This is a genomic window from Candidatus Phyllobacterium onerii (assembly GCF_028331445.1).
Classification (GTDB): Bacteria; Pseudomonadota; Alphaproteobacteria; order Rhizobiales; family Rhizobiaceae; genus Phyllobacterium; species Phyllobacterium onerii.
Window position 1 is genome coordinate 229,694 of record NZ_JAQMHX010000008.1, and the last position, 56,942, is coordinate 286,635.

General features: G+C 57.5%; 53 protein-coding genes (1 of these 53 cut by a window edge). 23 read left to right on the forward strand and 30 right to left on the reverse strand.

Going from position 1 to position 56,942, the window contains the following annotated elements:
• Nucleotides 1–23: 23 nt before the first annotated feature.
• From PHA01_RS19440 to PHA01_RS19450, 3 genes are read right to left on the reverse strand one after another with little or no spacing between them, the layout of a single operon-like run.
• On the reverse strand, nucleotides 24–521 hold the full coding sequence (locus tag PHA01_RS19440) for a cupredoxin domain-containing protein (RefSeq protein ID WP_271898014.1): 498 nt from the start codon (nucleotides 519–521) through the stop codon (nucleotides 24–26).
• 31 nt (nucleotides 522–552) lie between these two features.
• Complete coding sequence (locus tag PHA01_RS19445) at nucleotides 553–1,530, reverse strand: YVTN family beta-propeller repeat protein (RefSeq protein ID WP_271898015.1); 978 nt, start codon at nucleotides 1,528–1,530, stop codon at nucleotides 553–555.
• 24 nt (nucleotides 1,531–1,554) lie between these two features.
• Nucleotides 1,555–2,787 carry an ABC transporter substrate-binding protein gene (locus PHA01_RS19450; protein ID WP_417020988.1) on the reverse strand — a complete coding sequence of 411 codons (1,233 nt, stop codon included), beginning with the start codon at nucleotides 2,785–2,787 and terminating at the stop codon, nucleotides 1,555–1,557.
• Nucleotides 2,788–2,948: 161 nt separating this feature from the next.
• On the opposite strand from PHA01_RS19450, the gene PHA01_RS19455 reads away from it, so the two are divergent.
• The 5 genes from PHA01_RS19455 to PHA01_RS19475 are packed head-to-tail and all read left to right on the forward strand — an operon-like array spanning nucleotide 2,949 to nucleotide 7,296.
• Complete coding sequence (locus tag PHA01_RS19455) at nucleotides 2,949–4,121, forward strand: (5-formylfuran-3-yl)methyl phosphate synthase (RefSeq protein ID WP_271898017.1); 1,173 nt, start codon at nucleotides 2,949–2,951, stop codon at nucleotides 4,119–4,121.
• On the forward strand, nucleotides 4,118–4,753 hold the full coding sequence (locus PHA01_RS19460) for an amino acid kinase family protein (protein ID WP_271898018.1): 636 nt from the start codon (nucleotides 4,118–4,120) through the stop codon (nucleotides 4,751–4,753). Before PHA01_RS19455 ends, PHA01_RS19460 begins: the two co-directional genes overlap by 4 nt.
• A complete protein-coding gene (locus tag PHA01_RS19465) occupies nucleotides 4,750–5,301 on the forward strand; it encodes a flavoprotein (RefSeq protein WP_271898019.1) in 552 nt (183 codons plus the stop codon). The genes PHA01_RS19460 and PHA01_RS19465 overlap by 4 nt, the downstream gene beginning before the upstream one ends.
• Nucleotides 5,294–6,694, forward strand: coding sequence for a DUF6513 domain-containing protein (locus PHA01_RS19470; RefSeq protein ID WP_271898020.1), 1,401 nt, complete (start codon nucleotides 5,294–5,296; stop codon nucleotides 6,692–6,694). The genes PHA01_RS19465 and PHA01_RS19470 overlap by 8 nt, the downstream gene beginning before the upstream one ends.
• Nucleotides 6,691–7,296 carry a DUF447 domain-containing protein gene (locus PHA01_RS19475; RefSeq protein ID WP_271898021.1) on the forward strand — a complete coding sequence of 202 codons (606 nt, stop codon included), beginning with the start codon at nucleotides 6,691–6,693 and terminating at the stop codon, nucleotides 7,294–7,296. Before PHA01_RS19470 ends, PHA01_RS19475 begins: the two co-directional genes overlap by 4 nt.
• Here the strand turns inward: PHA01_RS19475 and PHA01_RS19480 are convergent.
• The 3 genes from PHA01_RS19480 to PHA01_RS19490 form a co-directional block, all read right to left on the reverse strand.
• Complete coding sequence (locus PHA01_RS19480) at nucleotides 7,293–7,736, reverse strand: type II toxin-antitoxin system VapC family toxin (protein ID WP_271898022.1); 444 nt, start codon at nucleotides 7,734–7,736, stop codon at nucleotides 7,293–7,295. The two genes, PHA01_RS19475 and PHA01_RS19480, sit on opposite strands and share 4 nt — an antisense overlap.
• Before the next feature lie 2 nt (nucleotides 7,737–7,738).
• Nucleotides 7,739–7,984 (reverse strand): type II toxin-antitoxin system Phd/YefM family antitoxin, encoded by a 246-nt coding sequence (locus tag PHA01_RS19485; RefSeq protein WP_271898023.1) that lies wholly within the window; start codon nucleotides 7,982–7,984, stop codon nucleotides 7,739–7,741.
• Nucleotides 7,985–8,047: 63 nt separating this feature from the next.
• Nucleotides 8,048–9,127 carry a hydantoinase/oxoprolinase family protein gene (locus PHA01_RS19490; protein ID WP_271898024.1) on the reverse strand — a complete coding sequence of 360 codons (1,080 nt, stop codon included), beginning with the start codon at nucleotides 9,125–9,127 and terminating at the stop codon, nucleotides 8,048–8,050.
• Between the two features lie 27 nt (nucleotides 9,128–9,154).
• Here PHA01_RS19490 and PHA01_RS19495 point away from each other — a divergent pair, with 27 nt between their 5' ends.
• The gene (locus tag PHA01_RS19495; protein WP_271898025.1) at nucleotides 9,155–9,862 is read left to right on the forward strand and encodes a HisA/HisF-related TIM barrel protein; all 708 of its coding nucleotides are present in this window, start codon (nucleotides 9,155–9,157) and stop codon (nucleotides 9,860–9,862) included.
• Between the two features lie 120 nt (nucleotides 9,863–9,982).
• On the opposite strand, the gene fae is transcribed toward PHA01_RS19495, so the two are convergent.
• From fae to PHA01_RS19530, 7 genes are all read right to left on the reverse strand, one after another.
• Nucleotides 9,983–10,489: a formaldehyde-activating enzyme gene (fae, locus tag PHA01_RS19500; protein WP_112529174.1), complete on the reverse strand. Its 507-nt coding sequence runs from the start codon at nucleotides 10,487–10,489 to the stop codon at nucleotides 9,983–9,985.
• A gap of 153 nt (nucleotides 10,490–10,642) precedes the next feature.
• Nucleotides 10,643–11,506 carry a triphosphoribosyl-dephospho-CoA synthase gene (locus PHA01_RS19505; RefSeq protein ID WP_271898026.1) on the reverse strand — a complete coding sequence of 288 codons (864 nt, stop codon included), beginning with the start codon at nucleotides 11,504–11,506 and terminating at the stop codon, nucleotides 10,643–10,645.
• Nucleotides 11,503–12,417 (reverse strand): ATP-grasp domain-containing protein, encoded by a 915-nt coding sequence (locus PHA01_RS19510; RefSeq protein WP_271898027.1) that lies wholly within the window; start codon nucleotides 12,415–12,417, stop codon nucleotides 11,503–11,505. The genes PHA01_RS19505 and PHA01_RS19510 overlap by 4 nt, the downstream gene beginning before the upstream one ends.
• A 47-nt stretch (nucleotides 12,418–12,464) precedes the next feature.
• Nucleotides 12,465–13,418 (reverse strand): methenyltetrahydromethanopterin cyclohydrolase, encoded by a 954-nt coding sequence (gene mch, locus PHA01_RS19515; RefSeq protein WP_271898028.1) that lies wholly within the window; start codon nucleotides 13,416–13,418, stop codon nucleotides 12,465–12,467.
• The gene (locus tag PHA01_RS19520; RefSeq protein WP_271898029.1) at nucleotides 13,415–14,554 is read right to left on the reverse strand and encodes an ATP-grasp domain-containing protein; all 1,140 of its coding nucleotides are present in this window, start codon (nucleotides 14,552–14,554) and stop codon (nucleotides 13,415–13,417) included. The genes mch and PHA01_RS19520 overlap by 4 nt, the downstream gene beginning before the upstream one ends.
• Nucleotides 14,520–15,416 carry an NAD(P)-dependent methylenetetrahydromethanopterin dehydrogenase gene (locus PHA01_RS19525; RefSeq protein WP_271898030.1) on the reverse strand — a complete coding sequence of 299 codons (897 nt, stop codon included), beginning with the start codon at nucleotides 15,414–15,416 and terminating at the stop codon, nucleotides 14,520–14,522. The genes PHA01_RS19520 and PHA01_RS19525 overlap by 35 nt, the downstream gene beginning before the upstream one ends.
• A 26-nt stretch (nucleotides 15,417–15,442) precedes the next feature.
• On the reverse strand, nucleotides 15,443–16,408 hold the full coding sequence (locus PHA01_RS19530) for a beta-ribofuranosylaminobenzene 5'-phosphate synthase family protein (protein ID WP_271898031.1): 966 nt from the start codon (nucleotides 16,406–16,408) through the stop codon (nucleotides 15,443–15,445).
• Between the two features lie 100 nt (nucleotides 16,409–16,508).
• On the opposite strand from PHA01_RS19530, the gene PHA01_RS19535 reads away from it, so the two are divergent.
• From PHA01_RS19535 to PHA01_RS19565, 7 genes are all read left to right on the forward strand, one after another.
• Entirely contained in the window at nucleotides 16,509–16,898 is a 390-nt protein-coding gene (locus PHA01_RS19535) for a 4a-hydroxytetrahydrobiopterin dehydratase (protein WP_114431955.1), read from the forward strand.
• A gap of 83 nt (nucleotides 16,899–16,981) precedes the next feature.
• Nucleotides 16,982–18,076, forward strand: a complete 1,095-nt coding sequence (locus tag PHA01_RS19540; RefSeq protein WP_271898032.1) for a molybdopterin-binding domain-containing protein — start codon at nucleotides 16,982–16,984, stop codon at nucleotides 18,074–18,076.
• Nucleotides 18,070–19,698: a formylmethanofuran dehydrogenase subunit A gene (locus PHA01_RS19545; protein WP_271898033.1), complete on the forward strand. Its 1,629-nt coding sequence runs from the start codon at nucleotides 18,070–18,072 to the stop codon at nucleotides 19,696–19,698. The genes PHA01_RS19540 and PHA01_RS19545 overlap by 7 nt, the downstream gene beginning before the upstream one ends.
• Before the next feature lie 5 nt (nucleotides 19,699–19,703).
• Entirely contained in the window at nucleotides 19,704–20,612 is a 909-nt protein-coding gene (fhcD, locus tag PHA01_RS19550; RefSeq protein WP_271898082.1) for a formylmethanofuran--tetrahydromethanopterin N-formyltransferase, read from the forward strand.
• Nucleotides 20,609–21,424 (forward strand): formylmethanofuran dehydrogenase subunit C, encoded by an 816-nt coding sequence (locus PHA01_RS19555; protein WP_271898034.1) that lies wholly within the window; start codon nucleotides 20,609–20,611, stop codon nucleotides 21,422–21,424. Before fhcD ends, PHA01_RS19555 begins: the two co-directional genes overlap by 4 nt.
• Before the next feature lie 574 nt (nucleotides 21,425–21,998).
• Nucleotides 21,999–23,627 carry an MFS transporter gene (locus PHA01_RS19560; protein WP_271898035.1) on the forward strand — a complete coding sequence of 543 codons (1,629 nt, stop codon included), beginning with the start codon at nucleotides 21,999–22,001 and terminating at the stop codon, nucleotides 23,625–23,627.
• A 93-nt stretch (nucleotides 23,628–23,720) separates the two neighbouring features.
• Nucleotides 23,721–24,341, forward strand: a complete 621-nt coding sequence (locus PHA01_RS19565; RefSeq protein ID WP_271898036.1) for a DapH/DapD/GlmU-related protein — start codon at nucleotides 23,721–23,723, stop codon at nucleotides 24,339–24,341.
• Nucleotides 24,342–24,354: 13 nt separating this feature from the next.
• Here the strand turns inward: PHA01_RS19565 and PHA01_RS19570 are convergent, their stop codons facing one another.
• From PHA01_RS19570 to PHA01_RS19595, 6 genes are all read right to left on the reverse strand, one after another.
• Complete coding sequence (locus PHA01_RS19570; RefSeq protein WP_271898037.1) at nucleotides 24,355–25,494, reverse strand: alpha-D-ribose 1-methylphosphonate 5-triphosphate diphosphatase; 1,140 nt, start codon at nucleotides 25,492–25,494, stop codon at nucleotides 24,355–24,357.
• Nucleotides 25,495–25,505: 11 nt separating this feature from the next.
• A complete protein-coding gene (locus tag PHA01_RS19575) occupies nucleotides 25,506–26,651 on the reverse strand; it encodes an alpha-D-ribose 1-methylphosphonate 5-triphosphate diphosphatase (protein WP_271898038.1) in 1,146 nt (381 codons plus the stop codon).
• 264 nt (nucleotides 26,652–26,915) lie between these two features.
• Nucleotides 26,916–27,338, reverse strand: a complete 423-nt coding sequence (locus tag PHA01_RS19580; RefSeq protein ID WP_271898039.1) for a YybH family protein — start codon at nucleotides 27,336–27,338, stop codon at nucleotides 26,916–26,918.
• A gap of 105 nt (nucleotides 27,339–27,443) precedes the next feature.
• Nucleotides 27,444–28,685: an RNA polymerase sigma factor gene (locus PHA01_RS19585; protein WP_271898040.1), complete on the reverse strand. Its 1,242-nt coding sequence runs from the start codon at nucleotides 28,683–28,685 to the stop codon at nucleotides 27,444–27,446.
• Nucleotides 28,682–29,056, reverse strand: coding sequence for a YciI family protein (locus PHA01_RS19590; RefSeq protein WP_271898041.1), 375 nt, complete (start codon nucleotides 29,054–29,056; stop codon nucleotides 28,682–28,684). The genes PHA01_RS19585 and PHA01_RS19590 overlap by 4 nt, the downstream gene beginning before the upstream one ends.
• Nucleotides 29,057–29,196: 140 nt before the next feature.
• A complete protein-coding gene (locus tag PHA01_RS19595; protein ID WP_334312041.1) occupies nucleotides 29,197–29,763 on the reverse strand; it encodes an SH3 domain-containing protein in 567 nt (188 codons plus the stop codon).
• 322 nt (nucleotides 29,764–30,085) lie between these two features.
• Between PHA01_RS19595 and PHA01_RS19600 the strand changes: the two genes are divergently transcribed.
• The 4 genes from PHA01_RS19600 (at nucleotide 30,086) to PHA01_RS19615 (ending at nucleotide 34,437) form a co-directional block, all read left to right on the forward strand.
• Entirely contained in the window at nucleotides 30,086–31,315 is a 1,230-nt protein-coding gene (locus PHA01_RS19600) for a DUF2865 domain-containing protein (RefSeq protein ID WP_271898043.1), read from the forward strand.
• A 100-nt stretch (nucleotides 31,316–31,415) separates the two neighbouring features.
• The gene (gene tam, locus PHA01_RS19605; RefSeq protein ID WP_271898044.1) at nucleotides 31,416–32,192 is read left to right on the forward strand and encodes a trans-aconitate 2-methyltransferase; all 777 of its coding nucleotides are present in this window, start codon (nucleotides 31,416–31,418) and stop codon (nucleotides 32,190–32,192) included.
• A 256-nt stretch (nucleotides 32,193–32,448) separates the two neighbouring features.
• On the forward strand, nucleotides 32,449–33,741 hold the full coding sequence (locus PHA01_RS19610) for an NCS2 family permease (protein ID WP_271898045.1): 1,293 nt from the start codon (nucleotides 32,449–32,451) through the stop codon (nucleotides 33,739–33,741).
• Between the two features lie 90 nt (nucleotides 33,742–33,831).
• A complete protein-coding gene (locus tag PHA01_RS19615; RefSeq protein WP_271898046.1) occupies nucleotides 33,832–34,437 on the forward strand; it encodes a deaminase in 606 nt (201 codons plus the stop codon).
• A 67-nt stretch (nucleotides 34,438–34,504) separates the two neighbouring features.
• Here the strand turns inward: PHA01_RS19615 and PHA01_RS19620 are convergent, their stop codons facing one another.
• From PHA01_RS19620 to puuE, 3 genes are read right to left on the reverse strand one after another with little or no spacing between them, the layout of a single operon-like run.
• Nucleotides 34,505–34,990, reverse strand: a complete 486-nt coding sequence (locus tag PHA01_RS19620; protein WP_271898047.1) for an ureidoglycolate lyase — start codon at nucleotides 34,988–34,990, stop codon at nucleotides 34,505–34,507.
• A 4-nt stretch (nucleotides 34,991–34,994) separates the two neighbouring features.
• Nucleotides 34,995–36,008 (reverse strand): allantoicase, encoded by a 1,014-nt coding sequence (gene alc, locus PHA01_RS19625; protein ID WP_271898048.1) that lies wholly within the window; start codon nucleotides 36,006–36,008, stop codon nucleotides 34,995–34,997.
• 9 nt (nucleotides 36,009–36,017) lie between these two features.
• A complete protein-coding gene (gene puuE, locus PHA01_RS19630) occupies nucleotides 36,018–37,418 on the reverse strand; it encodes an allantoinase PuuE (protein WP_271898083.1) in 1,401 nt (466 codons plus the stop codon).
• 192 nt (nucleotides 37,419–37,610) lie between these two features.
• On the opposite strand from puuE, the gene uraH reads away from it, so the two are divergent.
• From uraH to xdhC, 4 genes are read left to right on the forward strand one after another with little or no spacing between them, the layout of a single operon-like run.
• Nucleotides 37,611–37,982 carry a hydroxyisourate hydrolase gene (gene uraH, locus PHA01_RS19635; protein WP_271898049.1) on the forward strand — a complete coding sequence of 124 codons (372 nt, stop codon included), beginning with the start codon at nucleotides 37,611–37,613 and terminating at the stop codon, nucleotides 37,980–37,982.
• A gap of 6 nt (nucleotides 37,983–37,988) precedes the next feature.
• Nucleotides 37,989–39,467 (forward strand): xanthine dehydrogenase small subunit, encoded by a 1,479-nt coding sequence (xdhA, locus tag PHA01_RS19640; RefSeq protein WP_271898050.1) that lies wholly within the window; start codon nucleotides 37,989–37,991, stop codon nucleotides 39,465–39,467.
• A gap of 10 nt (nucleotides 39,468–39,477) precedes the next feature.
• Nucleotides 39,478–41,814, forward strand: a complete 2,337-nt coding sequence (gene xdhB, locus PHA01_RS19645) for a xanthine dehydrogenase molybdopterin binding subunit (protein ID WP_271898051.1) — start codon at nucleotides 39,478–39,480, stop codon at nucleotides 41,812–41,814.
• Nucleotides 41,815–41,820: 6 nt separating this feature from the next.
• Nucleotides 41,821–42,678 (forward strand): xanthine dehydrogenase accessory protein XdhC, encoded by an 858-nt coding sequence (xdhC, locus tag PHA01_RS19650; RefSeq protein ID WP_271898052.1) that lies wholly within the window; start codon nucleotides 41,821–41,823, stop codon nucleotides 42,676–42,678.
• 9 nt (nucleotides 42,679–42,687) lie between these two features.
• Here xdhC and PHA01_RS19655 read toward each other — a convergent pair whose 3' ends face one another.
• A complete protein-coding gene (locus tag PHA01_RS19655) occupies nucleotides 42,688–43,602 on the reverse strand; it encodes a LysR family transcriptional regulator (RefSeq protein WP_271898053.1) in 915 nt (304 codons plus the stop codon).
• Between the two features lie 135 nt (nucleotides 43,603–43,737).
• Between PHA01_RS19655 and PHA01_RS19660 the strand changes: the two genes are divergently transcribed.
• Together PHA01_RS19660 and guaD are read left to right on the forward strand one after the other, a co-directional pair.
• On the forward strand, nucleotides 43,738–44,979 hold the full coding sequence (locus PHA01_RS19660) for a urate hydroxylase PuuD (RefSeq protein WP_271898054.1): 1,242 nt from the start codon (nucleotides 43,738–43,740) through the stop codon (nucleotides 44,977–44,979).
• On the forward strand, nucleotides 44,976–46,331 hold the full coding sequence (guaD, locus tag PHA01_RS19665) for a guanine deaminase (RefSeq protein WP_271898055.1): 1,356 nt from the start codon (nucleotides 44,976–44,978) through the stop codon (nucleotides 46,329–46,331). The genes PHA01_RS19660 and guaD overlap by 4 nt, the downstream gene beginning before the upstream one ends.
• A 157-nt stretch (nucleotides 46,332–46,488) precedes the next feature.
• On the opposite strand, the gene PHA01_RS19670 is transcribed toward guaD, so the two are convergent.
• From PHA01_RS19670 to oxlT, 7 genes are all read right to left on the reverse strand, one after another.
• Nucleotides 46,489–47,499 carry an NAD(P)H-quinone oxidoreductase gene (locus tag PHA01_RS19670; RefSeq protein ID WP_271898056.1) on the reverse strand — a complete coding sequence of 337 codons (1,011 nt, stop codon included), beginning with the start codon at nucleotides 47,497–47,499 and terminating at the stop codon, nucleotides 46,489–46,491.
• 60 nt (nucleotides 47,500–47,559) lie between these two features.
• Nucleotides 47,560–48,276 (reverse strand): GntR family transcriptional regulator, encoded by a 717-nt coding sequence (locus tag PHA01_RS19675; protein WP_112532300.1) that lies wholly within the window; start codon nucleotides 48,274–48,276, stop codon nucleotides 47,560–47,562.
• Nucleotides 48,277–48,381: 105 nt separating this feature from the next.
• Nucleotides 48,382–51,222 carry a phosphoenolpyruvate carboxylase gene (locus PHA01_RS19680; RefSeq protein ID WP_271898057.1) on the reverse strand — a complete coding sequence of 947 codons (2,841 nt, stop codon included), beginning with the start codon at nucleotides 51,220–51,222 and terminating at the stop codon, nucleotides 48,382–48,384.
• A complete protein-coding gene (sucD, locus tag PHA01_RS19685; protein ID WP_271898058.1) occupies nucleotides 51,222–52,139 on the reverse strand; it encodes a succinate--CoA ligase subunit alpha in 918 nt (305 codons plus the stop codon). Before sucD ends, PHA01_RS19680 begins: the two co-directional genes overlap by 1 nt.
• Nucleotides 52,139–53,338, reverse strand: coding sequence for an ADP-forming succinate--CoA ligase subunit beta (sucC, locus tag PHA01_RS19690; RefSeq protein ID WP_271898059.1), 1,200 nt, complete (start codon nucleotides 53,336–53,338; stop codon nucleotides 52,139–52,141). Before sucC ends, sucD begins: the two co-directional genes overlap by 1 nt.
• Nucleotides 53,339–53,475: 137 nt before the next feature.
• Nucleotides 53,476–55,602, reverse strand: coding sequence for an acetate--CoA ligase family protein (locus tag PHA01_RS19695; RefSeq protein WP_271898060.1), 2,127 nt, complete (start codon nucleotides 55,600–55,602; stop codon nucleotides 53,476–53,478).
• Nucleotides 55,603–55,841: 239 nt separating this feature from the next.
• Nucleotides 55,842–56,942 carry the 3' portion of an oxalate/formate MFS antiporter gene (gene oxlT / locus PHA01_RS19700; RefSeq protein ID WP_465248739.1) on the reverse strand. 192 nt of this gene lie beyond the right edge of the window, so the window shows 1,101 of its 1,293 coding nt (coding positions 193–1,293); its start codon lies beyond the right edge, outside the window — the gene reads right to left on this strand; its stop codon occupies nucleotides 55,842–55,844.

A 56,942-nucleotide genomic window follows, 5' to 3' on the forward strand; every position in this document is an offset into this window, starting at 1 on the left:
ACGACCTTGCCGCAAACTGACGGCTATTTGATGGTGATCGTGCCCTTCATTCCCTTGTCTGCAAGGTCGCCGGCAGACCAGGTGTACTTGCCGGGACGCACCGCCGTGAACTGTACATTGATCGTGCCGGGACTGTCGAATTCCAGCCAGGCCGGCGCGCCATTCATATGCACTTCCAGATCATTGATGACGATCTGATTCATCCACACGTTGCGGAAAAGATCGGTGACGAATTTGTACTCGAGACCGGCTGCCGATGTGATCTTCCAGCGGTAGCCCTGTCCGGCAACCAGTTCGAAATCCTTGCGGTTCACGGTAAATTCATCGTCTTTCGACCCAAGGATAAGTTCCGGCACGTCTTTGCTGCCGCGGGTGATCGCCGGCGGCTTAGCCTGCATTGCCGCTTTCGGCTCCGGTGCTGCCTTGGCGTCGTCATCGTCGTCAGCCTGGGCAAAGGCAAAGGATTGAGCCAGCCCGATGCCGAGAACTGCTGCCAGTGCGAGCGTTTTATATGTTGTCATGTAGTTCCTCCCTTTGGTCTTCAGAATTGCGTCAGTTCGGCGATATCGCGACGCCCCAGGGCAGTTGCCCCACGGTGACGGATTTGATCGGCTCATCAGTTTCCGTGTCGATGAACGTGATGTCATTCGACAACCCGTTCGTGCTGATAATCTGCTTGCCGTCCGGCATAAATGCGAGCTGCCAGACCCGCTGACCGACCAGAATGTATTTTTCGACTTCGTAGGTTTCGGCGTTGACTACGGCGACGCGGTTCGCAGGCCCGAGCGCCACATAGGCCTTCTTGCCATCGGCGGTGATGCGGACGCCCACAGGCTGGATCTGTTCGGAGCGCAATCCCTGGATTTCGAAGGTGATCTTATGGGTCACTGCGCGGGTCTTGTTGTCGATGACCGATACCGTGCCGCCGATTTCCGCGGAAACCCAGACCTCGGAACCATCGGGTTTGAATTGGGCAAAGCGCGGGCGCGAATCCACGAGTACATTGTCGGTGATTTCATGGGTCGACGTGTCGATGAAATGCGCCATGCTCGTGGTTTCGGAGGTGTTGACGATTGTCTTGCCGTCCGGGCTCACGCCCATGCCTTCCGGCTCGACGCCCACCGGAATTTCCGCCACGACACCCTTCGTATTGACGTCGATCACCGTGACTAGATTGTCGTCCTCATTGGCGACATAGAGCGTCTGCCCATCGGGCGACAGCACGAAAAGCTCGGGGTCGGGACCCGACGGCAGCGATCCGACGACTTCATTCGTGGCGGTATCGATCATTTCGACCGTGTCGTCATCGCTGGCGCAGACATAGATGATCTTGCCGTCAGGCGAGATGGTGATGCCGCGCGGCCGTTGCCCGACATTGATCGTCTTGACCACCTCCATGGTCTTCGAATCGACCACGGTCACCGTGTTGTCTTTCTCATTCGAGACATAGACCAGATTGGCCCAGGCGGGCTGTGCAAGAAATGGCAGCGCTACGGTCGTAGCGAGCAGGCACATGTGTCGTCGTCGCATCTTTGTCCTCCCATGACATTGTTCTTAATTAAGCTTGCACTTGGTCTCCGGCCTGTCCACGCCCAGCGTATCGAGCTCCGAGAACTGATGCAGGAAACCTTCCTGCGGCGAGGTGGAAACGACGCCGTGGCCATCGCCGATCAGGATCGGCTGGCGCAACTGCCAGTTCCAGTTGCGGAAACTGAGTTTTTGTCCCTTGAAGGCCGCTATGGAAAAGTCATCCGCCTTGATGAAAGTCTCGACCTGTTTGGGGTCGTTTCCCTTTGACCGCGTAATTGCCTCTCCCAATATTCGTACTGCCGTCCACGATTGCATGTCCTTCGACAGCATCCGCCGTCCCGTCGCCTTGTCGAAACGGTTCTGAATCTGTGATCCGCCCCATTGTTCGCTGGCGGGGTGCCAGCTTGAGGGAACCAGTCCGGCCGTTCCCGCTACGGGCCGCGGCGTCCAGGTCCGGTAAGGGACGTAGCTGCCGAAAACCTCGCTCTCGTCGGCGACGATGACCACATCGTGTTCCGGCAGGTTCTGGGTGAATACCGGCATCTGCTTTTGCACCTGGATGACGCCGGTATCGGTCCTGCGCGCGGTGCCCTTGTCCTCGTAAAGCCGCTCTTCGACGATCGTTGCGCCGAACCGCGTGGCGGCACGGCGGATCGCATCGGCGTAGAGCTTGTCGCGGTCGTGCGAGCCATAGAGCAGCACCCATTTGCGCCATTGTTTCCAGACGAGGTATTGCGCCAGTCCATCGGCGAGCATGCTTCGCGTCGGCGCTGTGTGGAAAACGTTGGAGCGGCATTCCTCCTCGCGCAGACTGTCATCCGTGGCGCCGACATTGAACAGGAGGACGCCGCTATCCTTGGCAAGATCGGCAATCGACAGTAATTGCTTGGCGGAAATGTCGGTCAGGATGAACTTGTCGCCACGGGCCAGCATTTCCTTGAATACGGGCACCACGTCGGCGTCGAATTTCGTCTCGGTCACGTCCAGCGCAAAACTCTGGCCCAGAAACTTGCCGGTCGTATTGTTGTCGTTGATGGCGACATTGGCGCCGGCCACGCCTTCGTCGCGGGGCGGTATATCGAGTACGGATAGTGCCAGTTGCGGTTCATAGGCGCGAAGATAGCCAATGCGCGTTTCAACCACTGGTTTTGCAGGTTTATTCGTCGCAGCCTGCTGCGCCGATGCTCCGGACACGTTGACGAAGAGCAAAAAAAAGCCGAATAAAACTGAGAGAGTGTTTGGCACCGTACTCTTCATGATCATACCATTCAGACTAGCCGCCATTCACGTGATGGCGGTCGCTTAAGAACAGAGGTGCCCATAGTGTTTTTAAACAACCCCGCCATAATCTCAACCCTCGGTGTCAACTTTTCTTTGGCACCAGGCAAGATTTCCAATCTGTTTCGGGGGCTGTGCTGATGACACAAATGCTGGCGAGCGTTCAAGATGTTCTCGAGGCGGAAATCGTCTTCCAGAATGGTGCCGATATCATCGATCTGAAGGATCCGGCCAATGGCGCGCTGGGCGCGGTTGCACTGCCCAAGCTTTTGGAAGTTATCGATTTTATTGCAGGAAGGCGGCCCGTCAGTGCAGCTTGCGGCGATCTTCCCATGCAACCTCAAGTCATTCGCAAAAAGGTTGAAGAGTTCGCTGCAACCGCCGTGGACTATATCAAGATCGGGCTCTTTACGTCAGGCAATTTAGCCGGCTGTCTGGAAGCGCTGAAGCCGCTTGCGTCACACAAAAAATTGATCGCGGTGCTCTTTGCCGACTACCGCGATACGTACAGCGAAAATCTGTTTGCAGAGCTCTCTTCCTCCGGTTTTCACGGCGTGATGATTGACACGGCCGACAAGTCGAAAGGGCGGTTGCTCGACCACATGACACCTGACCAGATCGGCAAATTCATCAAGGATGGCCAGTCGCACGAATTGAAGGTTGGCGTTGCCGGATCGCTCGAAGCGCCGGATATCCCGCGTCTGTTGGCCTATGCCCCCGATTTTCTCGGTTTCCGCGGTGCGCTGTGTTCAAGTCTCGATCGCACGGCGCCGATCGATGCGCAGGCAACAGCGAAGATTCGCGGCCTGATCCCGGAGGCTCTTGAGGCAAGCGCGCCTCCTGGCGTCGACTACAAGTTGCTCGCCGCGCGCGGCTACTTCCCGGATCCTGCCGAGGCCGGGCTTGGAACCGACAAGATATTCGTCCGTGATTTTGTCCTGCCAGTCCATATCGGCGCCTATAGTTTCGAGCATGGCAAGGCCCAGAAGGTGCGTTTCGATGTGTCGGCCGATGTTCTGCGGGTGACGCGCAACCCGGAAGACATGCGCCACGTCGTTTCCTACGATCTCATCATGGATGGCATTCGTGCCATCGTCGCGCGCGGCCATATCGAGCTTGCCGAAACGCTGGCCGAGCAGGTCGCGGCTTTCGTTCTGGAAAATCCGCGGGTGATCCGCGTTGTCGTGCGGGCTGAAAAGCTGGAGCTTGGACCCGGCGGTGTCGGCGTCGAGATAGAACGGAAAAACGATGTGAAGAATTCATCGGTCAAGCCTAGGCCGATCCATGCTCAAGGAGGCCGGAAATCCTCATGAAGCCGCTCGTCGTCAAGCTTGGAGGCAGCACGGCAGGCCATGCGGAAATGCAGCGCTGGATCGACCTTCTGGCGAGCGCAACCTTTCCGCTGATCATCGTGCCGGGCGGCGGTCCTTTCGCCGATCAGGTGCGGACTTCGCAAAAGCGTCTCGGTTATTCCGACGTCGCGGCGCATGCGATGGCCATCCTTGCCATGGACCAGTTCGGCATCGCCATTGCCGAGAGGCATCCGCAATTGCGGGTGGCGCGGTCAATATCGCAGATCGGCGAGGTGCTGGACGCCAGCGCAACGCCGGTCTGGCTTCCATCATCGATGACCTTGGATGCGGCGGATATACCGCCATCGTGGCAGATTACGTCGGATAGTTTAAGCGCCTGGTTGGCCCGGCAATTGCACGCTGATACTTTGCTGCTGGTGAAGCAGACCCACGAATATGCCGATTACGCAAGTGTGCAGGAACTTGCCGCCGCCGGCATCGTCGACAGCATGCTGCCGGACATGCTGGGCGAGGGCGCGAACCTTCATGTCGCCGGTCCCGCGATGCTGGATACGCTCGATACGCCCTTGGCATCCATCCCCGGAAGCAGGGTCATGCGGCACAGACACACCGAAGCCATGGATGCGCAATGACGAGAATGCATACGCCGCGCTGGGCCTGGGCATTGACCGGTTCGGGCCATTTCTTTGTGGAGAGTTTCGAGCTGATCCGCACGCTCGAGCACTGCGATGTTTTCGTCTCGAAGGCTGCGAACGAAGTGCTGCGCATGTACAAGCTCAAGCTCGACTTCCCCGAAACGACGCGGGTGCTGCACGACAAGACGGCGAGTTCAGTGCCCATTGGCGGGTTTTACACCGGCGTCTACCACACGGCCGTGATCGCGCCGGCCACGTCGAACACAGTGGCAAAATGCGTCGCCGGTATTTCAGATTCGCTGCCCACCAATGTCTATGCGCAGGCGGGGAAATGCCTTGTGCCGTCCATCGTTTTTGCCTGCGACACGGCGCCCGAACTTGAAACCATGGCGCCGAGCGGTATGGTCAAGGTCTATCCGCGCCCGATCGATCTGGAAAACACTGCAAAGCTCAAGACCTATGAACGAACCAAGGTCGTCGAGTCACTGGCCGAACTCATAGAAACGATCACCGCCCGCCAGAAGGGGATCTCCGGCGATGGCTGAGCATCTGCTCTTCTTGACCGGGCACCTTGCCCGCGCGCGGCTGGAACGGATCCTCGCCGATCTCGGTAAGACGGCGTTTACCTACGAGATTGTCGATATCGGTGTGAAGGTCGCGGCGCTGATGACCGAGGAGATCATTGCGCGGCGCCTGAAGTCGCCTGTTTTAGCGGACCGTGTCATCCTGCCCGGCCGCTATCGCGGTGATCTCGACAGTTTGAGCCAGCGTTTCGGCATTCCGTTCGTCCGAGGCCCCGATGAAGTCGCCGATCTCCCTGTCTTTCTCGGGCGCGTCGGCAAGCCCATCGATCTTTCGAAGCATGACATGCGAATCTTTGCCGAAATCGTCGATGCTTCGGCACTGTCGCTCGAGGCGCTCATGCAGCGCGCAACGCATCTTGCCGCTGCCGGTGCCGATGTCATCGATCTCGGCTGCCTGCCGGAAACCCCGTTTCCTCATCTGGCCGATGCCGTTCGCGCCCTGAAGGGTCAGGGGCTCAAAGTCAGTGTCGACTCGGCCAATCTCGAAGAGCTCGAAACCGGTGCTGCGGCCGGTGTGGACTATCTCCTGAGCCTTACCGAACATACCATCGGTCTCGCGATCAAACATGGCGTCACCCCTGTTCTCATTCCTTCTAACCCGGGCGATCTGGATTCGCTTGGCCGTGCGATCGATGCAGCCCAGGCGGCGAACATCGCCTTCATCGCCGATCCGGTGCTCGACCCGATCCATTTCGGCTTTTCCATATCGCTCGGGCGTTTTCTTGAAGCGCGTCGCCGCTGGCCGGATATCCCGATGATGATGGGCACCGGCAATCTGACCGAACTCACCGATGCCGACAGTTCCGGTGTCACCGCCCTGCTGGCGGGCATCTGCTCCGAGCTGTCGATAGGCAACGTGCTTGTCGTCAATGTCAGCCCACATACGATCCGCACGGTCGAGGAGCACGATAGCGCACGCCGCACCATGTTTGCGGCCAGAGAGGATCATGCCCTGCCGCGCGGCTACGATGCCGGTCTGCTGCAGGTGCACGACCGCAAGCCCTACCCGAACAGCGTCGAGGATATTGCCGCGCTTGCCGCTGACGTCCGCGATGCCAATTTCCGTATCATGACCGCCCCGGATGGTGTGCACATCTTCAACGGTCAGGGCCACAGGATCGCGCAGGACGCATTTGAACTTTTTCCAGGTCTCGGCGTTGAGAATGACGGCGCCCATGCCTTCTATCTCGGCGCCGAGTTGACCAAGGCGGAAATTGCCTGGAAGCTGGGCAAACGCTACACGCAGGATGAACCGCTGCCCTGGGGCGCGGCTGTTCCTGACAAGCAACAGGACCGATTGCGGTTGGCGGAGGCAGGGCATACTTTGAAAGCGAAAAAGGATAGGACGCCGTGACCTACATCAGGGAAACCATCGTCACTACAGTCGATGATAAAGGCGTTGCCCACATTGCGCCGCTCGGTATCATCCAGCACGAGGATGGCTGGGTGATCGCGCCTTTCCGCCCGTCGAAAACGCTTGAAAATCTTGCCGCCATTCCGTTCGCGATCGCCAATTATACCGATGACATGCTGATCTTCGCCGGCTGTCTGACCGGCCGCAAGGATTGGCCGACCGTTGCGGTCAAAAACTGCCCGGTGCCACGATTGGAAGCAGCGCTCAGCCATTCGGTGCTCAAGGTCGTCTCCGTCGATGAGGACGCCATGCGCCCGCGCCATTTTTGCAAGGTGGTTTCCGAAGCCACGCACGCGCCGTTTACCGGGCTCAACCGTGCCAAGGCTGCCGTGCTTGAACTTGCAATCCTCGTCAGCCGCCTTTCAATGCTGCCGCCAGAAAAGATCGAGGCGGAGATCGCCTATTTCGCAATCGCTATCGAGAAGACCGCCGGACCCGATGAACATCAGGCCTGGTCCTGGTTGATGGAAAAGGTCAAGGATCATCGCGACGCTGCCGACGCGAAAGGCAAGGAAGCCGTGCATCATCATGGCAGGCTCTAAGCGGGCAATGTACTGAACGGATTCTGATACTTGACGCCAAGCGGTCTAAAGTCTCGTTCGTTGATCGTGAGCACGGTCAGATCATTTTTCTGTCCGGTTGCCGCAATCGCAATATCCTCAAAGCCCGGGCTGACACCTGCCGCCCGCGCTATTGTCATCAGATGCCCGGTGATTCTTGCGGTATCGAGGTCCAGCGGCAGAATACGGTTCCCGTAATAATGACGGATTTCCCCCCACCACTCCTCAAGGTAGTGCGATTTTCGTGTGGCGCCTTTGCGGGCGGCATTGGCTATTCCATCTTCGATTTCCGCGGCCGTGATGACTGATAGCCACAAATCCTCCGAACGGCTAACGATCCACTCGACGACTTTCTCGTCAGCTTTGGTCCTGCGCGCTGCCGGTGCAAGTAAGCTGACAACGTTCGTGTCGAGGAGATACACGATCAGAAAGCAGAGCGGTGCAAAGCCTTCGCAGGCTTACGTTCGGGTAGGTCGCCCTTTTCCAAGGGTGAATTGGTAAGCAGCCAGCCAAGGGAAGGGACTCGGCTCAACCGTTCGTATTCGCTATAGCTGATGATCACAGCCTCCCGCTTGCCGTGACGTGTAATGACGGCGGTTTCCCCGGCAACTGCATCGTCGATGACATGTGAAAACGTTGCCTTGGCATCCTTCAACTGAATCTCTTTCATCAGGATATGCTCCAATATGACCTTAGTGGTCATATATAGAGGAAAAATGCGCCGTGACAAGGGTCACGCAGGCCTAGGTGCTAGTTGGTGATCTAGGTGCAATGACCCAAGCAATGCGACGGCCGCTGCAGGCGCTGCCTTGCTGGCGTCGTCGCGAGCCTCTTCGGTGGCAGGAATCAACGACCCGAAATCGAGGTAAGGGCGATCCATGCGTTTCGCCAATTGCCTGATTTGTGGCCGTCCGATACCCGCTCCTATGACCGGCGCAGCGTGATCCAGCTTGCGTGCCACCCGGAACGCGCCGTCATGGATCATGCGCAGCTGATGTTCGCTGAACCAGCGCGCAATATCGAGCCATTCGTGCTCTTCAAGGTCGCCGCTGTCGCGCCCGACCATACGCGCTATGCGTTGAATGGAACCCGCGACGGTCTTTGACAGCCGGTCCGCCGAAGGATATTTGTCATCCGACTCGTCCAGCGTGCCGAGAATGCGGCCGAGATCGGCGGTGTTGGCGAAATATTCATTCATGAGCGACGTCATGTGCCCACGCACCGGAACCAGTGCGGCGATACCGATCAGCGCGGAACGGGCAAACCCCGTATAAACCAGCTCGCCGGTCAAAAGCCGCTCGGCATCGGAATATCCGTCATTGACCAGCTTGCCATTCCTGAACGCGAGAATGTCGGTGGTCGTCGAACCCATGTCGACAAACAAACCCGTGCCTGTCAGCTTCGCACTCAGGCTTGCGGTGGCGTGCCAGTTGGCGGAAGCGATATCGCTGCCAAGGCTGCGAGCCGCCCGCACATCGCAGAACCCCGCTCGACCCGCATAGATCAGTGTGTTCTCAACGCCGAATTCTTCCTCGATAAAGCCCAGCAAGCCGGCAATTCCCGCATCGCGCGAGGCGAATGTATCGGACAACTCGCCGGTCATCGTGAAGACATTGATATTGCCTTCGCCCCGCAGTGGAGCGATCTCCCGCAATGCCTCACGCGTCTGCTCCAGCCCAAGCCAAAGCGATGTCTTGAAGATTCTCGCTGAAATGATTTCGCCATCCCGGCACTGGGCCATCTTGAGATGAGCGCCGCCGATATCCCAGCCGGTAATCAGGGGCTTTCCTTCGTTGGCAAATCGGGATTTCATGGGCGCATCATTCCTTGGATCATACCCGTGCATATCATTCCGGTACTCGACATAAAAGATGGTCTCGTGGTGCGCGCGCGCCTGGGCGATCGCGATTCCTACCGGCCCATCGAAACCCCGCTTAGCCCAACCGCCGATATATTCGATGTCGCGACTGGCTTGCGCAAAGTCTATCCCTTTTCGGCTTTCTATATCGCCGATCTCGATGCGATCGAGCGCCGCCGGGCAAGTTCCCTGGACCAATTGCAGCCATTGGTGTCGAACTCCGATATCTGGCTAGACGCCGGTTTCAACGATCGGGAGCAACTGGAAGGCGCTCTCGCGACAGATGGCATCTGGCCCGTCCTTGGCTCCGAATCCCAAATTGATCCATCGTTGCTGCAGGCTTTCCATACGAACCCGCGTCTCGTTCTCTCGCTGGATTTCCGGGCCGACGCGTTCCTTGGTCCCCCATCAATTCTTGAAAACGCAAACAACTGGCCATCGCGCATTATCGTCATGACGCTTGGCCGCATCGGGGCCAATTCTGGTCCCGATTTCGAGCGCCTGACAGAGATCAAGCGCCGTGCCGGACATCGTGCGGTGATCGCAGCCGGCGGGGTGCGCAATGTGCATGATCTTGAACGATTGCAAGCTATCGGCATCTCGGCCGCACTCGTGGCAACGGCGCTGCATAGCGGTGCGCTGACACCCGAGACGGTCTCGTCTCTGATGCGGCATGAAAATCGGGGATGAAGCAGTGGAAGAAGGGGGTGTCCCCCTTCTTCATGTCTAGAAGCCCAGACTTTTTGCCAACCGGCGCAACAGACCCTCCGGTTCCACAGAGGGTTTGCTCTGTGCGGGGTTGTCTCGTGTCTAAGCGCTGAATGGATGCTTGACTGAATCGCGCTGCGCGGTTGCTTCGGCGGCAGTCGGCTTGCCCGTCACTGCGCGCTGCAGCGCTTCCTTGGTTGCACGATAGTTAAAGTCCTGGATCTTCGCATCGTCTTCGGCTTCCCAATGGATGAAGACGCCGACGCAGATGAACAGATCGTCGGCTTCGTCCGCTGGAATGGTGCCATCGGCAACACTGTCCTGAACCGCTTTAGCCACTGCATGCTGCGCAGGTCCGAACATCTGGACCGCCTGTTTGGCGCCCTTGATCGTAACCTTGTTGAACAAAATTGTATTCGGCTTGCACGCCATATTCGGCGCAATAACCGCAAGAAGGGAGGTGAACCCGTCCTTGTTGTTCGTCAATGCATTGCAGAATGCCGTCTCGACAGCGCTGCCACGCGGTCCGATCAGAAGATCGATATGCGCAACTTCATTTCCATCGCCAATCAGCGATTCGCCAACCATAACCTTATTGATTTTTGCCACGGCCAATTTCCTCCTAAACCGTTTTCCCAATGGTTTGTCCAAAGACGCCGTACCTCGAGACACGACTCTCGATGGACAGCTATCCTTGTTCACAGCACCCTTCGAGCGGGGTCGGTTGGCCAGATAGCAGCGGACGAAATCCGCTTGGGAAATTCAAGCATTTACCTCGCCATTATGCAAGACCAAGTTGAGTCCAAATGCAAAAAGCGTCGCCACTGTCAGGTCTGCGGAGGTTCCGGGATTGATGTTGTCGGCTTTCAATTGGGCGTCGAAAGCAAGCAGCAATTTTTCGCGCTCTTTCCCATCGTCGAGGACTTCGACGCGTGTCAGAATTTGTTGCGCTTGCTTTTGTGTTTTTCCGGCAATTGCACTGCCGTGCTTGCGGACAATATGGCTGTCGAGAAATGCCGAAAGGAAAAACAGATAGGTAAAAACCACCGGCCACATCGCGCGCTCGCCGCGTTTCGCAGCGGCATTGTAAGCCTCGAGACCTCCGCCAAAAATATCGGCAAATCCGGTGACATATTGCCGGGCAATCATGTCGCGATCCGCGGCTTCGCCCATCGCTTCCAGCAGTGACACTTGCGGGATAGTCGAGACATCATGTTTGGGCGCGGAGCCGAGGCCACCGGGCTGCGCCAGCATGATCGCCGAAAAGACATCGCGCGCATCATCGACGTCCAGTTTGTCAAGGATCGTGGCAAGGTCGCGTTCAAGGTCTGGCCCACCATTTGCCGCCGCTTTGGCCAAGGGAGCGCATAAAAGCAGGATACCGAGATTGGTATTGGTTCCGACCTTGCGACGCGTCTCCCGAACCGCCGCGAGAATGCGTTGTCCGGTGGAAAGGGCAGGGTCTGTCACCGCCTGCGATGAAGCCTGCGCGCTTTCGAAAAACTGCTCGGCGCTCATGCGATGACCGTCGGCAAAACGATGCACATTGCCGGGCTTCAGTGCGTCGATCTCCTGATAACAGGCATCGATATAGGCGCGCCTTATCTGCTCGCGCGTCGGGGTCACGCCGCCGGTCTCTCGTCGAGTTCGTCCTCGATCCAAGCCGCCAGGGCGTTGGCGATGCAATCGGCGATGCGCACGGGAACGACGGATTGCAGCCCGGTCCAGGCGGGCATGCTGTTGACCTCGAGAACAAGCAATTTGCCGTCGGCTGCCGGAATGATGTCGATGCCGGCGAAGTCGGTGCCGATGGCTGCGGAAGCCGCAAGCGCAAGGCTTTCCAGCTTGGCGCGCAATGGCCCTTTGACAGCCTCCGCTTTCGCCCCTTTGGCAATATTGGTGATCCAGCCTTCGGCGCGGCGTGCCATCATGCCCAACACTTCGCCATCGCAGGTGAAAACGCGATAGTCGCAGTAAGGAGGCCCGGGGCGTGCCACGAAACGCTGCAGATAATAGACATCATCGACCTCTTCCGGCTCCGGCAGGTCCTCGATGCTGCGGATCAGGCGAATGCCTTTCCCTTGAGAGCCGAACAGCGGCTTCAACACCAGTGGACCGTGCACGAGCTCGCGGGTCGCAACCAGCTGGGCATTGGCAATGCTTTCCACCGCAAAGGTTTCCGGCGTCGGCAGTCCTGCCTGTGCCAGCAGGAATGTGGTGGTGGATTTATCGACGCAACGCTCGATAGCCTTGGCCGAGTTCCATACCGGAACGCCAAGATGCGCAAAAGCGTGCAGGATGCCGAGACGGCGGGTGATCGCCTCGAATGTGCCCGACGAAATCGACCGCACGATCACTGCTGCGGGCAGGGCGCCGTTCATGCGCGGGATGGCAATGCCAGAGGGGTAGCGGCTGTCGAAGCCGATATCCACCAGCGGCAGCGCCAGGACGTTGAACCCGAGCTTTCGCAGCGAGGCGCGTAGCTGTTTCACCTGGCGGTCGGGCCGGTCCGAAAGGATCAGTATCGTATCTGTCATGTCTGCGTCTCAGAGCCCGTTTTGCTGTAGAATTTCGGTGCGGGCTCTCAGCCCAGGGACTGTTCCAGCATCGCGCTGTGAATTCCACCGTGGCGGAACGTATCACCGGTTTCAATCGCTGTAACGATCACCTCGGCGGGGCTGAACAGACGCGGATCGATGGCATAGAAATCCCCTTTGAACTTCTTGAAAATATCGGCAAATGGCTGGCCATGGTCGCGAGACGTATGGCTCGGCAGTTGCTCCGCCAGGTTGCGCGCGGCTTCGGCGCTGCCCTTGACGAACAGCTGGACGGTTCCGCCGTAGATGATGGCATCGTTGGTCCGGCCCATGGCTTGCAGGAAGTCCGGATGCGGCGCCGGGATCGGCGCGCGGCCTGCACCGTCGACGATATCAGCCAGCGGGAATTTGAGGTCATGCGCCTTGTGTAGGGCGACTTCGAGCACGCGCCCGACAATCTGCACCGCGCCCGTCAGGCTTTGGGTCGGAGCATAGATGAAGGTCAGCTTGTCAGGCGCAAGCCCTGTCGCCTTCGACACCTTCTCGATGATTGCACCGGGCGGCGGCGTCGAGGTTTCGAGCACGATCACCGATGATTGAGCCTTGGGTTCGCGATAGGCGATTTCCTCAAACAGCGGCTCCACCCGTGCAAGCGCACGCACGGGACCGGAACCCATGGCGAAATACTTTTCGTGCGAGAGATTCCATCCGGCATACTGGCTGGCGAGGCAGGCGAGGACTGGTTGCGACGAGCGGACATCGACCGAATAGGGCCACTTGCCCGAGCTCAGCCCTGCCGACACGGTTCCAAGCCCGCCGAGACAGATTTCGACGATACGCAGGGCAGCCTCGATACCGCCTGGACTGTTTGCGCCCGCATCGATCAAATGCTCGCCAAGGCTTCCGCGACTGTGACTGACGCCGAGCCGGTCCGCATCCTCGATCATGCTGTCGGCTATGCGTTGCGCGTTTCTGTTCAGATAGGCATGACCGTCCCTCATGGAAAATCCCCCCTCCAGTTAACCGCGAGCTCCTTTACGCGGCTCTTCACGGCGCGCATCGCTGCTGCAGCGGAAGGAGCCGTGGCAAAAACCGTGCAGACAGGGTCGCCTGCTTTAAGTGTTGTTCCTGACATCTGATGATCCGCCGTCAGCGCCGGCCAATCGATTTTCGGAAAGGCGCTGATTGCTTTCGCCGTGTAGGCGATCGCCGAAGCGGTCGAGCCCTTATAGGCGGGCAAGGTTATGTTGGATCCCATGACGGCGCGTAAGTGTTCGCGCAGCAGCGGCGTCTGGTCGCAGTCGAAAATGTCGAGTGTCGCGCCGGGGCGCGGATTGATCTCGATCAGATTGAGGCCTGCATCGCCATCGATGAAATCGGCGCTGTTGAGGCCGGCAAGGCCGGTGCGTTTCGTTAAAGCCGTCAGCCAAGCCTTGATCTGTGCTGCCTTGTTTTTGTCGTAGCGCCGCAGTCGCACCGCACCGCCATAGCGAAATGGCGTGTGCTCCGAAGGCGACGACCATTGCCGGCTGAATCCCACAATGTGCGCCTCTCGCCTGTCAGCGAGAAAGAGCGCGGAAACGTTCCTGCCCGGAATGAAGCGCTGGAAATAATGCTCGTGTCCGGACGCATTGCCATTGGCTGGCTTCACGTGCGAACCACCGGCACCGCCGGCGAGCTTGGTCAGCCATTCTTGCGGATGTTCCGGCGCATCGAATCGAATATCGGGATGCGGTATCGAGAGCTCGGAACATAGCCGCGCCAGTCCGGCCGGGTCCTTCACCACGCGGACTGTTTCCGCAGTGTTGCCGGCGATCTGGAACTGGCGAGAAATCGCCTCGATCATCTCCGGCCTGCGCTCGAAACCCGAACCGTAGATCACGCCTACCGGCTGGTCATCGCCTGCAAGTTCAATCAGCGTCTGGGTGATCCGTTCCTGGTCGATTCCGCATTGGAGGCTGCCGGAAAGTTTCAATGCGCGGTCCGCCAATGCCAGCGTATCGGCATCGTTGAAAAGGTCGGCGACCAGCGGCCGGAAACCGGCACGCCGCGCCGCCGCTGCGAGAGAGCGTCCGGAAATCGCGGCGATCAGGATCGCGGGATTATTTGGCGAGGTCGCGAGCAAGGGTGAATGCATCCCGAAAATCAAAGATAACCGGCTTTTTCGCCTTGATCATCTGTTCAAACAAACCGGCTTGCGTCTTGTATTTGACATTGCCGATGGAGAGTGGACCAATGCCGACAGCCTGCGTCGCATCGAGTGGCTCGCCATTGGCATTGACTTTCAAACCCTCGATACCTGCCGGCGGGACAGCATTCACATCGGCGGCGACCAGAAGCCCGCCTGCAGAACCGAGCTGCGCCCGCGAAATCACCTGAATGCCAGCCTTTGCCGCCGCCAGCACGACTTCCGTACCTTCGACGATTGCAGCCTTTTTGGCTTCCGTCGAACCGTCGACAGGCTCGACGATTACGCCGAAGCGCTGCTTGATCGACGCTGCAATCTCCTGCACGCGCTCAATGCCATCGTGACCCACGATCGTCACCCGCGCGCCCTGTTCGGCGGCGATGACCGCTGTGCAATAACCCACGACACCCGTCGCACCGAAGACCGCCACCGAGGTTCCGTTCAATTCGCGGTCATGGTGCTTGATCAGCGCCTTTTCGACTTTGGCGACCATCGCCGCCGCCGTGGTGAACGAGCCTGCCGGATCGGCGAAAACCGATATTTCGAATGGCGGCACCATGGCTTTCTTCGCCGCATCGAGCATGTCGAGTGCCGTCGGCGCATCCTTGCCCGCAAGGAAGATGCCTGTCGCAACCCCCGCATCCGGCGGGCGCGAAAAAATCGCGTCCTGGACGAGATTGCCGACATCGGCAAGGGTGACGTCCGTGTAGGGCACCACGGCGTGGTAGCCTGCATCGAGCGCCATATTGACGTCGAACGGGCTCATTTGCCGAAGTGGTGTCAGCATGTGAAGGATGGTTTTGCGGCTCACTGTTTCCGCTCCTTTGATAATGGGCCCTAAGCTGTTGCGAAGTTCAACGTGGTGTGCGTGATATCCGCACCTGCATTTCTGCCCCCAACGATCTGGATGGTGGTGCCGGGCGACCGCCCGCCGATCGCATCGACAATGCGCGTCGCCTCCGACTGCGAGGCAGCAAAGGCGAAACCCGTCGGTCCCCATGAGCTCTGGCCGATGCCCACAGCACCCGCCTGTGCCAGCTGCCGTATAGCGGCTTCGACATGCTTGCTGGTGAAGACGCCGCCCTGCGCCGGTGCGAAATAGTTGCCGATCTCGGCCTGTATCGCTTCCACAGCGCGGCCGAATGATGGGAGATCCTGCTCGATCAGCGCCGGCATGCTACCCATCAGCACATGGCGGCAGATTGCAGCCGAGGTTTCGACCGGGAACGGCGGTAATGTCCGGAAAGCTTCGATCTCGGCCTCGCCATGGATGCCTTGCGTCGAGGCATCGAAGACGAGGATGATGCGCCAGGCTTCAGGAAACGGTATGCGCGAAATAACGGTGGGTGCCGCGCTGCCAGCGCCTTTTCCCGCATCGACGATCACGCCGCCCTCGTCGAATGCAGCGATACCGATGCCGGAGCGGGAGCCGCGTCCGAGCAGGACAGCGTCGTTGACGGCGTCGAGCGGCAGACCATGCAGCGTGCGGATAGCAGCAGCAACAGCCAGGGCGATCTGCGTGCCGGAACCGAGGCCTATATGCCGCGGGATCGCTCGCTGCACATGGATACGGTGTTGCGCCTTGATGCCGAGATGATCGCACAGTGTCACGGCATGCTGTTCGATGCGCGCCTGTTCGTCACCATGAACCTGTGTCTCGGCCGAACGGGAAATCGTCAGGACTGTCGCGATATCCTGCACAGGCAAGCCGACGCTGCCGAAGCGGTCGGTGCCAGAACGCGGTATATCGAGAAAGCCGAGATGAAGGCGCGCCGGGACTTTAATGGTGACGGATTCCGACATTTGCTATTCTTTACACAATCTCAAAAATCGGGCCCTGCACTATGATATCGTCTTTCGACCGAGGTGCAAGCATCATCAACGAAGAAGTGGAGTATCGCCTATGACCGACGAGAAGAAGCCCAAGGAAAAGGTATATTCCGAAAGCGAAATCAACGAAAAGCTCAAGGCGGATTTGCCGCACTGGCGCTATGAGAACGGCTGGATTCGCCGCAAATACAAGACCCATGGCTGGAAGTCGACCCTGATGGTGATCAACACCGTTGGCCATCTCGCCGAAGCCGCCTGGCATCATCCGGATCTGAAGGCCTCCTATGCATGGGTCGAGGTCCTGCTGCAGAACCATGCGGCCAAGGGCATCACCGACAAGGATTTCGAGCTCGCCAAAAAGATCGAGAGCGTCGTTCACTGGCAACCGGGCAAGGAGGCGGGATCGCTGGAAGGAACGCCGCAAACCGACCAGCGCTTCGCCTACGTTAAGTACGACGATTGATCTGAAATTTTTTGCATACCGACAGGGTTCACATTCGAAAAAAAGGTAGCTAAGTTTAGGCAGGCACCAGAAAGTTGCGGAATATGTCGGTTGCATGGATTGGCAGCCAGCCGGTACCTTTGACGGATGCTGTTCGGAATGCTGCAAAGCTTCTGGCATCCAGCCGCTGTCCAGTTTTCACCCTCGATGCGGATGTGCATGGTACGCGCAGTGCCATAGCGCTCGCCGAAAGGTTAGGCGGTGCTTACGATCATGCCGCGGGTGATGTGCTTGCCAAAGAGGTCGCCCTGTTCACCGATCACGGCGGCATGTTCACGACTCCGGGAGAAGCGCGCCGCCGTTCCAGCCTGATCGTCATCGTCGGCGAAATTCCCGCCGCCCATCACGAACTCCTGCAGGCCTGGGCAGATTCGCAGCCGGATCTTGGCGACAGGCACAAGCGCAGCTTGTTCCATATCGGTGGAATCGAAACGACCGAAGCTGGCAGGCTCGCCCGCAAGTTGAAAGCGATACCGCTGCGCGGAGAGGGACTGTCCCTTCCTGCCGCGCTTGGCGTGCTTCGCGCCGCGTTGCAGGGCCAGCGCATTGCTGCCTCCTTGAGCAATATCGAACGTTTCAAGAAGGCCCTGGCTACCGCGCAATTCCCGGTGTTCGTCTTCTCGGGCACGTCGGGCGACACGGCCGGCCTCGTCATGCTGCAGGGCCTGATCGCTGATCTCAACAAGACCGGCCGCGCCAGCAGCGTGTTTCTCCCTGCCGATGACGACGCGTGGGGCACGGCGCTCACCTCGCTATGGATGACGGGCTTTCCGCCCCGAACAGGTTTTTCGAATAGCCTCCCAAGCTATGACCCCGGGCGATGGGACATCCAGCGCATGATCCGCGACAAGGAAGCGGACCTTCATGTCTGGATGTCGACGAGGGGTGGTGAAACTCCCCCTCTGGGGGGAAAGATACCGCTGATATCGCTGAGCAAAACCAATGCTCCAACGTCGGGTGCCAAAGTCACGATTTCCGTCGGCAAGGCCGGCATCGATCATGATGGCGTTTCGTACTCGAGCCGGACCGGCACATTCAGGGCGGTGCAGGCCGCCCAACCTTCGCAACTGCCGAGCGTCTCGAGCATCATAGGTCAACTCGCGGAAGCTCTTCCAGGCAAGAAGGCTCTGCCATGCTGATTCGTCTTACCGGCGGAGAGGTCGTCGATCCCGTCAACGGCGCAACCGCAAAGCGCGACGTCTGGATCAGGGACGGCCTGCTTGTCGATGCGCCGAAGGGCGCGACGGCGGACGAGACGCACGACGTCTCCGGCTGCATCGTCATGGCCGGAGCCATCGATATCCATTCGCATATTGGCGGCGGCAATGTGAACACCGCGCGCCTGCTTCTACCCGAGCATCACCGCGCGCACCTGCCGCGCCCGGCCAATACACCACTGTCGAACGCCGGCTGGTCGACCTTCCAGACCGGCACGCTCTACGCGCAGATGGGTTTTACCACCGTTGTCGAGCCAGCGATGGCGCCGTATGCCGCTTTGCATACGCATCTCGAACTCGCCGACATCCCGATCATCGACAAGGCGACGCTTGCGATCCTCGGCAATGATGATTTTACCCTGTCGCTCCTCCGCGATAGCAAATCCAAGGCGATGCTCGACGATTATGTCGCCTGGATCATCGGCTCAAGCCGCGCCTTGGGTGTTAAAGTTATCAATGCCGGCGCGGCGGCGGCCTTCAAGGAGAATGTCCGCTCGTTCTCGCTCGATGATATCGTGCCGGAATATGGCGTCAGCTCGCGCAAGATCGTCAAGTCGCTGCAGGCATCTGTGACGCGGCTTGGCGTTCCGCATCCCCTGCATGTGCACGCCAACAATCTCGGCATTGCCGGCAGTGCCGACACGGCTGCTGCGACGATTGCCGCGACAGAAGGGGTGCCGCTGCATCTCGCCCATCTGCAGTTCTATGGCTATGGCACCGAGGGCAAGCGTAAATTCTCGTCGGAAGCGGCTCGGCTGGCGGAAGCCGTCAACGCTAATCCGGATGTCACAATCGACATTGGCCAGGTGATGTTCGGCCAGACGGTGACAATCTCGTCGGACGTGATGCGGCAGTTTTCCGCGATCGGCAATGCCAGCCCGAAAAAGACCGTGATTCTCGATGGCGACGGCAATGGCGGCGGCGGCATCGTGCCCTATCGCTATAAACAGGACTATTACGGCTCGCTGCAATGGGCCGTCGGCCTCGAGCTTTTCCTGCTCATCACCGACCCATGGCGCGTCTACTTCACCACCGATCATCCGAACGGCGCGCCTTTCACCGCCTATCCGGAACTCTTCGAACTCTTGATGAGCAGCAATGCCCGCGATGCGAAATCCACCGAGCTCAATGCAACGGCGCTCGGTCTGACGACACTTGCCTCGGTTCGCCGTGAATACACGCTGGAAGAGATCGCCATCATGACCCGTGCAGCTCCCGCCAAGCTCCTTGGCCTCAAGGATCGCGGCCATCTCGGGGCCGGCGCCATCGCCGATGTCGCGGTCTATCGCAAGGGCAGGGACATCGCAAAAATGTTCCGCGAAGCCGCGCTGGTCTTCAAGAATGGCGATCTCGTCGTCAAGAACGGCAAGGTCACCCATTATCGCTGGGGCAAGACTCTGCGCCTCAACCCGCCGCCGGACAAGGCGATGGTCAAGCGCATGCAAGCCTACCACGAAGAGCGCTACGGTCTTTCGCTCGACTGGTTCACCTTCCCGGATTCCGCAATCCAGCGTCCGGACCCATTTGCGGAGGTGATTTCATGAACGGGATGCATCAGTTGAACCGCAATGGCGTCGTTATCGACGACACGTTCGCCGAAGCCTTCGGCATGCGCGCCACTGCGATCATCATCACGGCGCCGACGTTGAAGTGGGCGCGGCAGGCCGCCATCACCATGACTGGTTATGCGACCTCGGTTATCGGCTGCGGCTGCGAGGCGGCCATCGACAGGGATTTGCCCGCGTCGAAAACCCCGGATGGCCGGCCGGGTTGCCGTGTCATGATTTTTGCCATGGGCACGGACGAGTTGCAGAAGCAGTTGAAGAACCGCCTCGGTCAGTGTGTGCTGACATCGCCCGGCAGCGCCTGCTTTGCCGATCTTGAAGGAACAGCGCCGCTCGATCTCGGCAATGCGCTGCGCTATTTCGGCGATGGCTGGCAGATATCGAAGAAGTTTGGTGGCAAGCACTATTGGCGCGTGCCGGTGATGGATGGCGAGTTCCTGTGCGAGGCAACGACGGGGCTGACCAAGCTTGCCGTTGGCGGCGGCAATCTCCTGCTCCTTGCTGCCGACAATGCCAAGGCCCTGCGCGCGGCGGAACGGGCCGTAGCCGCGATCGAAAAGGTGCCCGGCGCGATCATGCCGTTCCCGGGTGGCGTCGTCCGGTCGGGCTCGAAAGTCGGCGGCAAGTACAAGGGCATGATGGCTTCGACGAATGATGCTTTTGCACCGACCCTGCGCGGCGTTGTCAACTCCGCGCTGACGCCGGAGGTTAATGCAGTGCTGGAGATCGTCATCGATGGCGAGACCGACGACGCTGTGACGGCTGCCATGCGCGCAGGACTGAAGGCGGTCATCGAACTTGGGCCCAAGCGAGGTGCGGTTCGGATCAGCGCCGGCAATTATGGCGGCAAGCTCGGCAAGTTCCACTACCACCTGAAGGATCTGCTGCCATGAAAGCGCTGACCTTCTCGCTGCTTGCCGAACCGGAAGAACGTCTCGACCTGTCGGCTCTGACACCTGCCGGGCTGGCCGGGTTGACGGATGTGCAGATCGCCAAGCTGCGTATCGGAACTACTCGCGATCCCGCCTTGGTGGGCGATATCTTCAAGGTCACCGGCAAAGATTTTCAGAGCATTATTTTCGAGGGCGGCAGTGCGCGTTTCGACAAGGTCGGCACCGGGCTGAGCGGCGGTGCCATTCGCGTCACCGGCAATGTCGGTCTTGAGGCGGGCAGGAAAATGTCCGGCGGTTCTCTGCTCATTGACGGCAGCGCCGGCGACCATGCGGGTTCGGGGATGGTCGATGGTAGGCTTGAGATCAAGGGTAATGCCGGAGACTATCTCGGCGGGCCGCTTGCCGGTGAAATCACCGGCATGGAAGGCGGTTTGCTGATCGTTCGCGGCAAGGCCGGAAATTATGCGGGCGAAAGACTGCGCCGCGGCATCATTGCCATCCTCAAAGGTTGCGGTGACTATGCCGGCTACCGCATGATCGCCGGGTCGATTGTCGTTGCCGGCCGCGTTGGCGCGATGCCCGGTTACCTGATGAAGCGCGGGTCCCTGTTCCTCGACCGCCGCCCGGAAAATCTTGCCCCGACCTTTGTTGACTGCGGTGAAACCGACATCGCTTTTTCGGGCGTGTTCGACCGGTTTCTTATCCAGGAGAAAATCATGGACAAGCCGCTGCTCGGCGCAAGACCGGGTAAATTTGGCGGCGACGTTGCCGTGTCCGGCAAGGGCGAAATTCTGTTCCGGCGAGGCAGGTAACTGATTCCTGCCGCTGATTTTGATGAGATGGTATGAACAGTATTTGAAAAAGGGCGCCTTGCTTTCCGTCATCCTCGGGCTTGACCCGAGGACCCATCAGCGTTTCAACCAACTCGACGCGTTTCAGCAAGACGGCGATACGGTACACAGAACCAAATCCTACTGAAACGCTTCGGAAGAATTGGTGTGCAGCGCCACTTGGCCGTGGGTCCTCGGGTCAAGCCCGAGGATGACGGAGAGAGTGGGGGCAGCTGACAAAAAAATTAAAGAAACGCTCGTTCAATTAATCTGCCGCCGAATTGCCGGAAACTGCCATTCTCGAGGGTTTGAAAGCTGTTTTTGGCGCAGATATCGCGCGCCTTCTTGCGGTTCTCACATATGAATGTCGGAATCTCACATAAGGAACCTCGAATCTGGCGCAAGATTTTCAACCGGCGCGTTTAATCTAATTGTATGAAGTTGTGAGAAACCCGCAAATTGGCGGGAGGGCGGAATTCGACGACTGGCAATCGGTGGAGTCTCGCTTATAACGGGATAGTAACGCCAATGTCTTCCAAAGAAGAAAGTTGACGAGGTGACAGACCGGGCATCGCCACTCGCGCCATTCAGACACGATATTTTCAGAACTGTCTGGCTCGCGAGTCTTTCCTCCAATTTCGGTTCCCTGATCCAGTCAGTCGGCGCGGCCTGGATGATGACAACCATCTCCGATTCCGTGGACATGGTTGCGCTGGTGCAGGCGTCGACGGCACTGCCTATCATGCTGTTTTCGTTGGTATCCGGCGCTCTTGCCGACAATTTCAACCGCCGCCGGGTGATGCTTGTCGCGCAGTGTTTCATGCTCGGCGTATCGGTTTTTCTAACCTTGTTCTCTCACTTCAACCTGATCACGCCGTGGCTGCTGCTCTGCTTCACTTTCTTGATCGGGTGCGGAACGGCGCTGAACAACCCTTCATGGCAGGCTTCGGTGGGGGATATGGTACCGCGCGATGATTTGCCGAATGCGGTCGCATTGAACAGCATGGGCTTCAATATTACCCGCAGCGTTGGCCCTGCCATCGGCGGTGTGATTGTCGCTATAGCAGGTGCCGCAGCTGCGTTCGCAGTCAATACTGTAAGTTATTTGCCGTTGATATATGCATTGTTCCGCTGGCAGCCGAAATACGACGCCAATCCCTTGCCGCGCGAAACTTTGGGGCGGGCGATTTCCGCTGGTCTGCGCTACGTCGCGATGTCTCCGAACATCGGAAAAGTCATTTTTCGCAGCTTCATTTTCGGCCTCTCCGCCAGCGCCGTTCTCGCTCTTTTACCACTGGTGGCGCGTGATCTCGTCCATGGCGGCCCGCTGGTTTACGGTGTCATGCTCGGCTCCTTCGGCATCGGGGCGATCGCCGGTGCATTGATCAGCGCGCGTCTGCGGGAATATCTGTCGAGCGAAGCCATTGTTCGCATTGCCTTTATTGGCTTCGCAGTGAGTGCTGGCCTCACCGCAGTGAGCAGCAATGTCTGGCCGACCAATGTCGCATTGCTGCTTTCCGGTGCATGCTGGGTGCTTGCGCTTTCGCTGTTCAACGTGACGGTGCAGCTCTCGACGCCGCGCTGGGTGGTCGGCCGCGCCTTATCGCTTTACCAGACGACGACTTTTGGCGGCATCGCCGGCGGCAGCTGGTTATGGGGCGTTGCAGCGGGCGAGTATGGCGCAGACAGGGCATTGCTCGCTTCAAGTATAGTCATGTTGTTCGGCGCGGCGATTGGCCTGCGCTATGCTTTGCCAGAGTTTAAAACGCTCAATCTCGATCCACTCAATCGCTTCAGCGAGCCGCTGCTGAAACTCGACCTGAAACCGCGCAGCGGCCCTATCGTCATCATGATCGATTATGTGATTGCCGAGGACGATGTCCCTGATTTCCTTGTGGTTATGGCCGCCCGGCGTCGCGTCCGCATTCGCGATGGGGCAGGGCATTGGGCGCTGATGCGCGATCTGGAGAACCCCGAAATATGGACCGAAAGTTACCACACGCCGACCTGGGTCGAGTATGTGCGTCACAATCAGCGGCGCACCCAGGCTGATGCCGCCATCGGGGATCGGATCCGCGCGTTGCACCGCGGTCTTTCGGAACCGCGCGTGCATCGCATGATCGAGCGCCAGACCATCCTGCCGCACGATATCGCCGCGCACAAAACACCGATTGATCTGTCCTGATAAAGCAGAATTGTCCAATACATTCATATTGTTGTCGCATGCGGAGCTTAGAAAGCCGCCGAACGATTGATATGACCATAAGAGGCGTTGAAAATGAGCGAAAAGATGCTGGGGATTGCCCCGACAATTCACCCGACGGCAACCGTGCGGGATAGTACGCTGGGGCAATATACCGAGGTTGGCGCGCGCACGGCCATCGCCGAAACGGAGTTCGGCGACTACAGCTATATCGTGCATGACGGCTCAATAATTTACGCAAAGATCGGCAAGTTCTGTTCGATCGCCGCCTTTACCCGGATCAATCCGGGAAATCATGCAACGTGGCGCGCCAGCCAGCATCATTACAGTTATCGCTCGCGACAGTTTGGTTTTGATCTTGGCGATGACGATGAATTCTTCCAATGGCGCCGCGATCACAAGGTGAACATCGGCAATGATGTGTGGATTGGTCACGGAGCCGTTATCATGCCGGGAATTACTATCGGAGATGGTGCCGTCGTCGGCTCTTCGGCCGTAGTGACCAAGGATGTCGAGCCATATACCATTGTTGCTGGCGTGCCGGCAAAAATCATCAGGCGCCGCCATCCGGAAATACTTGCGGAGAAGTTGATTGCTCTCGCCTGGTGGGACTGGAGCCACGAAAAGCTTGGAGAAACGCTTTCGGATATGCGCGCCTTGAGCGCCGAGGCTTTTGTCGAAAAGTATAGTACTTAACGATACTGGCGCGTCAGGAGACGCGCCTTCCTTCCCGCCATACGCTCAATATGACCGGAACGCCATCTATTAGACGGACTCTGCTGAAATCGGCCCGCTTGCCTATCTCAATAACGCCACGGTCGTTCAGGCCGACCATGCGAGCCGGATTGGCTGATACGAACGATACCGCCTTCGCAAGATCGATTCCTGCGCTTTGGTTGAGCAAAAACACCGATTGCATCAGGCTGGAAGGCACATAGTCGGATGAAAGTCCGTCAAGAAGATCCTGCTGCACCAGATCGATCGCCGAGACGTTGCCTGAATGCGACCCGCCACGAACCACATTCGGTGCACCCATGACGACTTTCATACCGCGCCGGTGGGCGTGGTCTGCAGCATCTATACTTGTCGGAAACTCCGATATGGAGATGCCGTCGTTCATGGCTTCGTCGACGTGCTCCGGCGTTGTGTCATCGTGGCTGGCCAACACAGTGCCATGCTGGCGAGCAAGGTCGATCACGGCGGTTCGATAGCGGTTAACATATTGAGATTGCGCCGCGATTCGATCTGCAACCATCTGGTCGAATTCAAGATCCGTCCATTTTTTGTCGCGATTGAATTGCCGCCATTTGGCGAGATCCGCCCATTGCCGCTGGCCGGGTGTATGATCCATCAACGAGACGAGCTTGACGTAAGGGTTGTCCGCAATCGGCTTGTAGATATCGAGCACAGCCGGATCTGCCAGCTCACAGCGCAGATGCAACAGATGCTCGCTGCGAAGTACTTCTCGAACACGCGGATTGGCAACAGTTTCCACTGTAGTTGTGATCATCTGGCGGCGGGCGCTTGCCGAAGAATATTCGCCGACTGCGACAGCATCGAATACTGTAGTAATTCCAGCGCCGGCAATCTGCACATCGTGCGCAACCACCGATGCGGCACTTGAGGGCCACATGACCCCGGGCCGCGGCTGCAGATGCTTTTCGAGGTTGTCCGTGTGAAGCTCGACGAAGCCAGGAATAAGAAAATCGCCTTCAAAATCAACTGCATTAGTAACGGAGCTTGGCCCTTCTCCGATGTCCTGGATCAGGCCATCTCGAACGCCCATGGACCCATCGAGGGTGCGATCCGCCAGGACCAGCCGGGCATTGGTGACGAGCATTTCGGTCATGATTTTTCCATTTAGTTGACGAGCCGTCCTTGCCGCCACACGGAGCGGATGACGGGGATGTTGTCCGCCAGATGTACCCGAATAAGGTCTGCACGCAAGCCCGGAAGGACTTCGCCGCGGTCGTCAAGACCGCAGACCCGCGCGGGAACGCTGGTCATCATGCGGACAGCCGAAGGCAGGTCAGTGTCGAATTCCGGCCGGTTTGCCAATAAAAACGCGCAATCCAGCATGGAACGCGGCACATAATCTGAAGTCAGGATGTCTACCAGTCCCTCGGCAAGCAGTTCAGTCACGGCCACGTTGCCCGACTGTGACCCGCCACGCAGCACATTTGGTGCACCCGCCACAATCAACATCGATTGGGCCCGCGCCTCACGCGCAGCCTCGATGCTGACCGGGAACTCTGCCACACGCACCCCTTCGGCATGCGCCATGCGGATATGCTCGACAGTCAGATCGTCGTGACTGAACATGGGCAGGCCGCGCGTCTTGGCAAATTCGACGACGAGGTGCCGCACTTCACTTGAACTTGCTTCGAGGCTTTCCAGCAACTCCCGTGTTTCTTCTTCGACGGCCGCTCGATCCTTGCCGGTTTCCTTCATTCTCCGGTCGAGATAGTTCGACACATCATGACTTTGGCGCTTACCCGGAATGTGCTCCATGATCGAGATCACACGCACAATGTCCCGGTCGATGTTTTCCGCAATCAGCGCCGGCGTCATGTTATCGGTGATCTCGCAGCGCAGATGCACGAGGTGCTCGGCCCGCATCATGCCCTTCGCACCGGCATATTCGAGCGCGTCGATCATCGGTCCGAGTATCTCGCGGCGTTCGGGATTTTTTATGGTAGCGCCGACACAAAGCGAATCAAAAACCGTTGTGACACCGCCGCCGATGATTTGAGCATCATGTGCCATGACCGCCCGTAGCATATCCCATTTGACGTGAGCGCGCGGAAACACATGTTTTTCAAGGTGATCGGTGTGAGCATCGACGAGACCAGGCAGAATATAATCGCCGGCGACGTCAATCGAACCCGGCACCGCGGAACGCCCCATGTCTATACTGGCTATCGTGCCATCGACGATTTGCACCGAACCATTGATGATTGCATCGTCAAGAACGACGCGGGCGCCGGTAAGAATCAATTCGTTCATCGTGTGCTTCCTTCGAAATGCGGTAGCCAGGAATAGCGGCAATGACGCCGCGCGCGCCAATCCAAGTTGGCGATCTAAAGATTGCGTCCTTGTGACAATGTGTCTTTGGGGGAATCCGAAGTGGTTCTTATCCCGCTTTTCATGACAGGGACGTGACAAAGTCACCGAAACTAGCGACGAAGTATTGCTTAAGCACAGGTGAGTTCGCGCGATTGCAGGAATGGACTTCCTGTATCGCGCGAATTCGGCGGTATGCGGGTGGGACTAGGGCTTCAGATCGACGGCAGCCTTGAAGCTGCCATCCATATAGAAAGGCACGGAGGCGTGTTCATGCGAGATTTTCCATGTGCCATTCTGCTTGATCAAGCCAATCGTCTGGCGAAACCAGACGTCAGGCTTCTCGCCGTCGGTTTTCTGTCCCGTCATGCGGACGAGACTGGTCGCGAAAGCTACATCGTCGCCGGCCGTAATCGCCATGTCGCGTGTTTCAATGCCGATTGATCCCTCCCACGTATCGAACCAGCCTTGCAGGTCCTCATCGCCTTGCCGCAGCGGTGGAGCAAGCGTGAACTGTACAACATCATCGGCAAGATGAGCCAAGACTTGCGCGGCGTTCTTGTTGCTGATTGCTTTCGACCAGTCCTCTATTACAGCTGCAACTGTGATTTTCTCGTCGTGTGTGGTCATTTTGTTCTCCTTCGTTACCTCTGAACCAAGGACGAATGAACAACCGCCGATCCGACACGGCTGCGAAAATCAATTCAATTGGTAGAATCAGTCCAGTTGGTGGAGTCAGTCTTGCGCAAGCCGATCAAGATGCATGCGGATGTGGGCGGCTTCTGCAGCCGTGTTAGCGAGAGAGATTGCGCGATTGAACGCCTCCCTAGCTTCGCTGGTGCGGCCTATCTTCATCAGGAGGCCACCTTTGACACCGAAGAAATGAAAATAACCGGAGAGCCTGTCCTCCAGGGGCTCGATCAGAGCCAGCGCTTCGGCGGGACCTCGCACCTTTGCAACGGCGACCGCCCGATTGAGCGTGATGACGGGCGAGGGGGTCAGCCTTTCGAGTGCTGCGTAAAGCAGATCTATCTCGGTCCAATCCGTGTCCTCTGCGCGCTTGGCCCGTGCATGCAACGCAGCGATTGCGGCCTGAATCTGATAGGGACCGGGTGCTCTGTGGCGCATTGCCTTGTCGATCAGCGCTAATCCTTCATTGATCATGCTGCGATTCCAGAGATCACGATCCTGGTTCTCCAGCAATATCACCGAGCCATCCGCATCGAAACGAGCCTCAGATCGGGCACTTTGCAGCAGCAGGAGTGCGGTCAATCCCATAATCTCCGGCTCAGTAGGGAAGATTCGCAGGAGCAATCGCGAAAGGCGGATGGCTTCGTCGCATAGTGGTGATCGTGCTTGTGCTTCAGTGCTACCGGTCGAGTAACCTTCGTTGAAGATCAGGTAGACCATGGCTGCGACTGCTGCGAGCCGCTCGGCCCGTTCGATTGGCCCAGGCGTTTCGAATGGTATTTCGCCAGCTCCAATACGACTCTTTGCGCGTGTTATCCGCTGCTCCATTGCGCTCTCGCCGACGAGAAAGGCGCGGGCGATCTGCCGGACAGACAGGCCTGACACGATCCGGAGCGCCAAGGGGATTTGCTGCGTTGGGGGAAGATCTGGATGACAGCAAATGAACAGCAGGCGCAGAATATCGTCACGGTAGTCTGAACCGTCTATCTTGTCGACGATGGCGGTTTCCGCATCTTCCAGGTCAGATAGGAGTTCCTCGGGCGGTAGAGGTTGTTGCTTTACCTGCCGCCGAACGACGTCGATCGCACTGTTACGCCCGACAAAGATCAGCCACGCGGTGGGATCTCGCGGCGGACCGTTCTTTCCCCAGCTTTTCAGCGCACGAAGGCAGGCCTCCTGAAATGCCTCTTCCGCCGTATCGAGATTGCGGAAGTAGCGGAGCAATGCACCGACTGCCTGTGGGCGCGCCGCAACGAGGGCTGCATCGATCCAGTTCGTGTCGTTCATGGAAAACTCGATCCTTGCCTGAAGATGCCGACCGGCCTTATCTCGTAGGAGCCGGTGCCCGGATTTGCGCGTGCAAGGTCTCGCGCCGTTTCAAGTGCCTCGTCCAGTGACTGACAATCGACAATGTAAAACCCGAGAAGTTGCTCTTTTGTCTCGGCAAAGGGCCCGTCTATGACGATAGGGTCCTCGCGACCTTTGCGAAGGGTGGTCGCAGCAGTAGTCGGAAGAAGCCTTGCGACAGGGCCAAGACGTCCCTGCTTGGTAAGCTTTTCCTGGACGACAGCAAGGCGCGCCATCACTGCGTCATCTTCTTCCTTGGTCCAGGAACTGACGACGTCTTCCGGGTTATAGCAAAGTATGGCGTAAAGCATGGGATCGTTCCTTCTGATGTGAAGACGATCCACTATGGCCAATCCCGACATCGGGTCTAGAAAATTATGCATTCTCGGAAATGGTTGCAGTACCACGGCGGGAAAAGCACCAAGGGCCATCCCGCCTCTTCGTCACATAGTTACCTGCAAGGGAATCCGGGTGCTATTTTGCAGTTGGGTCGCGGACGGTTGGGTTTGGGGCGGGGACGATAACCATGACCATAATGATATGGCGGTCTTACAACGACAGTAGGTCGAATGACCACTGGGCGCTGTACGACAACCCTCGTCCGCTGGACATAATTGGCAGAAAGCCATCCACGCACACCTTGACTCGCCACGTGGCACCAACTCGGCTGACACCCAAGAACGTTGATGCGCGTACCTTCGGGCAACGTTCCGACACGAGCGTAACTGGTTCCCGGTCCTGCGCGGAGATTGACATTTCCGGTTGTATAGCCGACGTCCGCCAAGGCCGATGCCGGCCAAGAAACCAGCGCGATACTAATCAAAATGGCTGATAACAGCTTGTTAGACATTGGATCACCTCCCGCTCTGCACTCCATCAATATTAGTGACAACAAATGCGATTCCTGAAGTGTTGTCGAGAGTCTTTGCAGATAATGGTAAAGGTTACTGTATATCAGAAACGAATTATCCGAGAATTCCTTGGTACATTCTAAATGTAATAGGTGCGCGCGAATCATAGCCAGCTATCTATTAGGTAATGGATTCCAATTTCGCGTGCCGGCAGGAGTATAACTCGACGGTAAAGTCGGAAAGCTGGCTAATGGTTAGACAAGTTGCTGACGAAAGGAATTCCAGTAATTCACGAAATCGTCATTAATATTAATATGACAAATAAATAATTGGGATTACGTTAAATGTAAGAATGAGTTATTCTCATATAGGAAGCTTCGCCAAATTTCGGGAGTATTGCGATCTGGCAACTCCGCCAAGCATTCGTTTTTCCCGACATTTAACGCGATCAAGCTTTCTTCAAAGTTGGCGGCATCTCGGAGGCTGCAGATGGCAACGCGGCTGTTTCCTTTCTTTCAACTTTTAGTTGTGACCGGGTTGATATCGGCGCTTGTTCCGACATCCCTCAAAACCGCCCACGCCGCTCCTGCGGCATGCGCGACCTTGCAGCGGCAATTGGTGGCCGCCTCAAGCGGCAGAAGTGTTTCACAGAAGAACAGCCCTCTGGTGCAGCGACAAGCGCTGCAGCTTCAACAGGTGCGGGCGAAGGCAAGCAACGCAGGCTGTGGAGGCTTCCTATTTTCTCGCGGGAATCCTGCACTCTGCAAGCGCTATGTTCAAACGATTGACGCGATGTCCGCCAAACTCGCAAGACTTCAAAATGCAGGTGAAAGATCCGGTTCGGCACAACCTTCGCGCCAGCAGATTCTGGCCTCAATGGAGGCCAGAGGCTGTAATGAAAGGGTGGCTTCGATTGGTAGAAACAATGATTCAACCAATGTCCGTCGAAAGACCCTATTAGAAGTTTTGTTTGGCGCGCGAGCTGACGAGGAGCAGAAGCCTGCTTCCAGAATAATGGTCAAACGGCAATTGGATGAACGCGAGGCACACCGCAAGGTGTCTGCGGCGCCGGAGACGCTTGCAGCGACGTATGAAGGGACAGAGCCGAGCGTTAACGGCGTTGTCAAAAAGGGTTATCGAACCATTTGCGTGCGTACATGCGATGGATACTATTTCCCGATCTCGTTTTCGACGAAGCCCAAATATTTTGCGCGTGATCAAAATGCTTGCAGTGCGATGTGTCCGGCCGGAAACGCGAAATTATACTATCACGCGGTGCCCGAACAGGAGTCGGATGCAATGATATCCATCGCCGACAAGAAGCCCTATAGTGAACTTCCCAACGCATTCAATTACCGCACGGCGGGTGTCAAAGCCGTGCCGGGTTGCACGTGCCATGCTCAAGCCGATATGATGGCTGCCGCACCGAAGCTCATCGTTCCCCAATCCAAACCTACTACATCAGTGGTGAAAGAGACCGGAGAGCCAGATGTCGATACGCTGTCGGAGGAACCTGCTCAGGGAGACGTTGATGAAGCTGAGACGCCCCATAAAAGTGTAAGGACTGTTGGTCCTGCGTTTTTCCCCGACGAAGCCAATCCTACAGATTTTACTGCTCCACCTCCGGAAAAGGAGGTCCAGGAAAGCAAGGCCAGCATCCTCACGCCTGAGAATATCGTCAAGACGATAGCGTCCGACATTATGCGACGAATCCAATAGAATATCTGTCCTCAATCGAAGCGATGCATTCTATCAGGTTTGTTGGCGTGATAGCCATGCTAGGCTTGGTCTAGTGAGTGAGAGGGAGCATGAGTCGCATATGAGAAAAGCCGATTGGTCGCCTGACCAGTATCTCAAATTCGAGGACGAACGAACCCGCCCGGCAAATGACCTGCTTTCCGCCGTTCCCAATCAGAATGTGAAATTGGCGGTGGATCTCGGCTGCGGCCCAGGCAATTCCACCGAACTGCTTGTAGAGCGGTATCCGCATGCTGAAGTTCTTGGGATCGATTCTTCTGCGGATATGACCGCTAAGGCAAAGGAGCGACTGCCGGGTTGCGAATTTGCGGTCACCGACATTGATATGTGGCAGCCGCAAAAGAATTTCGATCTTCTCTATGCCAATGCCGTCATGCAGTGGCTGCCTGACCACGACCGGCTGTTCCCGCGGCTGATGGGTTTCCTCAATACAGGAGGTTCTCTGGCGATACAGATGCCAGATAATCTGCAGGAGGCGACACATGTCGCTATGCGGGAGGTAGCGGCTGACGAGCGCTGGGCGGCAAGGGTAACGCAGGCGGATGCCACCCGTAGCGAAATAGGCACCGCATCATTCTATTATCATTTGCTACGACCCCATTGCCAACACGTCGACGTTTGGCGCACGACCTATCATCACCCGTTGCAGGGGCTGGAAGGCATCATTGAATGGTTTAAGGGTTCAGGGTTGCGCCCGTATCTTTCTCTGCTCAACGACGATGAACGCGCAGATTTTCTTGACAAGTACAGGCAACGTTTGGCTCAATCCTACAAGCCGATGGATGACGGGATAGTGCTGTTGCCATTCCCTCGTATATTCATCGTTGCGACGCGGTAAATCCATCATAAAGCTCAAGAAAATATTGAAGGTGTTTCGCAAATGAATGCGGAATAGGTGCCTAGCATCGCCGCGACGAAAATCGCACAATCCCATTTGCAGTGGCGACACTGAGGAGCGGCGGTATGCGGAGGAGTGTATGCCTGCCATCTCTTGATAGGAGAATTATCGAAAACTCAAAAGAGGCAGCCTGCACTGACGCGTAGCGCGCTTGCCAGGCAACCGGAGACTTAGGCTTTTGCCAAGGGGAGGAACTATGCTCGAAAAGCTTTTCAAGCTTAACGACCACAATACATCGGTACGCACGGAAGTGTTGGCAGGACTGACGACGTTCCTGACAATGTCGTATATCATTTTCGTCAATCCAGAGATCTTGTCCTCGACGGGGATGGATCGCAATGCTGTGTTTGTCGCGACCTGTATCGCCGCTGCACTTGGTTCGGGCGTGATGGCGCTGGTCGCCAATTGGCCGATTGGCATGGCGCCCGGCATGGGCCTCAACGCCTTCTTCGCCTTTACGGTCGTAGCGGCGATGGGTTTCAGCTGGCAGCAGGCGCTCGGAGCAGTGTTCATCTCGGGCTGCATCTTTCTGCTGCTTACCGTAACCGGAATACGTCGCTGGCTTGTCGCAGGCATTCCCAAATCATTGCGGAGCGCGATCGCGGCGGGTATCGGCCTCTTCCTCGCATTCATAGCGTTGAAAAATTCCGGCATTGTCGTGGCAAATCCCGCGACCTTCGTTGGGTTGGGTCACCTTGGAAGTACTGGGGCCCTGCTCGCGATCCTGGGCTTCTTCGTCATCGCAGCGCTCGATGCGCTCAAAGTTCGCGGGGCAATTCTGATCGGCATTCTTGTTGTGACGGTCCTGTCGATGATCCTTGGCGTGAGTGAGTTCAAGGGCGTGTTTTCAGCGCCGCCAAGTCTGGCACCAACCTTCCTCCAGCTTGATATCATGGGTGCGTTGCATACCGGACTTCTGCAGGTCATCCTCGTATTCGTGCTTGTCGAGGTGTTTGATGCGACCGGAACCTTGATCGGCGTCAGCAAGCGCGCCGGGCTGATCGAAGAGGGGAAGCCGAATAATCTTGGCCGCGCATTGTTTGCCGACAGCACGGCCATCGTGGCCGGCTCGTTGCTCGGGACCAGCAGCACGACCGCCTATGTCGAAAGTGCCTCGGGCGTTCAAGCTGGCGGGCGTACAGGTTTGACCGCGTTGACCATCGCTCTGCTGTTCCTGGCGGCGCTATTCATCTCGCCGCTAGCGGCTTCCGTGCCGGGTTATGCAACCGCTCCAGCGTTGCTCTATGTGGCGGGGCTCATGATGCATGAACTCGTCGATATCGAATGGGGCGATGTCACGGAGTCGACCCCGGCAGCGATAACCGCTTTGATGATCCCCTTCACATATTCGATAGCGAACGGTCTCGCCTTCGGGTTCATCAGCTATGTCGTGCTGAAGACATTCACGGGCAAGGCAAGTGTTGTGCACCCCGCTACATGGCTTGTGGCTGCGCTCTTTGTCATAAAGTTCGCGCTGTTTCCGGGCTGACCTCACGATCCGGCGCGGATGCGGCGATTGCGTCGCATCCGCGCCATTGCTATTTTGAATATCAAACAATCCTTGATCAGAAAGCCACCGATGGAGCAGAAAACCGCGACGAACAACCTTGTTGAGGTACTGCTTGATACGATCGAGCACCGGATTATCCCGAAGACCGAGAGCGGCGTAGCCGCAGGAAACAAGATCTTCGGTGCCGCGCTACTGTGCAAATCGGATCTGTCGCTTGTCTTGGCAGAGACCAATAACGAGACGGAAAACCCGCTATGGCATGGCGAGGTTCATGCGTTGAAGCGATTCTTCGAGATGGCGGAGGATACCCGCCCAGATCCGCGCGAACTGATTTTCTTGTCGACCCACGAACCTTGCTCCATGTGCCTTTCGGCTATCACCTGGGCAGGTTTTGACAATTTCTACTACTTCTTCAGCCACGAAGATTCGCGCGATGCATTTGCAATCCCGCATGATCTCAAAATCTTGAAGGAAGTTTTCACGTTGGAACCGGGCGGCTACAATAAGGAAAACGCGTTCTGGAAAAGTTATTCCATCCACAAGATGATTGCGGAGCTTCCGGAGCCGGATCGGGAAAGACTGCAAAACCGTGCTGCGGCAATCGGTGCAAAATATGCGGTACTCTCGGAGCAATATCAGTCCAGCAAGGACGAGAACTCAATTCCCCTGAACTGAGCGTCTTAACGCAAAACAAAGGCCGCCCTTCCAGAGGAGAGCGGCCTTTTTGGCGCGTGTGTCGGAGTTAGCGAATAAGAAACGCTTCGGGATAGAAATGCTCTTGCAGATTGACGCCATCGCCGCCCCGGTCGATGACAACAAAGTCTGACTCTCCCTGAAGCGGCGTCAAAATGCCGTGCCACACGTTGCGATGAATGTTCACACCTTGGCCCGGTTGCGTCAGAAAGGCGACAGGATCGGTTGGGCCATCGGGGTGGTCGTGAGCTGCCACGACGAGAAACGGATTGCTTGACAAGGGCACGAAGGCTTGGCTGCCCAAAGGATGCCGTTCGACCATTTCCAGCTTGAGGGGCAGTTCATAAGGTTTGCCGCGCAGCAAACTGATCATAGTACGTGCGTTGTCTCCCATCGTCTCGACCTTGGCCAGATCATGGTAGCGCACGCACATGCCATGATTGATGGGCAAGCTGCTTGCACCTTCTACCTCAATGACATCCCCGAAAGGCGCAAACGCCTCCCGGGTCAAGTGTTGAATGACGATTTCGCGCATTTGATTATCCGCGCGCGATCTTACCAAACAGCCGCAACCTGCTCACACCACCATCCGGATAGATGTTGAAGCGAGCGTGCGTCACTGCGCCGTTTTGCTTGATCTGGTTGCCGCCATATTCATGGATGTTGTCCGCGGACAACTTCTGGACAGGCAGAATCTCTTCCCAGAACATGGATGAAGCGACAACCAACTCGTCGAGACTCTCGCCGGCATTGCCAAGATCGGCGACCTGAATCGAGCAGGCATCCGGATAGTTCCCCTTGAAGTGGGCAGTATCCACAATTGCGCTTTCAATGGTTCCGCGCGCGGCAAGCTTGATGATGATCCAGTCATTGCCTGGCTCGCGCCTGCGGCGTGTTTCCCAACCGTCGCCCATATTGATGCCGCGACCTGGTGCGAGCAGGCGCTGATAGCCATAATGCGCATTCGACATGGCGACGACACGGCCGCCAAGAAGCGAGGAAGCGAGATCGACTGCCTCACCATTGACGCTATCAATATCCAGCGACGGCTGACCGTAAACACGCAGGCGCGCAACGCCGCCATCCGGGTGTATGTGCAGGCGAACATGAGTCCACACTTGCTTCGAGCCGCAAGTAAAGTAGTGGTGCGAACTAGCGCCGAGTTGGCTCAATCCGAGCACCTCCGTCCACAAGGTGGTTTCGTCAGGTTTGCCCGTTGTATTACAAGCTTCGATACGGCAGGCAGGAGGGTAGTTCCCTGTGAAATGGGCTGTGTCGACATCGAAACCGACGATGGTGCCCGGCGCGGCAAGCTGGACGACCGCATAATCATGTCCGCTGCTGCGGCGCCGGCGCGTTTCCCAGCCGTCCATCCACTTGCCGTTGTCGTCGAATTTTTCAGGATAGAAAATCGCAGGCTCATCGCTCAGCATGCGTTCTAGCGGTGCGAAAAACTCGTCTGTGGCGAAGATCGGCTTTGCCCCGAGGCCAGCCGATGCAAGATTGATCGCGTTGCGCGCGAATGCGGGGATATCTTCATTGGTGTTTGACATTTTCATTCCTCAGTTTGCCAACATGTCTTGAAGGCGCAGAAGGGCAATCTTCTCCACCTCCCGGCACGCTGTGTTGAATTCTGTCTGGCGATCATTGGCGATCCGCGTTTTAAAGGCGGAAAGGATTTCGTCCTTGCTTCGGCCCTTCACGGCGATGATGAACGGGAATCCGAAGGTTTCGACATATCGCGTGTTGAGCGCGGTGAACTGTTCCCGCTCGTTGCCGGTCAGCGCGTCGAGGCCAGCCGAAGCCTGTTCCAAGGTTGAGCTTTCCGTCAGGCGCTTGGCTTGCGCCAGTTTTCCGGCGAGATCCGGGTGGGCATTCAAGACGCCGAGGCGTTCGTTGTCCGACGAGGTGCGAAATGCCGTGCAAAGCGTTGCGTGCAGGCCAGTGACGTTGTCGTGGGATGGTCCGAGCTCGGCCGTGTATGCCCGTTTTGCAATCCAGTCTGAGTGTTCGAACACCCCGCCAAAGCAATAGACGAATGCGTCCTCGGACATTGTCGATGGCTGCACTCGCTGCGGTTTATAGGGGTGGTTCGTGGCCCAGTGCTGCGCGATGTCAATGCGACGAGCGAGCCAGATCTTCTCGTGGCTTTGAACGTAGTCGATGAAACGGGCAAGGGCTGCAATGCGTCCCGGCCTGCCGACGAGACGACAATGGAGACCGATGTTCATCATCTTTGGCGAACCGGCTTCACCTTCCGTATAGAGCGTATCGAAACTGTCCTTCAGATAGGAAAAGAACTGATCACCAGCATTGAACCCTTGCGGTGTCGCAAACCGCATGTCGTTGGTGTCCAGCGTGTAGGGAACAACGAGCTGCTGTCTGCCGCCGAATTCGTGCCAATAGGGCAGGTCGTCAGCATAGGAATCGGAAACATAGTCGAATCCACCTTCTTCGGTCACCAGATCGACTGTGTTCGCCGAGCATCGACCCGTGTACCAGCCGCGGGGACGTTGGCCGGTAACGGCAGTGTGGATGCGGATCGCCTCGAGCATGTGTTCACGTTCGGCGTCAGGACTGTAATCCTTGTAGTCGATCCATTTCAGGCCGTGCGACGCAATCTCCCAGTTTGCATCAAGCATGGCTTGAACTTGCGAAGGCGACCGCTGCAAGGCTGTCGCCACGCCGTAGACCGTGACGGGCACGTTCTTCGTTGTCAGCAAGCGATGCAGGCGCCAAAACCCGGCGCGCGCTCCATACTCGTAGATCGACTCCATGTTCCAGTGGCGCTGGTCAGGCCACGCTTGCGCCCCGACAATCTCTGACAGGAAAGCTTCAGAGGCGGCGTCGCCATGCAAAACGCAGTTCTCGCCACCTTCTTCGTAGTTGACGACGAATTGAACGGCGATGCGCGCATTATCTGGCCAGTTGGCCGGCGGTGGATTTGCGCCGTAGCCATGCATGTCGCGGGGATATCTCGCCAACGTCGTCCCTCCTCAAATCGCTATTCCACTCTGAATACTCAATTAATGCGCGAGGCATTCCCCCAGAAAATTTTGAAAGTCCTGCAATCAGGCGCCGCCTACCCGGAACCGATGCCAAGGGGCAAATTGAGTGATGGAAATTGAAGTACTCCGCGGGAGGGAGGAATACACATGAGCCTTCACGATGAAGTTGCCGGTCGCCTGACGACCCATGTGCTCGATACAGCCAGCGGCAAGCCCGCCGCCAGCTTGCGGATCGATCTCTTTCGCGTCGATGGTGACCGCCTTCAGCCTTTGCACAGCACACGCACCAATGAAGATGGACGCTGCAACAAACCGTTATTGACTGGCGCTGACATGCGCTCAGGTGCTTATGAGCTTCGGTTCCATGTAGGCGAATACTTCGGCGGCCAGCCTGCGAATGGCCAGACGCCATTTCTCGACGTAGTCCCGATCCGCTTTGGGGTCGATGATGAGAATGTTCATTATCACGTGCCACTGCTTGTCGCTCCTTTCGGCTATTCAACCTATCGGGGGAGCTGATTCCACATGGAACTTCAAATCCGCAATAGCATCCGGTTTCTGCTCAACGACAAGGTTGTCGAACGCACCGATGTTTCTCCGACCGAAACTCTCCTCGATTTTCTCCGGCTTGACCGCAAACTGCGTGGCACCAAGGAGGGATGTGCGGAGGGCGATTGCGGCGCTTGCACAGTCCTTGTGGGACGCCTGTTCAACGGTCAGCTCAAATATGAATCGGTCAACGCCTGCATCCGTTTCGTTGGCTCGCTGGATGGTTGCCATGTCGTGACGGTCGAGGCACTCGCTGGATCGGACGGAACGTTGCATCCGGTGCAGCAGGCGATGGTTGATACTCATGCCTCGCAGTGCGGTTTCTGCACACCCGGCTTCGTCATGTCGCTCTACGGTCTTTGGATGCAAAATCCGAAGCCGAATATCCAGGAAATCGAAAAGGCTCTGCAGGGTAATCTCTGCCGCTGCACTGGCTATGCCGCAATCATCCGGGCCGCGGAAGGCGTTACCGACATTGGCGATCTGAACAGGGATCCACTTGTCACTGAGCGTGCACGCGTTACCGAACAACTGCTTGCGTTGAAAGATGGCAAGCGTGTCGTCCTCGGTGAGGGCAAGCAACAGCTTGTTCTTCCCGCCAATGTCGACGATTTCGCGGACGTGCTGGAGCGCAATCCTGGCGCTACGATTGTTGCGGGCTCGACGGATGTCGGTCTCTGGGTGACGAAATTCATGCGCGAGATCGGACCGGTTGTTTTCCTGTCGCATCTCGACGAGTTGCGGCTGATAACTGAGGGCGATGACGGTCTGACGCTTGGCGCTGGTGTCAGCTATACGGAGGCCTATCCGGTCATCATCCGCCATTTCCCGCAGTTGACAGAGCTCTGGAATCGCATTGGCGGTGAGCAGGTTCGCAACATGGGGACCGTCGGTGGCAACGTCGCCAACGGCTCGCCAATCGGTGACACGCCCCCAGCTCTGATCGGTCTTGGTGCGACCGTTCTGTTGCGCAAAGGCAAAACCCGGCGATCCGTGCGGATTGAGAATTACTTCATCGAATACGGGAAACAGGATCGTGCACCCGGCGAGTTCGTGGAAGCGATCCATATCCCGTATCTCGACACCCGCGATCTTTACGGCGTCTACAAGATTTCGAAGCGGCTGGACGAAGACATTTCGTCGGTCTGTGGCGCATTCCGGATTTCTCTCGATGAACGGGGCCGGGTGGAAAACGCAATCATCGCATTTGGCGGAATGGCCGGAACTCCCAAGCGTGCAAGCGCGGTCGAGGCATCGTTGACCGGCGCCGTTTGGGATGAGGGCGCTATTGAAAAGGCAGCAGCAGTTTTCGCCACTGATTTCACGCCGCTGACCGATTGGCGCGCTTCTGCTGACTATCGCCTCTTGGTCGCAAAGAACCTGTTGCGGCGTTTCTACCTTGAGACAGGCGGCGAGCATGTCCGGTTGAACCGCTACGAAGCGGCATTTGGGTGAGGAGCGTGTGATGAATTCAATTCAGCCGATTACCCGTATCCGCGGCGGCGTTCATGAAAAACAACCGCACGAGTCGGGCCACAAGCATGTCTCCGGTACGGCGGAGTACATCGATGACATGCCAGAGCCGTCCGATACGCTGTATGCATATCTCGGTCTGTCGCAGCGTGCGCATGCGGAAATCCTGTCCATTGATTTTGAGGCAGTGAAGTCGTGCGCCGGTGTAATCGGCGTGCTCACGGTTGACGATATCCCGGGCCACAACGACGTTAGCCCGGCGGGCAAACATGACGATCCCGTCTTCGCTATCGGCAAGGTCGAATTCCACGGCCAGCCCATATTCGCGGTGATTGCAGAAACGCGGCAAATTGCGCGTCAGGCAGCATCGAAGGTCAAAATCGAGTATCGCGATCTTGACCACGTCGTCGATGTACTGGAAGCGGAAAAGGCCAACTATCCGCTGGTGATCGATCCTCTGAAGCTGGAACGCGGCGATATAGCCGCTGGACTTGCTGGCGCGAAGAACCGTTTGAGCGGCGAGATGCGCATTGGCGGACAGGATCATTTCTATTTGGAGGGTCACATTGCCTTTGCCATTCCTGGCGAGGATGACGAGGTGACGGTTTTTTCCTCAACGCAGCACCCGAGCGAAACGCAGCATATGGTTGGCCATGTTCTCGGAGTTCCCTCAAATGCGGTGACAGTGAACGTGAGACGCATGGGTGGCGGCTTCGGCGGCAAGGAAACACAGGCCAATCTCTTTGCGGCGGTCGCGGCGATTGCAGCCAAGAAATACCGGAGGGCGGTAAAGATCCGGCCGGATCGCGACGACGACATGGTTGCGACAGGCAAGCGTCACGATTTCCATGTGGCCTATGAACTGGGCTTCGATGACGAGGGACGCATTGCAGCGGTAGATGCCACGTTTTCGGCGCGCTGCGGGTTCTCGGCGGATTTATCCGGCCCTGTCACGGACCGTGCTCTCTTCCATGCCGACAATTGCTACTTCTACCCCAATGTCCGGCTACGATCGCGGCCGCTAAAAACCAACACCGTTTCCAACACGGCCTTTCGCGGTTTCGGCGGTCCGCAGGGCATGGTTGGCGGCGAGCGCATGATCGAAGAGATCGCCTATGCGCTTGGCAAGGATCCGCTGGAAATTCGCAAGGCCAATTTTTATGGCGGCGAGGGTCGCAATCTTACGCCGTATCATCAGACAGTCGAAGATAACATTATCCCGCAGATCATTGCGGAGCTTGAAGATTCGTCTGAATACGCGGCGCGGCGCGAGGCGATTATCAACTTCAATCGCCACAGTCGGATCATCAAGCGGGGTATAGCGCTGACACCGGTGAAGTTCGGCATCTCCTTCACCAAAACGGAATATAATCAGGCTGGCGCGCTGGTTCACGTTTACACCGATGGTTCGATCCACCTCAATCATGGTGGTACCGAGATGGGACAGGGGCTGAACACCAAGGTGGCGCAGGTTGTGGCCGACGAATTCCAGGTCGATCTCGACCGCATCAGAATAACAGCAACAACAACCGCAAAGGTTCCAAATACCTCTGCGACCGCTGCCTCTTCGGGTTCGGATCTCAATGGCATGGCCGCAGCCAATGCGGCTCAGCAGATCAAGGCGCGCCTCGTCCAGTTTGCCGTGGAGCATTATGGTGTTGCCAAGGAGCAGATCTTTTTCGAACCAAATATGGTCAGAGTAGCTGACAGGCTCATTCCATTTCCCGAATTCATCAAATCCGCCTACGGCGCTCGCGTACAGCTTTCGGCAGCGGGCTTTTACAAGACGCCAAAAATCCACTGGAGCCGGGCGGAGGGCAGGGGCCGTCCGTTCTACTACTTCGCCTATGGCGCTTCGGTATCCGAGGTGAGCATCGACACGCTGACCGGCGAATATCAAGTCGATCGTACCGATGTCTTGCACGATGTCGGTAAGTCGTTGAACCCGGCACTTGATGTTGGCCAAGTCGAAGGTGCCTTCGTGCAGGGCATGGGGTGGCTGACGACGGAAGAGTTGTGGTGGGACGCCAAGGGGCGGCTGCGTACGCACGCACCGTCCACGTACAAGATACCGCTGGCATCGGATCGCCCACGCACGTTCAATGTCAATCTCGTGAGCTGGTCGGTCAACCGCGAGGAAACGATCCGCCGCTCCAAGGCAGTGGGCGAACCGCCCTTCATGCTGGCGATCTCCGTGCTGGAGGCGATTTCAATGGCAGTTGCCAGTGTAGCGGACTATCGAATTTCACCGCGCCTCGATGCCCCGGCCACACCAGAGCGTGTATTGTTGGCGGTAGAACGTTTGCGGTCGGCGGGCAAGGAACGGTGAAATCCCATGCCGACGAACCGCGACGATATCCGGGACTTTCTGAATCGACGCAAGCAAGCCGTTCTCGTTGAGGTGGAAGCCGCAGACGGCTCCACTCCGCGCGAAGCCGGAGCCTGGATGCTGGTGGCAGCGGATTGCATTTTTGGCACCATAGGCGGTGGGCAGCTCGAATTCATGGCAATTGATCACGCGCGCAGGGCGCTCGAAAACGGCGCCCAAATGGATGAAATGACGATCCCACTCGGACCGGAGATTGGCCAATGCTGCGGTGGCCGTGTCTCACTGGGCTTCAAACAGGTTGATCGAGCTGTGGCCATGACATTGACCGAGAAGGTTGACCTTGAGATCGCCCAGCGGCCGCATGTTTATGTTTTTGGTGCCGGTCATGTCGGTGATGCACTGGCCATGGCGCTTTCACTGGTCCCGCTGCGAACGATATTGGTCGACACACGCGAAGAGGAACTTTCCGCCACGCAGGTCCCCGGCATCGAAACCTGCCTGACGGCTATGCCTGAAGCGGTCGTTCGTGATGCGCCAGCGGGAAGTGCATTCGTGGTCCTCACCCACGACCATGCACTGGATTTCTTGATTACGGCCGAAGCACTTGCCAGGAACGATGCGTCCTACGTCGGAATGATCGGGTCGAGGACGAAACGCGCAACATTTCGCAACTGGTTGACACGTGAGGTGGGTCGTCCGGAGTTTTTCGACAGGCTGGTTTGTCCGGTCGGCGGGACTGCCGTGAAGGACAAGCGTCCTACTGTCATTGCCGCTCTAGCGGCGGCTGAAATCATGGTTTCGGCGTTGAACTATCGCCTTACGCCAAATGTTGCACCCAAAGAACGTAGGCGCGTTCCAGCCTGAGGTGAGCTCTTATTCCAACATTGCATTGACCAGGCGCTGACAGCGCTCGGTCATGAAGTCGATCATCAGCCGGACCTTCGGATCCTGGAAACGCTTGTGCGGGTAGATTGCTGCGAGCTGAATACTGGCCGGAGGCGTGTCTTCGAGGATCGCTTTCAGCGTTCCGTCATTCAAATGGCTTTTCACTTCAAACAACGGTTTGTTGATGATGCCGCGACCCTCAAGCGCCCATTGTGTCAGTACATCGCCATCATCGGAGTCATAAGGACCGCTGACTTCCAGCTTGCGAGTACCTTCGGGCATCTGCAGCGTCCAGAAATATTCTTTGGAGCCCGGATAGCGTAGCAGCAGACAATCATGATGTTCGGCTATCAGATCATCAGGCGTTAAGGGTATACCGCGCCTTTCCAGATAATCGGGCGACGCGCAGATTACCCTTTCGCAATTCATGATGCCGCGCATGCGCAAATTGGAGTCTTCGAGGATGCCGAGCTTGAAGGCAACATCGACACCCTCGCTCATGATATCGACGTTGTGATCTGACAATCGCAGCCGCACCTCGATATCCGGGTACTTGTCGTGGAACTCCGGAATGCCGGATGCGATCAGGCGCCGGCCAATGCCAAGCGGTGCAGTGATGCGAATTGCACCTTTGGGCTTTTTCGAGAGATCGGCAATCGCCGCTTCGGCCTCATTGATTGCCTCGATGATCTTGACCGCGCCCTCGTAGAATACGCGGCCGTGTTCGGTCGGCGTCAGTTTGCGCGTCGTGCGATTGAAAAGACGGACACCAAGATGACGCTCGAGTTCCTTGATCCTATTACTGGCGACAGCCGGAGAAGCGCGCTGGTCGCGTCCGGCGGCAGAAAGGTTTCCAAGTTCGACGACGCGAACAAAAACACGAAGGTTATCAAGGTACGACATTATTTTCGCCCGAAGCCTTACACTGTCTGATGATCTAGCATTTTAAAGATTTTTTTGAAAGAGATGGGTCCATTACTGTGTTTCACATGAGCATAGGCTTTGGCACATACTCTGCACAATAAATGGGAGAGCCGCATGTACGAATACGCTATTGCCTGGGACTGGATGAACTTCGCCGTTCGCTGGTTGCATGTGATCACCGGCATTGCCTGGATCGGCTCGTCCTTCTATTTCGTGGCGCTCGACCTTGGCTTGCGCCAGCGTCCGGACCTTCCGGCCGGTGCCCATGGCGAGGAGTGGCAAGTCCACGGCGGTGGTTTTTATCACATCCAGAAATATTTGGTGGCGCCCGAGCAGATGCCGGAACATTTGACATGGTTCAAATGGGAATCCTACGCGACGTGGCTTTCTGGCTTTGCCATGCTTTGCATCGTCTATTATGCGGGCGCCGATCTCTACCTGATCGATCCTCATGTATTGGATGTGTCCCGTCCAGTCGCAATTGCGATCTCACTCGCGTCGATCTTCGGCGGCTGGATCGTCTATGACACGATCTGCAAGTCGCCGCTCGGCAGGAACGATACGCAGCTGATGTTGCTACTGTATTTCGTGCTGGTCGGCATGGCCTGGGGCTATACGCAGCTGTTTACCGGGCGTGCGGCGTTTCTTCATCTCGGCGCGTTTACGGCGACGATCATGTCCGCCAACGTGTTCATGATCATCATCCCGAACCAGAAGAAGGTCGTTGCAGACCTCATCGCAGGAAAAGTTCCGGATCCCGCGCTGGGCAAGCAGGCCAAGCAGCGCTCGACCCATAACAATTACCTGACCTTGCCAGTGCTGTTCCTGATGTTGTCGAATCACTATCCACTGGCATTCGGCACGAAGTACAACTGGATCATTGCCTCGCTGGTGTTCCTGATGGGCGTCACGATCCGCCATTGGTTCAACACTCGGCACGCGCGCAAGGGGGAACCGACGTGGACGTGGCTGGTTACCGCGATCCTCTTCGTCATCATCATGTGGCTGTCGACCGTGCCGAAGGTCCTGTCCGGCGAAGGCGCCGAAGAGAAAGTATCGGCAGTCCAGCAGCCATTTATCTCCGCGGAAGCCTTCCCCAAGGTGAAGGACACCATTCTCGGACGGTGCTCGATGTGCCACGCCAAGGAACCCGGCTGGGAGGGCATCATTGTGCCGCCTAAGGGTGTCGTGCTTGAAACCGACAGCGAGATCGCGGCGCATGCCCGTGAGATTTATCTGCAGGCTGGACGCTCGCACGCAATGCCTCCGGCCAATGTCAGCGGCATTACCGACGAAGAACGCCGCCTGCTCGCCAGCTGGTATGAGACCACAGTTCAGGGAGGAACAGTTCAATGAGCAGATTGCTTTTGCGCGGCCGCGTGCTGACTTTCGTCGACGAGCCGAAAAGCATCGACGATCAGTCAGCCTATAGCTATTTCGAGGATGGCGCGGTGCTGGTCGAGAACGGCAAGGTTGTCGAAGCTGGCGAATACGCAGCTTTGGCGTCGGTTGCGGGTCCGCAGGTGCAGATCGTCGACCACCGTCCTCATTTGATCCTGCCTGGCTTCATCGACACTCATTTGCACTTTCCGCAGACGCAGGCGATCGCCTCCTACGGCGCACAGCTCATGGAGTGGTTGAATACGTATATATTCGTCGAAGAGCAGAAATTTTCGTCGACTGCGCATGCTGATTTCATCGCCGGCCGTTTCATGGACGAACTGCTGCGCAACGGCACGACAACAGCCGCTGCCTATTGTTCGGTTCACCGGACAAGCGTCGATGCCTACTTTGCTGCCGCTGAGAAGCGCAACATGCTGATGATCGGCGGCAAGGTCATGATGGATCGCAACGCGCCCGACGCGCTGCGCGATACGCCGCAATCCGGCTATGACGACACCAAGGCTCTTATCGCCAACTGGCATGGCCGCGGACGCGCGCATTACGCAATCAGTCCGCGCTTCGCCATCACCTCGACACCGGAGCAGATGGACATCAGCCGTGCTTTGGTGCGCGAACATCCAGAATGTTACGTTCAGACGCATCTATCTGAAAATAAAGACGAAATTGCCTATGCAACTTCGCTCTATCCCTCGGCTAGGGACTATACCGACATCTATGCGAACTATGATCTGCTCGGGCCCAAAACCCTGCTTGGTCACTGCATCTTCCTTTCGGACCGGGAAATTTCGGCGCTGGCCGAGGCGCGGTCGGTTGCGGTTTTCTGCCCGACCTCCAATCTGTTCCTCGGCAGTGGCTTGTTTGACCAAGGTCGGTTCAAAGAACTCGGTGCGCGTACTTCGGTCGCGACCGATGTCGGTGGCGGAACCAGCTTCTCCATGCTCGAGACGATGAGCGAGGCCTACAAGGTCTTGCATGTGCAGGGCCAGCGCCTCTCACCATTCGCTTCCTACTACATGATGACGCTCGGCAATGCCCGTGCACTAGGTCTTGAGGATCGCATCGGTTCGCTGCGGGCGGGGGCAGATGCCGATATCACCATTCTCGACAGCCGTGCCAAACCGGCAATGGAATTGCGCATGAGGACGGCCACGACCTTGGCAGAGGAGCTTTTCATCCTCCAGACCATGGGCGATGATCGTTCTGTTTCAGAGGTTTACGTCGCCGGCAAGCCAATGAAGAGCGGGCTCGATAAAGCTGCTGCTTCTCATGGCGCTCGATCCTTGCCTGAATTGCAGCCGGCTTAATCGGTACGTGTAGTGACGTGGTTTCGCGTCTCTACACCAAAATTTAAACCTACGATTGCAAAAACCATATGAGTTTCGGCATTTCTTGCATAGGAATTGGCAAGTCTTGCGCAGGAATCACGCCATCTTGCGCAAAAAGCTGACCAGCTTCTAAAAATTACCGGTTCTCTTCAATTGTCAGGACAATCTTGCCGATATTGGTATTGGCTTCCATCAATGTGTGAGCCTGGCTTGCCTCGGTAAATGGAAAACACGCGTGGATCAGCGGCTGGCATTTACCCTCGGCAAGGAGCGGCCAGACATTGGCTTCAAGCTCGGCGGCGATCCGCGCCTTTGCCTCGAGAGACTGCGCGCGTAGCGTTGAGCCGGTGTGCGTCAGGCGCTTCATCATCAGGCGCATGAAATCGACATCGGCGCGTGAGCCTTGCAGGAATGCGATATTGACGATCCGTCCGCCGATCGCGGCCGCCTGGTAGTTCTTCTCGATATAAGGGCCGCCGACCATGTCGAGGATGACGTTGGCGCCTTGCCGCCCGGTCACGTCCCTGACCTCTGCCAACCAATCCGCCGTGCGGTAATTGATTGCCGTATCCGCGCCGAGTTCGCGGCAAGCGGCGCATTTTTCGTCCGTCCCGGCGGTTACGATCACCGTCGCACCGAATGCCTTGGCAAGCATGATCGCGGTCGTTCCTATCCCCGATGCGCCACCATGGATCAGCAGGGTTTCACCCTGCTTCAAGGCGCCAAGCTCGAAGACGTTGTGCCAAACGGTAAAGAAGGTTTCCGGTATGGCTGCGGCTTCAACAAATGAAAGTCCGTCGGGGATCGGTAGCGCACTCAAGCTGTCGACAGCTACGTATTCGGCGTAACCGCCACCCGGTGTCAGGGCGCAGACCTTGTCTCCCGCCTTCCATCGCGACACACCCGTTCCCACGGCCGCTACCTCGCCCGCAACTTCGAGACCGGGCAGGTCGGAGGAGCCTTTCGGCGGCGGGTAGCTACCCGCGCGCTGGAACACATCGGGGCGGTTGACACCGGCGGCAGCAACACGAATGAGGATTTCGTTTTCCGCAGCGGCAGGAATAGGGCGCTGTTCCGCTTTGAGAACATCAGGACCGCCCGGTTCGCTGATGGCAATCACAGTCATGCTTTCGGGAAGGCCGATCATTGCCGCATCTCCGGATGTGGGATGGAAGTAAGGAGTCTGGCCCGGCGGGCGGTCAGACACTCAATCGAAAATACCTTCGCTGTGCTTCTCCACGTAGGCCGCGAGGCCGAGCGTATGATCGCGGCAAAGCTTTTCGGCCGTCTCGGTATCGCGCTTTTCCAACGCCGCGATGATCGCCAGATGATCCTTGATCGACTGGGATGCGCGGTCGTCGCGCCCGATGGTGATCTTCCGGATGCCACGAACGTGGAGGAGAATGTTCTCGGTCGTTTCCCGGAGAATTTTCGAATCCGTCATCTGGATCAGGGTCTGGTGAAACTGCAAATTGGCTTCGGAATATTCGCCCAGATAATCGGCCGGCTTGTGGCCCTCATGGAACTTTTCGAAGAGCGTCCTCAGGCGTGCAATATCCTTGCCGCTGGCATTGAGCGAGACGAGGCGGGCAGCCATAGCCTCCAAAGCAGCCCAGACCTGGATCATTTCGATTACTTCACGCTTTGTCTTGCGCAATACCATGATGCCGCGGCGAGGGATGGATTTCACAAACCCCTGTTGCTCCAACATCGCGATCGCTTCGCGGATGGGTGTACGGCTAACACCAAGCCGATCGGCCAATTGCCGTTCGTCGAGCCAGGTATCTTCCGACGTGGCATAGATGTCCATATTGGCGATGGCCTGTTTCAATGTCGCATAAATGCGCGTTTTGAAGTTCGGCTCGGCCGCAAAGGGCTCAAGGACGAGGTCCGGGGTGACGTCATCGGCCAGCGGCCAACGCATGTGGGTTCTCGGGCTCACGTCGGGTCATCTCCATTTATATTTGGAATGTATAATACCATATTTAAGTCATTGAAGTCATTTTGCGAGTTTTTGCAACCATCTGCGTTACCCATGCGCGCCGAAATCAAGAGCCAGCGCTGTGCCGGCTTCAAGAATGGCGGTGTACGTATCGGCAATCGGGTCGATCAACCGTGCGCTGAGATCGGCATAGTTCGAGGGGCGTTCTCCTGGATAGGTGAATGGCTCGCTCAGGCGATAGTTCTTCATATCGACGGGGTCGCCGGGATAGGCACCGCGAAGCAATTCTACAGCTTCGGATATGCGCAGGCTGAAGATCAGCTCCATGATGTCATCGCGGGAAATATCGTTGCGTGTCGAAAATCGCGGAACGCGCGCGGCCATCAGAAAGATGTGCTGCAATAGTGCCAGGCGTATGGCCTGCAGCATATCGCTACGCTCATGTTCCGACTCCCGCGGCTTGCCCGCAGGTAGTTCGACCGCGTCCAAGATGCGATGAAGCCAGATGGCATCGATCCTTAACTTGACCGCCAGCGCACTTATGGCCGTCGCCCTCTCATCACCTTCAAGGAGCTGTGTTATCGAAAGACAAGGTGCGGCGAGATGCGGCTCGGCGCCGGCATAAGGTCGCGACGACCAGAATGCGGGATCGTAAATGGTTGCGAAAGCGGCAAGCGCCTTGATACTCGACTTCTGTTTCGTGGCAAAAACGTGAGACGTAAGCCGGCGCAGGCGATCCGACCCCTTATAGACTTCCACGAAGCGGTCCTCATCACCGCGCACGGCACTTCCGAAACCGGAGACCACAGTCAGCGGGTAACCGAGTTGCTGCAGGATGGCATTATGGGGGATCGCACGGATTTTCCTGACCTGATGGACTTCGGCGCCGGCGACATCGAACTGCCGGCGCGATTTGCGCGAACCGGTCTCGTTGAGAAGCCCTTGCGGAAACGACCCTAGCGTTCTGTGATAGGCCCGGTCATTCAGAAGATGATCATGAAAATTTGCAATACGCCGGTAAAAGTCGAAGGAAAAGCTCGTCCTGGCGTAGAGCATGTCATCTTCGGGCGCGCCGCGTGCCGGCACCTCGCATTCGATAAGTCTCGTCAACGTGGCAAGAGCCAGCTCCGGCGTCTCGAAATAGAGATATCCGTCGCCGCCTTGAAAACTGACCTCATGTTTCAGAGCAATGCCGGCATCGCGGTATTGGTGGCGGATCCATGGGCTAAGCACGTAGAAGGTCCGGTCCATGAATGAGCGCTGGTGGGCGCCGCGGCCGGCAGATTCGCCATGCGTGTTGAAAATGAGGACTTCGACATCAGTGAGCTCGTGACGCATACATGCACGCGCCAGTTGCCCCTGGACGCGTTCAATGGCGAGAGCCGCCGGAATCTGGCCCATGAAACGACCCGAGTCGGAAAAGCCGGTTTGTATCGCTATGCGACCGCGAGCACGCACGATGTCCCGGTACTCAGGAATGGCGAAAAGCACGTCGAAGAAGCGGGCTGCGTTCTCCAGCGCTGTGGGCGTCTCGAACAGCGGCGATATATCGAGCTTGCGATCGACGCCGAACAGCCGGGCGAAGCACATCGCGGCAAGAACAGTTGCCGGGTTTTCGCACTCGGCAATCAATAGACGAATGGAGGAGTCGCTATCGACGTGCTTGAGAATCTGGGCGGCAAGCAGGAACTGACGTAGTGCAGTTTTTTGCTCGATATCGAGGGAGGCGAAGTTGACCTGGTACTTGTCGGCATCGCGGATGAGTTCGCCAAGCATTTCGAGAATGGATCGACTGCCGATCTGTTCTTCGGAATCAAGGTCCAGATACTGCATGATGGCGTTATGAAGCTGTGTCGCATTGATACGCAGGTGAACTTCACCCACGCCAAAGCTGAGCGCTGCCATCTCGCTGCGCAGAATGAGCAGGTCCAGCGCGATCTCGTCGGAGGCATCGGCGACCACTTCATCCAGCATGGTGAGCAAGGGATCGATGCTGACGATCCGGTCAGGATGATCGGTCGTCAACATCTCCGAAGCGGCCTCAAGGGCTGACGGATCAAGCGGCATTTGCGAAAAGGCCTCAAGCACAAGATCGCTCCATGCGTGGAGCCGCTCGAGCTTGAGGGCCATCTCTCCGAGCTTGTTTCCGGTCGCCGATCCGCATCCGGGCTTTGCGCGTATCCGGGCGATTGAAGCTTCATAGCGACGGATCTGCCGCGATTTTTCAGCAAGCCTGAAGCGAAACATGTCGATCCAGGCTATGTCCGTGCGTCCATCCAGATCGTAACCGACCCAGGTGCCGACGCCGGCGAAACCGATCTGCGCCTCCCGCCATCTGTCTCCATGGCGTTTGCGTAGGATATCAATCGATACTCTCGAAAATTCGGCGATCGCGTCGCTGGCTCTATCAACCGCCATAAGCACCGCTTCATGCTCGTCATCCAGCGTAATCGGGCGATCAGGACCCAAACCTGTTTCATCGTCTGCAATGATTTCGCCATTGGCGAGGCGGGCGAGCATGTTGCGCTGGCGGCGCGACAGGAGAAAGGTTGGATGTGCTGTGAACACCAAGCCAAGCTGGCAACGACGAAGGACGGCAAGATCCTCCTCGAACGTGCCTTCATCGCCTAGCAGGGATTCGATGGCGAACGTCAGACGCTTGCGATTCTCAACCATATCGAGCGGGCCGACATAACCCGCGAGGGCGAGGGCGCGAGCCTGAAAGCTGGCCTTGCCGAGAGTATGGATGAGGCCGGCCAACTCCTGTCTGCTGAGCGTGCCCGCTTCGAGATCACGCGACAGTTCGAAGGAGAGCTGTGCCACCGGATTGTAGCGCGGTTCGTCGGTCAGCCGCGCGCGAAAGGCGGCAAGCCTTTCGCGGCAGCGATTTTCAAGCGACATGGCGGTCTGATCCGGTGCTCGATCCATCAACCGGTTGCCGACAGGCGTGGAGATATCGAACGCTCATTCAGGAGTTCGACCAGCGTTGTGCCAAGACGCGCCGGTGTGGAGGCGATCCGGACGCCAGCCGCTTCCATGGCGCTGATTTTATCTTCTGCGCCACCTTTGCCGCCGGAGATGATGGCCCCGGCATGGCCCATGCGCCGGCCCGGAGGTGCTGTCCGCCCCGCAATGAACCCGACCGTTGGCTTTGAACGTCCGCGTCTTGCCTCGTCGGCGAGGAATTGCGCGGCTTCTTCTTCAGCCGACCCGCCGATTTCGCCGATCATCACGATTGATTCCGTCGCCGGATCAGCGAGAAACATCTCCAGCACGTCAATGAACTCGGTGCCTTTGATGGGATCGCCACCGATGCCGACTGCGGTGGTCTGGCCAAGACCCTGTTGCGAGGTCTGGAATACTGCCTCATATGTCAGCGTGCCCGAGCGCGACACGATGCCGACGGATCCTTTGCGGAAGATGGAGCCGGGCATGATCCCGATCTTGCATTCATCGACAGTCATGATGCCCGGACAGTTGGGGCCGATCAGTCGGGATTTCGAACCGCTCAACGCACGTTTGACACGCTGCATGTCGAGAACCGGAATACCTTCGGTGATGCAGACGATCAGCGGAATTTCGGCCTGGATCGCCTCACAGATAGCGTCCGCCGCGCCGAAAGGCGGCACGTAAATAACCGAGGCGTCAGCTCCGGTCGCTTCACGTGCTTCCGCTACCGTGTCGAAGACGGGCAGACCGAGATGTGACGTTCCGCCTTTGCCAGGGGAGGTGCCGCCGACCATGCGGGTGCCATATTTGATCGCCTGTTCGCTGTGGAAGGTGCCGGTCTTGCCGGTAAAGCCCTGACAGAGGAGACGGGTGTTCTTGTTGATCAGTATCGACATCAGTTCAAGCCTCCGACTGCATTGACGATTTTCTGGGCGGCATCGTCGAGATCGTCAGCGGGGATGACGTTCAACCCCGATGCTGCGATGATCTTCTTGCCCTCGTCCACATTGGTGCCTTCAAGGCGAACAACGAGCGGTACCGTCAGCCCCACTTCCTTGACGGCAGCGATCACGCCTTCCGCAATTACATCGCAGCGCATGATGCCGCCGAAGATGTTGATGAGGATGCCTTTTACATTCGGATCCGCGGTGATGATCTTGAATGCCGCAGCAACTTTCTCGGCCGTGGCGCCGCCGCCGACATCGAGAAAGTTGGCTGGTTCTGCGCCGTAGAACTTGATGATGTCCATGGTCGCCATGGCAAGGCCGGCGCCGTTGACCATGCAGCCGATGCTGCCATCGAGCGTGATATAGGAGAGGTCATATTTCGACGCTTCTATCTCCTTGGCGTCCTCTTCGGTCTCATCGCGCATTTCGAAAATGTCGAGATGACGGGCGAGCGCGTTGGAATCGAAGCTGACCTTGGCGTCGAGGCATTTCAGCTGGCCGTCCTTCGAAACGATCAGCGGATTGATCTCGAGCATCTCCATGTCTTTGGCAGTGAACGCGGTATAGAGCTTTGCGACGAGTGTATGCGCCTGTTTGGCGAGATCGCCGTCAAGTTCAAGCGCCTTGGCAACGGCGCGGCCATGATGGGGCAAAATGCCCGTTGCCGGATCGACCGAGAACGTCAGGATCTTTTCCGGTGTGTCGTGCGCGATGGTTTCGATGTCCATGCCGCCCTCGGTGGAGACAACGAACGAAACCCGGCTGGTTGCGCGGTCGACAAGAAGCGAGAGGTAGAATTCCTTCTCGATCTGCGATCCATCCTCGACATAGAGACGGTTGACCTGCTTGCCTGAAGGGCCGGTCTGGATCGTCACCAGTGTATTGCCGAGCATTTCAGCGGCGTGTTCGCGAACTTCTGCAATCGAACGAGCAAGACGCACGCCGCCCTTTGCACCTTCGCCCAGTTCCTTGAACGAGCCTTTGCCGCGGCCGCCGGCATGAATTTGCGATTTGACGACAAAGACCGGACCAGGAAGCCTTGCAGCCATTTCACCGGCCTCTTCGATGCCCACGGCCAGATAACCTTCCGGTACAGGCACACCAAAGGACTTCAGTACACCCTTGGCCTGATACTCATGAATATGCATTGAGGAAACGTCCTCCTTGAGAGTGATAAAATTTATGAGGGCACCAGACCCTGGCTTGCGCCAGGGTCCAGCGGGGAGGTATTTGTTTTTACGCAATTCCGGACGGAAAACCGGTTCCCACTTTTCCTGGAATTGCTCTAGAGCAAACCTGCGCCTCTGGCCCATTTGTACTTCGCGCCCAGTACCTCGACTGGAAGCTCGGTCGAATAGGCATAGGCAGGGATGCCATGCTGGTAGAGATATTCGGCGGCCGCTTCGACCTCGACATCGCCGGCAAGCGACGCAACCATCGGCTTCTCGATACCCCTGGCTGCCATTTCTTCCTTCACCTCCACCATGAGCTTGGCAAAGACCATCGGCGGGGTCACGATCGTGTGCCAGTAACCGAGGATCAGTGCGTGGATGCGATCGTCCTCGAGGCCGAGTTTGACCGTATTCTTGTAGGTGAGGGGCGGTTCGCCGCCTGTGATGTCGACGGGATTGCCCGCGGCACCGAAGGGCGGAATGAACTTGCGGAAGGCCGCATCCAGATCGTCCGGCATTCCCATGAGATTGAGGCCGTTATCGACGCAGGCGTCGGAGAGAAGCACGCCCGAGCCACCGGCGCCGGTGATGATGACGACATTTTCGCCCTTCGGCGTTGGCATGACCGGAATGCCGCGGGCGAATTCGAGGAGCTGCCGCAGCGAGCGGGCCCGGATGACGCCGACCTGCTTGAAAACGTCCTCGTAGATCTTGTCGTTACCGGCAAGCGCGCCCGTATGCGAGGAGGCCGCTTTGGCACCGGCGGAGGTACGTCCCGCTTTGAGCACGACGATAGGCTTCTTCTGGGAGACACGTTTTGCCACTTCGGCAAAGGCACGGCCGTCTTTCAGATCCTCGAGATGCTGGGCGATGATCCGCGTATTGTCATCCTGCTCGAAGAAGGTGAGCAGATCGTCCTCGTCGATATCCGACTTGTTGCCGAGACCGACAATCGCCGACACGCCCATCTTGGCCGAACGGGAGAAGCCGATGATAGCCATGCCGATGCCGCCGGACTGTGACGACAATGCCGCCGAGCCCTTGACGTCGTAGGCCGTGCAGAATGTCGCGCAGAGATTTTCCGGCGTGTAGTAGAAGCCGTAAATGTTCGGGCCCATCAGGCGGATATTGTATTTGCGACCGATCTTGACGATTTCGTCCTGCAGTTCCGGTTCTCCGGCTTCGGCAAAACCCGAGGGAATGAGGACAGCGCCGGGAATTTTCTTCTCGCCGCATTCGGCAAGAGCGCCGGCAACCAGTTTGGCGGGAATGGCAAAGACCGCCGTATCAATATCGCCCGGAACATCCTTGACGCTCTTGTAGGTCTTGTAGCCGAGGATCTCTTCGGCTTTCGGATGAATCGGATAGATTTGCCCTTTGTAGCCGCCGTTGATGAGGTTCTTCATCACGGAATTGCCGATCTTGCCATCCTCTGCCGAAGCGCCGATCACCGCTACCGCCTTCGGGCGCATGATGCGGTTCATGGATTTGAGGATTTCTTCCTGAGACGGGCGGTGACGTGGCTTGGCCTGGTTGTAGTCGATGACGATGCGTACGTCGGCGGCAATCGCGCCTTCCCTGGTGGCGAAAACCGGGTTGAGATCGAGTTCGGAAATTTCCGGATAGTCGTCAACAAGTTTGGAGACCTGCACAATCATATCGGCAAGCGCAATACGATTGACCGGCTCACCGCCGCGCACGCCCTTCAGCATTTCCGCTGCCTGAATGCTGTCCAGCATCGACAGCGCTTCGTCATGCGTCACCGGTGCAAGACGGAAAGTAATATCCTTCAGGACTTCGACGAGAACGCCGCCAAGGCCAAAGGCAACGAGCTTGCCGAAGCTGTCGTCGGTCACCGCGCCGATGATGACTTCGAGGCCGCCAGTCAGCATTTGCTGGACCTGCACGCCGATGATTTCCGCATCGGCTTTATAGGCCTCCGCATTGGCGATGATCTTGTCGAAACTGGCCTTGGCTTCCTCGGCAGATTTGACGCCGACGATAACGCCGCCTGCTTCCGTCTTGTGCAGGATATCCGGAGAGACGATTTTCATGACCACCGGAAAGCCCATGGCCGAAGCAAGCGAGGCGGCTTCTTCGGCACTGCCGGCAACGCCTTCCTGCGGAACTGCTATGCCATAGGCATCGCAGATAAGCTTGCCTTCGGGTGCGGTGAGTGCCTGGCGGCCCTCGGCCCGCGCCGCTTCCAGTACGTTACGGACAACGGTTTTGTCGAGCATGATTTCCTCCGTGATGGCCGCGTGCACTCCCGGTGACGGCGGCATTGATGTGGCTTGGTTTGCCAGCGGCGCGAACTGGTAAAACTGTCTTTGGCGCGTTTGGTATATTGTATACCAGACAAATGACTGTCAAGTCCTGATCTCTGGCCGCTAGTGGTTTGTTTCAATGCTGATTGAGTGTCTGAATGTTTCAATGCCCGGGCTGGCACGACCCAGCCCAGGCGAGTTCTATCGTGATGCTATTGGGCGGGCTGCAGGGCGTTCTCTTCCGTCCTGCGGATAATACCTGCGCGCCATGGTTTGAGTACCAACAGAGCCAGGAGGGAGGCGCCCGCATTCAGGATGACGCCGATGATAAATACCGCGCCCCAATCTCCGTCTGCCGCCAGCGCCGTACCAAATGGCACCAGAAGCGCGGCGGTACCTTTGGCCGTATAAAGCAGGCCGGCATTGGTAGCAGCGAATTTGGAGCCGAATGTATCTGTGCAAGTTGAAGGGAAGAGTGAGTAGATTTCGCCCCAGGCAAAAAACACCAGACTGCTCAAGATCACGAACATCATCGGGTCATGTGCGAAGAGGTAAAGCAGATATATGCCGATCGCCTCGATGCCGAAGGCGAAAAACATAGTGTTTTCACGTCCGATTTTGTCGGAAATCCAGCCGCAGAGCGGTCGGGTCACGCCATTGAGCAGGCGGTCGAGCGTAGCAGCCAAGGTGAGGGCTGGTATGCCAAGCCAAACTGGAATATCGGCGACGCCGTAGTCCTTTGCCATCGGCGCAAGGTTGGCCGTAACAACGAGGCCACCGGCACCCACTGCCACGAACATGAGATACATGAGCCAGAAGATCGGGTGCTTTACCACTTCGGAAGGCAGATACTGCTTGCGGCTCTGGATGATCGGGCCTTTGTTGCTGACTTCAGGAGTTTGACCCGGCTTAGGGGCAAAGAGGAAGAAAGCAAGGACCACGATGATAATGCCTTGCCCCAGCCCGAAGGTAAGGAAGGTGTGCGCGAAGCCGAAATGGGCGATCGTTGCCTGGATAGGCCAGACAGTCAGGGCGGAACCTGCGCCAAAACCGGCTGCCGTGATACCCGCAGCAAGTCCACGCCGGTCTGGGAACCATTTCAAAGCGTTGCCCACACAGGTGCCATAGACTGCACCCGCACCGATACCGGCAACAGCCTGGCCGACGCAGAATAAGAACAGCGTGTCGGCTTGTGAATTAATGACCCATCCAATAGCGCATAGCACGCCGCCGAACATAATGACGATCTTCGGACCGTATTTGTCGACGAACCAGCCCTCTATCGGAACCAGCCATGTTTCGAACAGGACGAA

Excerpts from the sequence above, each read along its gene's own strand:
- PHA01_RS19440 (WP_271898014.1), bottom strand. The coding sequence starts at position 521 with ATGACAACATATAAAACGCTCGCACTGGCAGCAGTTCTCGGCATCGGG.
- PHA01_RS19445 (WP_271898015.1), bottom strand. The coding sequence starts at position 1,530 with ATGCGACGACGACACATGTGCCTGCTCGCTACGACCGTAGCGCTGCCA.
- PHA01_RS19450 (WP_417020988.1), bottom strand. The coding sequence starts at position 2,787 with ATGAAGAGTACGGTGCCAAACACTCTCTCAGTTTTATTCGGCTTTTTT.
- PHA01_RS19455 (WP_271898017.1), top strand. The coding sequence starts at position 2,949 with ATGACACAAATGCTGGCGAGCGTTCAAGATGTTCTCGAGGCGGAAATC.
- PHA01_RS19460 (WP_271898018.1), top strand. The coding sequence starts at position 4,118 with ATGAAGCCGCTCGTCGTCAAGCTTGGAGGCAGCACGGCAGGCCATGCG.
- PHA01_RS19465 (WP_271898019.1), top strand. The coding sequence starts at position 4,750 with ATGACGAGAATGCATACGCCGCGCTGGGCCTGGGCATTGACCGGTTCG.
- PHA01_RS19470 (WP_271898020.1), top strand. The coding sequence starts at position 5,294 with ATGGCTGAGCATCTGCTCTTCTTGACCGGGCACCTTGCCCGCGCGCGG.
- PHA01_RS19485 (WP_271898023.1), bottom strand. The coding sequence starts at position 7,984 with ATGAAAGAGATTCAGTTGAAGGATGCCAAGGCAACGTTTTCACATGTC.
- PHA01_RS19490 (WP_271898024.1), bottom strand. The coding sequence starts at position 9,127 with ATGAAATCCCGATTTGCCAACGAAGGAAAGCCCCTGATTACCGGCTGG.
- PHA01_RS19510 (WP_271898027.1), bottom strand. The coding sequence starts at position 12,417 with ATGACAGATACGATACTGATCCTTTCGGACCGGCCCGACCGCCAGGTG.
- mch (WP_271898028.1), bottom strand. The coding sequence starts at position 13,418 with ATGAGGGACGGTCATGCCTATCTGAACAGAAACGCGCAACGCATAGCC.
- PHA01_RS19520 (WP_271898029.1), bottom strand. The coding sequence starts at position 14,554 with ATGCATTCACCCTTGCTCGCGACCTCGCCAAATAATCCCGCGATCCTG.
- PHA01_RS19530 (WP_271898031.1), bottom strand. The coding sequence starts at position 16,408 with ATGTCGGAATCCGTCACCATTAAAGTCCCGGCGCGCCTTCATCTCGGC.
- PHA01_RS19535 (WP_114431955.1), top strand. The coding sequence starts at position 16,509 with ATGACCGACGAGAAGAAGCCCAAGGAAAAGGTATATTCCGAAAGCGAA.
- PHA01_RS19540 (WP_271898032.1), top strand. The coding sequence starts at position 16,982 with ATGTCGGTTGCATGGATTGGCAGCCAGCCGGTACCTTTGACGGATGCT.
- PHA01_RS19545 (WP_271898033.1), top strand. The coding sequence starts at position 18,070 with ATGCTGATTCGTCTTACCGGCGGAGAGGTCGTCGATCCCGTCAACGGC.
- fhcD (WP_271898082.1), top strand. The coding sequence starts at position 19,704 with ATGCATCAGTTGAACCGCAATGGCGTCGTTATCGACGACACGTTCGCC.
- PHA01_RS19555 (WP_271898034.1), top strand. The coding sequence starts at position 20,609 with ATGAAAGCGCTGACCTTCTCGCTGCTTGCCGAACCGGAAGAACGTCTC.
- PHA01_RS19565 (WP_271898036.1), top strand. The coding sequence starts at position 23,721 with ATGAGCGAAAAGATGCTGGGGATTGCCCCGACAATTCACCCGACGGCA.
- PHA01_RS19570 (WP_271898037.1), bottom strand. The coding sequence starts at position 25,494 with ATGACCGAAATGCTCGTCACCAATGCCCGGCTGGTCCTGGCGGATCGC.
- PHA01_RS19575 (WP_271898038.1), bottom strand. The coding sequence starts at position 26,651 with ATGAACGAATTGATTCTTACCGGCGCCCGCGTCGTTCTTGACGATGCA.
- PHA01_RS19580 (WP_271898039.1), bottom strand. The coding sequence starts at position 27,338 with ATGACCACACACGACGAGAAAATCACAGTTGCAGCTGTAATAGAGGAC.
- PHA01_RS19585 (WP_271898040.1), bottom strand. The coding sequence starts at position 28,685 with ATGAACGACACGAACTGGATCGATGCAGCCCTCGTTGCGGCGCGCCCA.
- PHA01_RS19590 (WP_271898041.1), bottom strand. The coding sequence starts at position 29,056 with ATGCTTTACGCCATACTTTGCTATAACCCGGAAGACGTCGTCAGTTCC.
- PHA01_RS19595 (WP_334312041.1), bottom strand. The coding sequence starts at position 29,763 with ATGATTCGCGCGCACCTATTACATTTAGAATGTACCAAGGAATTCTCG.
- PHA01_RS19600 (WP_271898043.1), top strand. The coding sequence starts at position 30,086 with ATGGCAACGCGGCTGTTTCCTTTCTTTCAACTTTTAGTTGTGACCGGG.
- tam (WP_271898044.1), top strand. The coding sequence starts at position 31,416 with ATGAGAAAAGCCGATTGGTCGCCTGACCAGTATCTCAAATTCGAGGAC.
- PHA01_RS19610 (WP_271898045.1), top strand. The coding sequence starts at position 32,449 with ATGCTCGAAAAGCTTTTCAAGCTTAACGACCACAATACATCGGTACGC.
- PHA01_RS19615 (WP_271898046.1), top strand. The coding sequence starts at position 33,832 with ATGGAGCAGAAAACCGCGACGAACAACCTTGTTGAGGTACTGCTTGAT.
- PHA01_RS19620 (WP_271898047.1), bottom strand. The coding sequence starts at position 34,990 with ATGCGCGAAATCGTCATTCAACACTTGACCCGGGAGGCGTTTGCGCCT.
- alc (WP_271898048.1), bottom strand. The coding sequence starts at position 36,008 with ATGTCAAACACCAATGAAGATATCCCCGCATTCGCGCGCAACGCGATC.
- puuE (WP_271898083.1), bottom strand. The coding sequence starts at position 37,418 with ATGCATGGCTACGGCGCAAATCCACCGCCGGCCAACTGGCCAGATAAT.
- uraH (WP_271898049.1), top strand. The coding sequence starts at position 37,611 with ATGAGCCTTCACGATGAAGTTGCCGGTCGCCTGACGACCCATGTGCTC.
- xdhA (WP_271898050.1), top strand. The coding sequence starts at position 37,989 with ATGGAACTTCAAATCCGCAATAGCATCCGGTTTCTGCTCAACGACAAG.
- xdhB (WP_271898051.1), top strand. The coding sequence starts at position 39,478 with ATGAATTCAATTCAGCCGATTACCCGTATCCGCGGCGGCGTTCATGAA.
- xdhC (WP_271898052.1), top strand. The coding sequence starts at position 41,821 with ATGCCGACGAACCGCGACGATATCCGGGACTTTCTGAATCGACGCAAG.
- PHA01_RS19655 (WP_271898053.1), bottom strand. The coding sequence starts at position 43,602 with ATGTCGTACCTTGATAACCTTCGTGTTTTTGTTCGCGTCGTCGAACTT.
- PHA01_RS19660 (WP_271898054.1), top strand. The coding sequence starts at position 43,738 with ATGTACGAATACGCTATTGCCTGGGACTGGATGAACTTCGCCGTTCGC.
- guaD (WP_271898055.1), top strand. The coding sequence starts at position 44,976 with ATGAGCAGATTGCTTTTGCGCGGCCGCGTGCTGACTTTCGTCGACGAG.
- PHA01_RS19670 (WP_271898056.1), bottom strand. The coding sequence starts at position 47,499 with ATGATCGGCCTTCCCGAAAGCATGACTGTGATTGCCATCAGCGAACCG.
- PHA01_RS19675 (WP_112532300.1), bottom strand. The coding sequence starts at position 48,276 with ATGCGTTGGCCGCTGGCCGATGACGTCACCCCGGACCTCGTCCTTGAG.
- PHA01_RS19680 (WP_271898057.1), bottom strand. The coding sequence starts at position 51,222 with ATGGATCGAGCACCGGATCAGACCGCCATGTCGCTTGAAAATCGCTGC.
- sucD (WP_271898058.1), bottom strand. The coding sequence starts at position 52,139 with ATGTCGATACTGATCAACAAGAACACCCGTCTCCTCTGTCAGGGCTTT.
- sucC (WP_271898059.1), bottom strand. The coding sequence starts at position 53,338 with ATGCATATTCATGAGTATCAGGCCAAGGGTGTACTGAAGTCCTTTGGT.
- PHA01_RS19695 (WP_271898060.1), bottom strand. The coding sequence starts at position 55,602 with ATGCTCGACAAAACCGTTGTCCGTAACGTACTGGAAGCGGCGCGGGCC.